This is a genomic window from Natronincola ferrireducens, from assembly GCF_900100845.1.
Taxonomy (GTDB): Bacteria; Bacillota; Clostridia; order Peptostreptococcales; family Natronincolaceae; genus Natronincola_B; species Natronincola_B ferrireducens.
Window position 1 is genome coordinate 1 of sequence record NZ_FNFP01000009.1, and the last position, 57,671, is coordinate 57,671.

Annotated in this window: 56 protein-coding genes, 2 tRNA genes and 2 other annotated features (1 of these 60 running past the window's edge); of the genes, 8 read left to right on the forward strand and 50 right to left on the reverse strand. The window is 34.6% G+C overall.

Going from position 1 to position 57,671, the window contains the following annotated elements:
• The first annotated feature begins 161 nt into the window (after positions 1 to 161).
• Positions 162 to 890, forward strand: coding sequence for a GntR family transcriptional regulator (locus tag BLS22_RS12895; protein WP_090554438.1), 729 nt, complete (start codon positions 162 to 164; stop codon positions 888 to 890).
• A gap of 183 nt (positions 891 to 1,073) precedes the next feature.
• Here the strand turns inward: BLS22_RS12895 and BLS22_RS12900 are convergent, their stop codons facing one another.
• The 6 genes from BLS22_RS12900 to BLS22_RS12925 all read right to left on the reverse strand — a co-directional run bounded on the left by BLS22_RS12900 (position 1,074) and on the right by BLS22_RS12925 (position 9,273).
• Complete coding sequence (locus BLS22_RS12900) at positions 1,074 to 1,448, reverse strand: RidA family protein (RefSeq protein ID WP_090554597.1); 375 nt, start codon at positions 1,446 to 1,448, stop codon at positions 1,074 to 1,076.
• A gap of 48 nt (positions 1,449 to 1,496) precedes the next feature.
• Positions 1,497 to 3,086 carry an N-acyl-D-amino-acid deacylase family protein gene (locus BLS22_RS12905; RefSeq protein WP_090554440.1) on the reverse strand — a complete coding sequence of 530 codons (1,590 nt, stop codon included), beginning with the start codon at positions 3,084 to 3,086 and terminating at the stop codon, positions 1,497 to 1,499.
• Positions 3,087 to 3,163: 77 nt separating this feature from the next.
• Positions 3,164 to 4,645 (reverse strand): sodium:solute symporter family protein, encoded by a 1,482-nt coding sequence (locus BLS22_RS12910; protein WP_090554442.1) that lies wholly within the window; start codon positions 4,643 to 4,645, stop codon positions 3,164 to 3,166.
• Between the two features lie 33 nt (positions 4,646 to 4,678).
• Entirely contained in the window at positions 4,679 to 5,863 is a 1,185-nt protein-coding gene (locus tag BLS22_RS12915; RefSeq protein ID WP_090554444.1) for a YgeY family selenium metabolism-linked hydrolase, read from the reverse strand.
• Between the two features lie 31 nt (positions 5,864 to 5,894).
• On the reverse strand, positions 5,895 to 7,103 hold the full coding sequence (dpaL, locus tag BLS22_RS12920; RefSeq protein WP_090554446.1) for a diaminopropionate ammonia-lyase: 1,209 nt from the start codon (positions 7,101 to 7,103) through the stop codon (positions 5,895 to 5,897).
• Between the two features lie 415 nt (positions 7,104 to 7,518).
• Positions 7,519 to 9,273 (reverse strand): sigma-54-dependent Fis family transcriptional regulator, encoded by a 1,755-nt coding sequence (locus tag BLS22_RS12925; protein ID WP_090554449.1) that lies wholly within the window; start codon positions 9,271 to 9,273, stop codon positions 7,519 to 7,521.
• Positions 9,274 to 9,564: 291 nt separating this feature from the next.
• Between BLS22_RS12925 and BLS22_RS15425 the strand changes: the two genes are divergently transcribed.
• Both BLS22_RS15425 and BLS22_RS12935 read left to right on the forward strand, forming a co-directional pair.
• On the forward strand, positions 9,565 to 9,696 hold the full coding sequence (locus BLS22_RS15425; protein WP_244269554.1) for a DUF917 domain-containing protein: 132 nt from the start codon (positions 9,565 to 9,567) through the stop codon (positions 9,694 to 9,696).
• 213 nt (positions 9,697 to 9,909) lie between these two features.
• A complete protein-coding gene (locus BLS22_RS12935; RefSeq protein WP_090554453.1) occupies positions 9,910 to 10,833 on the forward strand; it encodes an AEC family transporter in 924 nt (307 codons plus the stop codon).
• A 170-nt stretch (positions 10,834 to 11,003) separates the two neighbouring features.
• On the opposite strand, the gene BLS22_RS12940 is transcribed toward BLS22_RS12935, so the two are convergent.
• The 16 genes from BLS22_RS12940 to BLS22_RS13020 all read right to left on the reverse strand — a co-directional run bounded on the left by BLS22_RS12940 (position 11,004) and on the right by BLS22_RS13020 (position 27,777).
• On the reverse strand, positions 11,004 to 11,996 hold the full coding sequence (locus BLS22_RS12940; protein ID WP_090554455.1) for a TAXI family TRAP transporter solute-binding subunit: 993 nt from the start codon (positions 11,994 to 11,996) through the stop codon (positions 11,004 to 11,006).
• A 32-nt stretch (positions 11,997 to 12,028) separates the two neighbouring features.
• The gene (locus BLS22_RS12945) at positions 12,029 to 13,972 is read right to left on the reverse strand and encodes a TRAP transporter permease (protein WP_090554457.1); all 1,944 of its coding nucleotides are present in this window, start codon (positions 13,970 to 13,972) and stop codon (positions 12,029 to 12,031) included.
• Positions 13,973 to 14,194: 222 nt separating this feature from the next.
• Positions 14,195 to 14,399: a binding site (T-box leader), on the reverse strand.
• A gap of 154 nt (positions 14,400 to 14,553) precedes the next feature.
• Positions 14,554 to 14,758: a binding site (T-box leader), on the reverse strand.
• Between the two features lie 461 nt (positions 14,759 to 15,219).
• On the reverse strand, positions 15,220 to 15,597 hold the full coding sequence (locus BLS22_RS12950; protein ID WP_090554459.1) for a hypothetical protein: 378 nt from the start codon (positions 15,595 to 15,597) through the stop codon (positions 15,220 to 15,222).
• A complete protein-coding gene (locus BLS22_RS12955) occupies positions 15,584 to 16,150 on the reverse strand; it encodes a DUF6036 family nucleotidyltransferase (protein ID WP_090554461.1) in 567 nt (188 codons plus the stop codon). The genes BLS22_RS12950 and BLS22_RS12955 overlap by 14 nt, the downstream gene beginning before the upstream one ends.
• A gap of 387 nt (positions 16,151 to 16,537) precedes the next feature.
• Positions 16,538 to 16,675, reverse strand: a complete 138-nt coding sequence (locus tag BLS22_RS15670; protein ID WP_408633693.1) for an SHOCT-like domain-containing protein — start codon at positions 16,673 to 16,675, stop codon at positions 16,538 to 16,540.
• A 149-nt stretch (positions 16,676 to 16,824) separates the two neighbouring features.
• On the reverse strand, positions 16,825 to 17,304 hold the full coding sequence (rlmH, locus tag BLS22_RS12970) for a 23S rRNA (pseudouridine(1915)-N(3))-methyltransferase RlmH (RefSeq protein WP_090554463.1): 480 nt from the start codon (positions 17,302 to 17,304) through the stop codon (positions 16,825 to 16,827).
• A 96-nt stretch (positions 17,305 to 17,400) separates the two neighbouring features.
• On the reverse strand, positions 17,401 to 17,568 hold the full coding sequence (locus tag BLS22_RS12975; RefSeq protein WP_090554465.1) for a CxxH/CxxC protein: 168 nt from the start codon (positions 17,566 to 17,568) through the stop codon (positions 17,401 to 17,403).
• A gap of 196 nt (positions 17,569 to 17,764) precedes the next feature.
• Positions 17,765 to 18,982 carry a serine protease HtrA gene (gene htrA, locus BLS22_RS12980; protein WP_090554468.1) on the reverse strand — a complete coding sequence of 406 codons (1,218 nt, stop codon included), beginning with the start codon at positions 18,980 to 18,982 and terminating at the stop codon, positions 17,765 to 17,767.
• Between the two features lie 12 nt (positions 18,983 to 18,994).
• Positions 18,995 to 19,795, reverse strand: a complete 801-nt coding sequence (locus BLS22_RS12985) for an MBL fold metallo-hydrolase (protein WP_090554471.1) — start codon at positions 19,793 to 19,795, stop codon at positions 18,995 to 18,997.
• A gap of 40 nt (positions 19,796 to 19,835) precedes the next feature.
• Positions 19,836 to 21,089 carry a UDP-N-acetylglucosamine 1-carboxyvinyltransferase gene (locus tag BLS22_RS12990; protein WP_090554473.1) on the reverse strand — a complete coding sequence of 418 codons (1,254 nt, stop codon included), beginning with the start codon at positions 21,087 to 21,089 and terminating at the stop codon, positions 19,836 to 19,838.
• Positions 21,090 to 21,371: 282 nt separating this feature from the next.
• Positions 21,372 to 22,250: a two-component system regulatory protein YycI gene (gene yycI / locus BLS22_RS12995; protein ID WP_090554476.1), complete on the reverse strand. Its 879-nt coding sequence runs from the start codon at positions 22,248 to 22,250 to the stop codon at positions 21,372 to 21,374.
• A 17-nt stretch (positions 22,251 to 22,267) separates the two neighbouring features.
• On the reverse strand, positions 22,268 to 23,677 hold the full coding sequence (gene yycH, locus BLS22_RS13000) for a two-component system activity regulator YycH (protein WP_090554478.1): 1,410 nt from the start codon (positions 23,675 to 23,677) through the stop codon (positions 22,268 to 22,270).
• A gap of 17 nt (positions 23,678 to 23,694) precedes the next feature.
• The gene (locus tag BLS22_RS13005; protein ID WP_090554480.1) at positions 23,695 to 24,216 is read right to left on the reverse strand and encodes a hypothetical protein; all 522 of its coding nucleotides are present in this window, start codon (positions 24,214 to 24,216) and stop codon (positions 23,695 to 23,697) included.
• A 110-nt stretch (positions 24,217 to 24,326) separates the two neighbouring features.
• Entirely contained in the window at positions 24,327 to 26,129 is a 1,803-nt protein-coding gene (locus BLS22_RS13010; RefSeq protein WP_090554483.1) for an ATP-binding protein, read from the reverse strand.
• Between the two features lies 1 nt (position 26,130).
• The gene (yycF, locus tag BLS22_RS13015) at positions 26,131 to 26,820 is read right to left on the reverse strand and encodes a response regulator YycF (RefSeq protein WP_090554486.1); all 690 of its coding nucleotides are present in this window, start codon (positions 26,818 to 26,820) and stop codon (positions 26,131 to 26,133) included.
• A gap of 159 nt (positions 26,821 to 26,979) precedes the next feature.
• The gene (locus tag BLS22_RS13020; RefSeq protein ID WP_090554487.1) at positions 26,980 to 27,777 is read right to left on the reverse strand and encodes a peptidase MA family metallohydrolase; all 798 of its coding nucleotides are present in this window, start codon (positions 27,775 to 27,777) and stop codon (positions 26,980 to 26,982) included.
• A gap of 249 nt (positions 27,778 to 28,026) precedes the next feature.
• Here BLS22_RS13020 and BLS22_RS13025 point away from each other — a divergent pair, with 249 nt between their 5' ends.
• Positions 28,027 to 29,325, forward strand: coding sequence for a S8 family peptidase (locus BLS22_RS13025; protein WP_090554489.1), 1,299 nt, complete (start codon positions 28,027 to 28,029; stop codon positions 29,323 to 29,325).
• A gap of 69 nt (positions 29,326 to 29,394) precedes the next feature.
• Here the strand turns inward: BLS22_RS13025 and BLS22_RS13030 are convergent, their stop codons facing one another.
• Together BLS22_RS13030 and BLS22_RS13035 are read right to left on the reverse strand one after the other, a co-directional pair.
• Positions 29,395 to 30,804, reverse strand: coding sequence for a M23 family metallopeptidase (locus BLS22_RS13030; protein WP_090554491.1), 1,410 nt, complete (start codon positions 30,802 to 30,804; stop codon positions 29,395 to 29,397).
• Positions 30,805 to 31,003: 199 nt separating this feature from the next.
• A complete protein-coding gene (locus tag BLS22_RS13035) occupies positions 31,004 to 32,503 on the reverse strand; it encodes a M1 family metallopeptidase (RefSeq protein ID WP_244269555.1) in 1,500 nt (499 codons plus the stop codon).
• Between the two features lie 193 nt (positions 32,504 to 32,696).
• Here BLS22_RS13035 and BLS22_RS13040 point away from each other — a divergent pair, with 193 nt between their 5' ends.
• Both BLS22_RS13040 and BLS22_RS13045 read left to right on the forward strand, forming a co-directional pair.
• The gene (locus BLS22_RS13040) at positions 32,697 to 33,770 is read left to right on the forward strand and encodes a DnaD domain protein (protein WP_090554493.1); all 1,074 of its coding nucleotides are present in this window, start codon (positions 32,697 to 32,699) and stop codon (positions 33,768 to 33,770) included.
• Between the two features lie 15 nt (positions 33,771 to 33,785).
• Positions 33,786 to 34,760, forward strand: a complete 975-nt coding sequence (locus BLS22_RS13045) for an ATP-binding protein (protein ID WP_090554495.1) — start codon at positions 33,786 to 33,788, stop codon at positions 34,758 to 34,760.
• A gap of 100 nt (positions 34,761 to 34,860) precedes the next feature.
• On the opposite strand, the gene BLS22_RS13050 is transcribed toward BLS22_RS13045, so the two are convergent.
• The 18 genes from BLS22_RS13050 to BLS22_RS13135 all read right to left on the reverse strand — a co-directional run bounded on the left by BLS22_RS13050 (position 34,861) and on the right by BLS22_RS13135 (position 49,707).
• Positions 34,861 to 34,935: transfer RNA gene (locus BLS22_RS13050), tRNA-Glu, on the reverse strand.
• Between the two features lie 65 nt (positions 34,936 to 35,000).
• Positions 35,001 to 35,076, reverse strand: a tRNA-Lys gene (locus BLS22_RS13055).
• Positions 35,077 to 35,245: 169 nt separating this feature from the next.
• A complete protein-coding gene (locus tag BLS22_RS13060) occupies positions 35,246 to 35,449 on the reverse strand; it encodes a DUF1858 domain-containing protein (RefSeq protein WP_090554497.1) in 204 nt (67 codons plus the stop codon).
• 222 nt (positions 35,450 to 35,671) lie between these two features.
• On the reverse strand, positions 35,672 to 36,268 hold the full coding sequence (locus BLS22_RS13065; RefSeq protein WP_090554500.1) for a GNAT family N-acetyltransferase: 597 nt from the start codon (positions 36,266 to 36,268) through the stop codon (positions 35,672 to 35,674).
• A gap of 21 nt (positions 36,269 to 36,289) precedes the next feature.
• On the reverse strand, positions 36,290 to 37,630 hold the full coding sequence (gene dnaB / locus BLS22_RS13070) for a replicative DNA helicase (RefSeq protein ID WP_090554502.1): 1,341 nt from the start codon (positions 37,628 to 37,630) through the stop codon (positions 36,290 to 36,292).
• Between the two features lie 50 nt (positions 37,631 to 37,680).
• Positions 37,681 to 38,127 (reverse strand): 50S ribosomal protein L9, encoded by a 447-nt coding sequence (gene rplI / locus BLS22_RS13075; protein ID WP_090554504.1) that lies wholly within the window; start codon positions 38,125 to 38,127, stop codon positions 37,681 to 37,683.
• A 1-nt stretch (position 38,128) separates the two neighbouring features.
• Positions 38,129 to 40,129 (reverse strand): DHH family phosphoesterase, encoded by a 2,001-nt coding sequence (locus BLS22_RS13080; protein WP_090554506.1) that lies wholly within the window; start codon positions 40,127 to 40,129, stop codon positions 38,129 to 38,131.
• A gap of 33 nt (positions 40,130 to 40,162) precedes the next feature.
• Positions 40,163 to 41,095 (reverse strand): YybS family protein, encoded by a 933-nt coding sequence (locus BLS22_RS13085; protein WP_090554508.1) that lies wholly within the window; start codon positions 41,093 to 41,095, stop codon positions 40,163 to 40,165.
• A 21-nt stretch (positions 41,096 to 41,116) separates the two neighbouring features.
• Complete coding sequence (locus BLS22_RS13090) at positions 41,117 to 41,446, reverse strand: MazG-like family protein (protein ID WP_090554510.1); 330 nt, start codon at positions 41,444 to 41,446, stop codon at positions 41,117 to 41,119.
• 166 nt (positions 41,447 to 41,612) lie between these two features.
• The gene (locus tag BLS22_RS13095; RefSeq protein WP_090554512.1) at positions 41,613 to 42,635 is read right to left on the reverse strand and encodes an FUSC family protein; all 1,023 of its coding nucleotides are present in this window, start codon (positions 42,633 to 42,635) and stop codon (positions 41,613 to 41,615) included.
• A 124-nt stretch (positions 42,636 to 42,759) separates the two neighbouring features.
• Positions 42,760 to 43,026, reverse strand: a complete 267-nt coding sequence (locus BLS22_RS13100) for a pro-sigmaK processing inhibitor BofA family protein (protein WP_090554515.1) — start codon at positions 43,024 to 43,026, stop codon at positions 42,760 to 42,762.
• 297 nt (positions 43,027 to 43,323) lie between these two features.
• Entirely contained in the window at positions 43,324 to 43,626 is a 303-nt protein-coding gene (locus BLS22_RS13105; protein ID WP_090554518.1) for a YaaL family protein, read from the reverse strand.
• 304 nt (positions 43,627 to 43,930) lie between these two features.
• Positions 43,931 to 44,530 carry a recombination mediator RecR gene (gene recR, locus BLS22_RS13110; RefSeq protein ID WP_090554522.1) on the reverse strand — a complete coding sequence of 200 codons (600 nt, stop codon included), beginning with the start codon at positions 44,528 to 44,530 and terminating at the stop codon, positions 43,931 to 43,933.
• Between the two features lie 29 nt (positions 44,531 to 44,559).
• Positions 44,560 to 44,904: a YbaB/EbfC family nucleoid-associated protein gene (locus BLS22_RS13115; RefSeq protein ID WP_090554524.1), complete on the reverse strand. Its 345-nt coding sequence runs from the start codon at positions 44,902 to 44,904 to the stop codon at positions 44,560 to 44,562.
• Positions 44,905 to 44,963: 59 nt separating this feature from the next.
• A complete protein-coding gene (gene dnaX / locus BLS22_RS13120) occupies positions 44,964 to 46,649 on the reverse strand; it encodes a DNA polymerase III subunit gamma/tau (protein WP_090554526.1) in 1,686 nt (561 codons plus the stop codon).
• Positions 46,650 to 46,715: 66 nt separating this feature from the next.
• Positions 46,716 to 47,414, reverse strand: a complete 699-nt coding sequence (locus BLS22_RS13125; RefSeq protein WP_090554528.1) for a CvpA family protein — start codon at positions 47,412 to 47,414, stop codon at positions 46,716 to 46,718.
• Positions 47,415 to 47,429: 15 nt separating this feature from the next.
• Positions 47,430 to 48,542, reverse strand: coding sequence for a DUF5711 family protein (locus BLS22_RS13130; protein ID WP_090554530.1), 1,113 nt, complete (start codon positions 48,540 to 48,542; stop codon positions 47,430 to 47,432).
• A gap of 106 nt (positions 48,543 to 48,648) precedes the next feature.
• Entirely contained in the window at positions 48,649 to 49,707 is a 1,059-nt protein-coding gene (locus BLS22_RS13135; RefSeq protein ID WP_090554533.1) for a YkvI family membrane protein, read from the reverse strand.
• A 145-nt stretch (positions 49,708 to 49,852) separates the two neighbouring features.
• Here BLS22_RS13135 and yyaC point away from each other — a divergent pair, with 145 nt between their 5' ends.
• Positions 49,853 to 50,440 (forward strand): spore protease YyaC, encoded by a 588-nt coding sequence (gene yyaC / locus BLS22_RS13140; protein WP_090554536.1) that lies wholly within the window; start codon positions 49,853 to 49,855, stop codon positions 50,438 to 50,440.
• 25 nt (positions 50,441 to 50,465) lie between these two features.
• On the opposite strand, the gene BLS22_RS13145 is transcribed toward yyaC, so the two are convergent.
• From BLS22_RS13145 to BLS22_RS13170, 6 genes are all read right to left on the reverse strand, one after another.
• Positions 50,466 to 50,726, reverse strand: coding sequence for a YkuS family protein (locus BLS22_RS13145; RefSeq protein WP_090554538.1), 261 nt, complete (start codon positions 50,724 to 50,726; stop codon positions 50,466 to 50,468).
• 71 nt (positions 50,727 to 50,797) lie between these two features.
• Positions 50,798 to 51,679 carry a diacylglycerol/lipid kinase family protein gene (locus BLS22_RS13150; protein WP_244269556.1) on the reverse strand — a complete coding sequence of 294 codons (882 nt, stop codon included), beginning with the start codon at positions 51,677 to 51,679 and terminating at the stop codon, positions 50,798 to 50,800.
• 6 nt (positions 51,680 to 51,685) lie between these two features.
• Positions 51,686 to 52,234 (reverse strand): DUF4446 family protein, encoded by a 549-nt coding sequence (locus BLS22_RS13155; protein WP_090554539.1) that lies wholly within the window; start codon positions 52,232 to 52,234, stop codon positions 51,686 to 51,688.
• Positions 52,235 to 52,734: 500 nt separating this feature from the next.
• The gene (locus BLS22_RS13160; protein WP_090554542.1) at positions 52,735 to 53,877 is read right to left on the reverse strand and encodes an aminotransferase class V-fold PLP-dependent enzyme; all 1,143 of its coding nucleotides are present in this window, start codon (positions 53,875 to 53,877) and stop codon (positions 52,735 to 52,737) included.
• Between the two features lie 339 nt (positions 53,878 to 54,216).
• A complete protein-coding gene (locus BLS22_RS13165; RefSeq protein ID WP_090554544.1) occupies positions 54,217 to 55,104 on the reverse strand; it encodes a ParB/RepB/Spo0J family partition protein in 888 nt (295 codons plus the stop codon).
• Positions 55,105 to 55,878, reverse strand: a complete 774-nt coding sequence (locus BLS22_RS13170; protein ID WP_090554546.1) for a ParA family protein — start codon at positions 55,876 to 55,878, stop codon at positions 55,105 to 55,107.
• 259 nt (positions 55,879 to 56,137) lie between these two features.
• Here BLS22_RS13170 and BLS22_RS13175 point away from each other — a divergent pair, with 259 nt between their 5' ends.
• On the forward strand, positions 56,138 to 56,407 hold the full coding sequence (locus BLS22_RS13175; RefSeq protein ID WP_090554549.1) for a TMEM165/GDT1 family protein: 270 nt from the start codon (positions 56,138 to 56,140) through the stop codon (positions 56,405 to 56,407).
• Positions 56,408 to 56,484: 77 nt separating this feature from the next.
• On the opposite strand, the gene noc is transcribed toward BLS22_RS13175, so the two are convergent.
• Together noc and rsmG are read right to left on the reverse strand one after the other, a co-directional pair.
• Positions 56,485 to 57,285: a nucleoid occlusion protein gene (gene noc, locus BLS22_RS13180; RefSeq protein ID WP_090554551.1), complete on the reverse strand. Its 801-nt coding sequence runs from the start codon at positions 57,283 to 57,285 to the stop codon at positions 56,485 to 56,487.
• Positions 57,286 to 57,408: 123 nt separating this feature from the next.
• A protein-coding gene (rsmG, locus tag BLS22_RS13185) for a 16S rRNA (guanine(527)-N(7))-methyltransferase RsmG (protein WP_090554554.1) crosses the window boundary here: on the reverse strand, positions 57,409 to 57,671 show its final stretch. Its footprint extends 457 nt past the window's final position; 263 of the gene's 720 nt are visible here — the last part of the coding sequence; its start codon lies off the right edge, out of view; the stop codon is at positions 57,409 to 57,411.

Consider the following 57,671-nt stretch of genomic DNA (forward strand, 5'->3'; position numbering starts at 1 on the left):
GTGTAAATTGGTGAATAAAGAAATAGGAGATAATATTACTTTTTTAATAAATTGAAGTTATAAAAGAATGACGGAATTTGACATAGATATGTATATTGATTACAATATGTATATAATATTGTAATCAATATACATATGATTAGATAAAGGAATGTAAATATATGAATAAAATGATGCCAAAGTATTACATTATTAAACAAGATATCACTACTATGATTAACAAAGGGGAATTACAACCTAATTGTATTGTTCCAAGTGAAACAGAACTAATGAAAAAATATTCTGTTAGTCGTATTACTGCTAGGCGAGCCCTTGACGAATTATCCATGGAGGGATATTTATATAAAATACAGGGTAAGGGAACTTTTGTAAAAGAAGAAATAAAGAAACAAACATTATCTAGTGTTCAGAGCTATACTGAAGAGATATTACGTCAAGGAATGATTCCGTCTCGTAAAGTATTTAGTTCTGAGATTCAACTGGCATCGGAAAAAATAGCTTCTGCCTTAGAGATTAATCATAAGGAAAGTGTTTTTTTTCTAGAGCGGGTTTACTATGCAGATAATCTTCCACTATGTTATACAAAAGCAACTCTTCCTTATCGTTTTTTTAAGGATATCGACAAAATAGATTTTAGTCAGTGCTCACTCTATGATGTTATAGAAAACAAATATGATATAAAAATAGTAAAATCTTTTCTTAACATCAAAGCTGTTGCTGCCTTTGATAAGGTGGCAGAAAGACTTGAAACATCAAAAGGAACTCCCGTCCTCTTGTTCAGTGCATCTACTAATGGAATTGTAGATGAGGTAGAAAGGCCTATAGAAGTATTTTCCACATATTATCTAACAGATCATTTTAGTTATATATTAGAACAATCCCGTATATAAAATAATGTAAGATTAACCCGTTGAATTGGTTAAAATTTATAAATTGAAAAATATTACAAATTATGGATTAAGTTAGCGCTAATGATTAAATAGCACAACGAGTTTAATTTTATAAAATTAAACAGCACTTCCCTTAACTCTCAGGAAGTGCTGTCTTTAATTAAAATATTACATAAAAATTTTTTATTTAACTGCAACAACCTCAATTTCAACTAGGGCATCCTTAGGTAATCTTGCTACCTCCACACAGGATCTAGCTGGATAGCTTTCTGTAAAGAACCGTTCATATACTTTATTTATTCGTGGAAAATCATTCATATCCTTTATAAAAACAGTGGTTTTAATAACCTTTGAAGAGTCTATCCCTGCTTCTTTCAATATAGCAAAAACATTCTTAAGGGATTGCTCTGTCTGCTCCTCAACGTCCTTTGACATCTCTCCTGTAGTAGGATTAATGGGCAACTGTCCTGAGGTATATATCATGCCATTAACCTCTATAGCTTGTGAATATGGCCCTATAGCAACCGGTGCCTCCTGTGTAAAAATTGCCTTTTTCATTTGCAATCACTCTCTCTCCTAAATATATCTATTATCCTGTAAACCATCTTACCCTCTTCTAATAACTCTTCCTGGGCGGTTTCCGGTATGGTTGCCGTCGTCGATAACCAACTCTCCGTTTATAATTACATAGGCAATGCCTTCAGGATATTGAGTAGGCTCAGTATAGGTTCCTTTGTCTATTATTGTATCCTGATCAAAGATACAGATATCTGCCAGTAAACCCTCCTTGATTTCTCCTCTATCCTTTATATTAAAGGTATCAGCAGGCTTTTTAGTCATCTTATAGATCGCTTCCTCAAGCGTTAATGCCTTATCCTCTCTAACATATTTTCCAAGTACTCTTGGGAAGGCACCATATACCCTAGGATGAGGTTTACCACTGCCTAAGAGACCATCTGAACATACATTCATTTGTGGAAGTTTCATGAAGGTCTGTACATGCTCTTCTGTACCGTAGAAGTCCACCATTCCTACGGCATTTTCTTCCTCTAATAGAAGATCAAAGGTGGCATTATAGGGGTCTTTTCCTCTAAGTTTTCCTAATTCTATAAGGTTCAATCCCACTGTATCCTCATTTTTCTTGTTCTTTACGCTGGTAACAAATATTTGGTCAAGACCTGCAAACTCAACGAAGTTATCCCATCCAGGTATTCCATTTTCTATATCATATACCATCTTTTTTCTGAGCTCTGAATCCTTAAGACGTTCTATTAACTTGTCTGTTCCTCCGTCATGAACCCAAGGTGGAAGGATAACACCAAGCATCGTGCTTCCTGCTACATATGGATATTGGTCAAAGGAAACGCTGATGCCTTCATCCTCTGCTTTTTCCAAAAGCTCGATAACCTTTTCAATCTTGTCCCAATTTTTCTTTCCACAAACCTTAAAGTGAGAATAATGAATTCTAACGCCAGATTCTCTTCCTATTTTTATTACTTCTTCCATGGAATCTAATATTGTATCTGCCTCGCTGCGCTGATGGATTACAAATACTCCGTCATATTCAGCTACAACCTTACACATTTCAATTATCTCTTTTGATTCAGAATAAGCACAGGGCATGTATATAAGTCCAGTGGAAAGTCCAAAGGCACCGGCCTCCATTTCCCTTCTTGTAATTTCTGCCATCTTATTCAGTTCTTCCTCTGTAGGTTGTCTATTATCCAATCCCATAGCTTCCATACGAATATTACCGTGAGGTACCAGATAACACTCGTTAAGCCCTGGTCCTACCTTTTCAATCATAGAAAGATAGCCCGCCGTATCCTTGTAGGTCCAATCTATTTCATCGCTATCTCCATCAAGACCTGCCAGATTTTTTCTCCAAGGACTTATATATTCTACAGGCAGTGGCGCCATGGAAATACCATCTTGACCAAGCATCTCTGTAGTAACCCCCTGCATTACCTTAGGCATAACCTCAGGCTCTATAAGAACCTGAAGATCACTGTGGCTGTGGGTATCAATAAAGCCAGGAGCCACCACAAGACCTTCGGCATCAATAACCTTAACATCGTTATCTTTAATATTCTCTCCAATTTTTTCAATTCTATCACCATTTATTAACACATCTGCTTTATATCCTTTATTTCCGCTTCCATCAATAACCAAACCATTTTTAATTAATTTTTTCATTTACCTTTCACCTCGCAAATATTAGTTTTTAAAATTCATGTAATATATATCTTTAAATCCTATTTAAATTCTACTTCTTATACAGACTCACTAAATTCTATTTCCGGTGCAGGCTCAATACCCATTTTTCTATCTAATGCTGATACGAAAAATATTGCTGCGAAGGCTATGATACCGCCAGGAACCATTGCGCTTAGGCCCCAGGGTGTATTCAGACCATAAATCCATATAGCCGCTACTATAGTACCAGTAACAATTGATATGAAACCTGCTCTTTTGGTAACATTTTTATAGAAGATACCACATATAAAGGCTGCAAAAGGTCCTGCACTTCTTAGTGCAAAGGCTCCCATCATAACGCTGATGATGTTTGAAGCTGTTAATGCAACCATTAGACCCACACCACCAACTACTACCATTGTTACACGAGAAATCCAAACCTCTTTATTATCATCCTTAACACCTTTATTTATATAAGGTCTAAAAATGTCGTTAGTAAACATTGTAGCAGTCCCAATCATATTACCGGAAGCACTACTCATGGTTGCTGCTACAATAGCTGCAAGTACTATACCTGCAACTACAGGAGGTGCAAAGGTTATTGTTGCTTCTGCTAAAGCATTTTTTTGGGGACCACCGGCTGCAAAGCCATCAATGAATGCATAGGCTACTAGTCCTATAAGGGCAGGTACTATCGCATAAACAGCAGATAAAGCACCAGCAATAAGGGAACCTAACTTAGCAGACTTTCCGTCCTTTGCAGAACAGTAGGTTTGCACTATTTCTTGTCCTGTTGGAAAGGTCATAAAATACATTGCAATATAACCGATTATAGTTGGAAGCCCTACCTTAGTCATACTGACAAGATCAAGACTATTACCTGAACTGTCACTAACTGTTCTGGCATGTTCAAATAGTGCTGAGAAACCACCAATGGCACTGTTATTAACAATAATAAACATTGCACTTGTCATTCCAATCGTTATAAATAAAACGTGCATGATGTTTGCTGCTGTAACAGACTTGAAACCTCCTACCATTGTGTAGACAATAACAACTACTGTAGTAATTATAGCAGCTATTCTAAATTCAATTCCCGTAACAGAGTTAATAATTGAAGAAGTAGCTATTATTTGTGCACCAGTAGCCATAAATAAAGCTGTAATGGAGGTAATTGCAGTAAATATATGTGATGATTTGCCATATCTTTTGCTGATTATTTCAGGGACAGTACTGGCCTGTGCTTTTCTAAAATAAGGAGCAATAAAGGAAACCAAAATAAAGCCTATACCTGCTGCAATAACGTACCAGCTTGCAGATAATCCATATTTATAAACATTGGTAGCAATACCTGTGGTACTTGCACCACCTGTGTTAGCAGCAAATAGTGTACCTGCAAGCACTATAGGCCCTAAAGATTTACTTGCCATAAGGAAATCATCATTACTTTGTTTTTCAGTCTTACTCTTTTGACGGTTTGATGCAATAAGACCAATGGCAACGGTGGCAGCCATGTATAACAAAATTATTACCAATGTCGTAATCTGGGTACTGGACATATCGATCCCTCCTAGTTATTCTCTTTTTTAGTTTTATTTAAGTAATGCCTTCATAACTCCGTAATAGCACTGTGTTACTGAAGTTAACTGTTTAATTTCAATATACTCATTTACTGTATGGGCAAGATTTTCTTTTGAAGGTCCTATACCAAGAGTCTTAATATTAGCTTCTCCTGCATAGTGACTTCCATTAGTGCAGAAATTATATTGAGTAATGGAAGGATTAAAGCCCATAGCTTTTATTTCCCCGTAAACAGCTTGAACAAATTCTTCTTTTTCATCATAGAGCCAACCTGGGAAAAATCTCTCCCCCTCAATTACATTGCCGGTGTAGCACATTTCCTTTCCTATGGAATAAGAAGCCTTAACCTTAAGCTGAGGATCCTTTTTCATCATTTCTTCAAGAAGCTCTGTTATAGGTGCCAATACACTTTCCTTCGTTTCTCCTACTAAAAGTCTTCTGTCATAGGTAGCTCTACAGTACTCAGGTACTACCGAAGCTCCAGGATAAGGGCTTGACTTAATATCCGTAAGCTCTAAAATACCATCCCCTAAAACCTCATGGTGTGTTGGCTTTAAGGTTCTTATAGCTTCGATTACCTGAGCCATCTTATATACAGCATTGATACCCTTTTCAGGATTTGCCGAATGACAGGGCTTTCCAAAGGTTTCTATTATTATTTCTCCTCTACCCCTCTGTCCGATTTTAATGTTAAGCTCGGAGGCTTCACCTATAACTACATAGTCAGGCTTTACTCTTTCACTTATGGACCTTGCGGCAATACCTTCAAAGCATTCCTCATGAACCACTCCCGCTACATAAATATCTCCGGCAAAATCTTTATTACAGTCCTCTGCAAAGTTTGCTGCAGCACAAACCATTGCAGCCACGGCCCCCTTCATGTCTGAGGCGCCTCTTCCATAAATTTTTTCATCGTGAATTTCTCCTCCAAAGGGTGGATAAATCCATTCATTTGGGTTTGTTACCGGAACTGTATCTATGTGACCATCAAAGAGTATTTTTTTGCCAGGCTTGTTTCCTTTTATATGTCCTATGATGTTTCCATAGCCATCTATTATTATGTCATCAAAGCCTAAGGCCTGAAAATTTCTTTTTAATGCCTCAGCAACCTCATCCTCCTGTCCTGAGTAACTTTCAGCTCTTATAAGTTCCTGACATAAAGCTATAACCTTTTCTTCTCTTTCTTTACTCAACATTTACCTCACCTCTTAATAGTTATTTTTTCTCCTAGCTTGAGTATTTCCCATTCCAAACAATATCTCTGTAATTTTCTTTATCTGTATCACCTTCTGTACTCATAAATAGCACCCTTGAGTTTTCATCTAACTTAAGCTTTTCCCTCATCCAAGTCAGATTATTGTTGGTCATTATTTCAGCTACACATCCTAATGGAGCAGCTCCACTTTCACCAGAAATAATCCTTTCATCCCCTTGGGGTGGATTTCCTAAAATTCTCATGCCTTTTGCAGCTGTATAGTCGGGACAGGATATAAAGTTATCGGCATAATCCTTAAGAATGTTCCAGCCTATGGTACATGGCTCACCACAGGCAAGACCTGCCATTATAGTATCCATATCACCTGTTACAAACCGTAACTCTCCGTCATTGGCCTCTGCTGTTTTGTAAATACAGTCAGCTTTATTTGGCTCTACTATAGTTATAATTGGTCTATCCTCACCATAAATAGCTGAGAATAAACCTGTAATAGCACCGGCCATGGAACCTACCCCTGCCTGAAGGAAAATATGTGTTGGTTTCTCCTCCCCAAGGCTCTTTAACTGCTCATAAGCCTCATAGCCCATAGTGCTATAGCCTTGAATAATCCAGGTAGGAATGTCTTCATAACCCTCCCAGGCTGTATCCTGAACCATTACCCAGCCCTTTTCTTCAGCCATTCTGTTGGCTAAACGTACTGCTTCGTCATAGTTTCCATCGATGATTGAAGCTTCTGCTCCTTCTGCAATAATATTGTCTAGCCTTTCCTTCGCACTACCCTTTGGCATATATACCACTGAATTCTGTTTTAGCTGGTTTGCTGTCCAGGCTACTCCTCTTCCATGATTACCGTCGGTGGCGGTAACAAAAACTATATCACCAAGTTCTTTTTTTACCTCTTCAGAAATTAATTTTTCATAGGGCATTTCTGATATACTGCGGTTAAGTTTATTAGCTAAATAATTTCCTAAAGCAAAGCTTCCCCCCAGCACCTTAAAAGCATTTAAGCCAAATCTATAGGATTCATCCTTTACATATATACCTCCCAACCCTAATTCTTTAGCTAGATTCTTCATATCTCTTAAAGGTGTTTCAGTATAAACCGGAAAGCTTTCATGGAAGCTCTTTATCTCCTTAGCTACATCAGTGTTAAGAAAATCTAAAGGATATTTCTGTCCTTTTTTGCGTTCAAATTGTACCATCTTAAAAATTTCTTTCATCGGTGCATCCTCCTTCTATCATTTTGTCAGGATTAATAGCTTTTTCTTCTTCTTATTTCCTGACACTTTCATATTAAGCAATTGTCATGCCAAAATTTTAAAAAACACTATTATTTTGATAACGTTTACATAATTAACTTTAAAGGATAGCTGTTTCAAAGGATATAATCCCAACAAATAAAAAAAGACGTTTATAAGCTAAACCAATAAACGTCTAAGTTAATGCTTAAGTCTAATTACTTTTAATAGCATTTTTTACTTTATTTGTTTTTCATTTTTAAAATTGACTTTTCATTTTGAAAATAATTTTATAACCAATAGGAAATTATATACAATACTATCGTGTTGATAAATATAATTTCTATTTATTGCTTTTAAAAAAGTCCTTCTTTAAATCTTCCAAAGGAAGACTTTTTTATTTCTTCAGCACTTCCTCTAATCTTCTGTAAAAAGTAGTTAAGCTAATACCTAGACTCATGGCTGCCTTTCTTTTTCCTTCCGTTGTGTCCCCAAAAATATTTAAGGCCTTCTGTATTTCTCTAAGCTCCAGTTCCTTAAGAGGTGTTATTATATTAGCGTTATTACTAGTTACAACCTCCGTAGAAAGATCCTCAAAAAAATCCACCGGAAGGGTTTTATCATTTAATACCCCATCGCTTTCCATCATATTAATCATAAATTCCACGGTATTTTCCAGTTCTCTTACGTTCCCTCGCCACATATGGTTCTTTAACAGTTCCATGGTGCTTTTTTTAATATAATTGTAGGACTTATTAAGCAGACGATTATATCTTTTGATAAAAAAATTCGTAAGTTCTTCAATATCCTCTCTTCTTTCTCTCAGGGGCTTAATAGTAAGAGGTATGACATTCAGTCTATAATACAGGTCTTCTCTAAACTTTTTTGTCTCTATCATAACTTTAAGATCCTTATTAGTAGCTGCTATAACTCGAACATCTATAGGTATTACCTGATTAGAGCCAATTCGAGTAATCGTCCTTTCTTGCAATATTCTTAACAGTTTAGCTTGAAGATATATGGGCATGTCTCCTATTTCATCCAAAAATATTATTCCCTGATTGGCAAGTTCAAACTTTCCTATTCTTCCCTTTGGATCCGCTCCACTGAAAGCCCCCTTAACATAGCCGAAAAGCTCACTTTCCAGTAATGATTCAGGGATAGCGGCACAGTTAACAGCTACAAATTTCTGAGTCCTTCTGTCGCTTTCTCTCCATATAGCTGTGGCCACCATTTCCTTACCGGTTCCGCTTTCTCCTGTAATCAGCACCGTTGAGTTTGAGCAGGCTACCTTCTCTATATTACTTTTTAATCTTTTTGTTGCCTCACTACTACCGATAATATTTTTAGCATCTATAGTTTTATGTGTAGCCGTCATTTCGTACAAATCAGAATGTATGGTTTTAATATTTTTAAAGATAAGAATGCTGGTATACTGGTTATTTCTTAGTCCCAACGGATAAACTTCTCCCATAATAAATACCTCTTTATTGTCTATTATCATCTTGTATTCCGAGGTATTGTTTAGCTCGTCACCAGTATAAATAATTTCAACAGTCTTACCTTCCACCGTCGATACGCCTAACTGTTTCTTAGCGTTCTCGTTACTTTTTGTTATAATGTTACCTTCTCCCATTATCAATACACCTTGCTCCATATAATCAATTACACTATCTAAGGTGGCTATTATGGATAGGTTGCTTTCTTTTTCCTTCTGCTCTAAAGCCTTGGCAGCAATAAAATCTGCTATCTGATTAACAAATTCAAGATAAAGCTTCTCATTTTGTAAAATCAAATCCCTTTGCTCCTTACTGCTTCCCACAAGTCCAATAATTCCTATGATTTCCTCATGAACCTTGATTGGCATGGAAATCTCTATGGTTTCCTGACAATTGCTGGAGTTTGGGCAGTTGGAGCACAAAGAATCCTCTCCGGGATTATAAATAATCATTGTTTCTCCAGTATTTAAAAGATGCTTATAAACATAACCCTCTGAAGACATGTCCTGGTTTATATCCCCAGCATAAAGGCCTGTACCGGCTACACGGTATAATTTCTTGTCTACTACCTCTACGTCTACGCCGGATACCTGTGCGATTACCTCTGCATATTTTTGAACAGTACCCTGAATTGAACTTAAATCAAAACCCATATCCTCACCCTTTTCTCCTTCGTTATGTTCATAATATATTAACAGGAAAGATCCGTCAATAATTGCAATATATTGCGAATTACCGTTTGTCCTTTTCACCCACTGGGGAGTTTTAAATTAATAAACAGTATATTTTTCCCTATGTAGGAGTGTCTAATCTTTTAAATTTACAATATATTGTGATTTTTGCAACAGCTAAGCTGTATCGCTATGTCCTCAACAATGAAATCCCCCTCTATTATATGATATATTTTTATTGTAATCTACAAATTAGAAATGGAGGATGTATAAATGAGGATATTATCACATCAGGAAGTGAAGGATATACTAGTGGGCTGTACTATCCTGGGAACAGGTGGAGCGGTGCACTGGAAACAGGACTTAATTCTGTTAAGAAAGAGTTTGGATCTGATATATGAATAACTTCTTATAAATTTGCTTAATCTTAAACCGCACTTTTACTAGGGTGTGGTTTTTTTAATGGTGAAAATTTTACAAAATTGAAGTTTTTTACCTGTGCACATATTGTGAGGGAGTCAACGGGAGACAATGCTTTTTATGTTGTTTGTTGCTTTGTCACATAAAAATTCTTACAGCATAAAATAGTTAATACCTAAATAAAGGGGGGATGTTCTCTTGGAAGTATCAGTTATTATAGAAAGTGTTGTTTCTTTATTTATTATAATATTAGTAGGCGTTTATGGTAGTAGAAAAAAAATTATTACTGCAGAAACCAATAAAAGATTAGTAGATATCCTTATACAAATAGCCCTGCCCTTTATGATTGTTTCTTCTTTCATTTATACCTATGACCATACTATTAAATCTAATGTTATAAAAACATTTTACTACTCTATTATAGCCTATATAATAATGATTTTTGTTTCCCATCTACTTCTACTACCAGTAAAGGGTCATAAAAAAACAATATTGCACTTCGCTAATGTGTTTACTAATACAGGTTATGTAGGATTTCCTATATTAAATTCTATATATGGGACAGAGGGGGTTGTATACGGCTCTATATTTAATATGTTTTTTGTCATATTGGTGTGGACATATGGGCTTATCCTATTTAAAGATAATTTTAGTAAAAAAGAATTGAAGGCAGAACTAAAAAAAATCCTTCTAAATCCCTCTATTATAGCAGTTTGTATAGGGATTATAATCATGATATTCGATATTCAATTATCCGGTGCCTTAATATCCAGTATAGAGGCCATTGGCAACATTACAGGGCCATTATCTATGATTATTATTGGAGTAATCCTTTCAAATGTTAAAATACAAAAGTATTTAAAGGATTGGACAGTCTATTATGGAGTGGTTACTAAACTAATTATTATTCCTGCCATTATATATTTAATATCATTGTTGGTAGGGAATCCCTCTAAAGCCATCAATACAGTAATTATTATGTCGGCAATGCCAGCCTCAGCCATGACTTCAATACTAGCGGAAAGCTTTGATAAAGAAAAAGAATATGCAGCTGTTATTGTATCTGTAACTACGTTGCTTTCTTTAATTACTGTTACTGTATTATTAAAAATTATACTATAATTACAGCATTTGTGTTGAATTTAGACCGTATGGCTATAAGCTAGATTTGAAGCCAATCTCTTATAGAGAGGATAAAAAAAGAGAGTGCAGATTCAAACACTCTCTAAGGGTTCCTTTAAATTGTGGTGTACTGATCTGATATTTCATATCAGATCAGTACACCTTTATTGTTATTTTAAAATTCCTACTTCTTTATAATATTTAATTGCGCCATCATGTAGTGGTAATCCCGCTAAGTCTGTAACTGCATCTTCTATTTTTAAATCCTTTAATGCATTATTTGATTGTTTTAAAGTATCTATATTTTCCCAGAAGGATTTTGTTAAATCATATACTACATCCTCTGAAATATCTGCAGTTGTAAATATTGCCATCTTGATTGCAGTTGTTATTACGTCTTCTTCTTGTCCATCATAGGTTCCTGCTGGAATGGTATACTTTGCATACCAAGGATATTTTTCTTGTAATTGAGTAATTACATCTTCTTCAATGGAAACCAATTTACCATTTGCCGTAGTAGTAATTTCTGTAACCGCAGCAGTAGGTAATCCTGCCATAATCCAAGCACCATCTAATTGTCTATTTCTCATAAGATCAATTGCTTCAGTAAAACCAATAAATTGTACCTTTAAGCCATCTGGATAGCTAACACCGGCTTCTGTTAAATGAAGGTTTGTTTCTACTTCTGTGGTGCTTCCAGGAGCACCTGAAGCAAAATTTTTCCCTGCTATGTCCTTTAAGTTGTTAATATTTGATTCTTTTCCTACAACTACTTGATTTGGATTGTAGTATAGGCCAGAAATTACTCTTAGTTTTTCATTCGGTCTTCCTTCAAAGGTTCCTTCCCCTTTATAGGATTGATACATAACACTGGTAACAGCCATACTTACTTGAGCTTCTCTACTTTGCAATAGGTTTAAATTATCTATTCCTCCATTGGAGGCTTGTGCGTTAGCTCTTACATAGTCTAATTCACCATTCCACAAGTTGGCTATAGATGAACCTAATGGATAAAGGGCTCCTGTGGTTGCTGCTGTTGGAATATTGATGATTACTGTTTCGTTTCCTCCTGTTTCTTCTGAAGCCTCATTTTCATTTGTGTTTCCAGTGCATCCTGATAAAATTATCATGGCTGCTAAGATTAATAACAATACTTTTTTCATTTAACATTTCCTCCCCATTTTTCATTTATATTTTAAATTGTTAAAGTATAATCTTTACTTCTCATTTGTATAATGGTGATAATTGCTAATACAATAATCCCTAAAATATCTGTTTGTAGCTTTGGATCAATAGCAAAAAGTCCAACGATAATCAACAAGATTCTAGTAATCATAGAGCATTCTTTAATCAACATTCCCTCTGTACCTGCTGCTAAACAAATCACCCCAATAGAAGCAGTAATTAATGTTCTAATTGTTAATAACAGAGATATACCTTCTACACTGCCAATTAATAAAAGAGGATTATTTAAAAAGAAGAATGGTAGAATAAATCCTGTAATACCTAATTTAATGGCAATAAGTGACGTCTTGGTTTGATTTGATTTAGCTATACCTGCTGCCACATAAGAACTCATGGCTACTGGTGGTGTGATATTAGATAAACAAGCATAAATTAAACAGAACATATGGGCAGCTATTGGTGTTGCACCTACATTAATGAGTACAGGTACCGCTACTGCTGCTACAATAACATATGCAGCTACACCAGGAACACCCATCCCTAAGATTATGCTCATAATCATTACCATGATTCCACCTAAGAATAGTTGGCCTTCTCCTACGACTTTTAAAACCAAATAGCCAAAGTTTAATCCTAAGCTGGTTAAAGAAACCGTTCCGATAATAAGGCCAATCAATACACAGGATATACCTACACCAATAGCCCCTCTGGCACCTTCTACTATTGCCGTCATAATAGTCTTTAGATCCATGCTGGTTTCTTTTCTAAACCAAGATGATATCAATGTAGAAAAAATAGCAACAACTGCTGAAAATAGTGGTGTATATCCCATCATCATCATTCCAACTAAAATCACTAAAGGAATAATTAAATGTCCTCTTTCCTTTATTACTTCTAAGGCAACTGGGATATTTTCCTTGGAAAGTCCCTTAAGCCCTAATTTTTTTGCTTCCAGATGAACAGAAACAATGATTCCTAAGTAATATAAAAAGGCTGGTAAAAAAGCTGCAATCATTACTTGAGTATAATTTATTCCTAAAAATTCTGCCATAACAAAACCTACAGCCCCCATAATCGGTGGTGCGAATTGTCCTCCAGTAGATGCTACAGCCTCTACTGCTGCTGCAAATTCAGCTTTATATCCTGTTCTTTTCATTAACGGTATTGTAATGGTTCCAGTAGTGGCTACATTAGCAATAGCACTGCCATTCATCATGCCCAAAAGAGCACTTGCAAATACTGCAACCTTTGCTGGACCTCCAGGGGAACGACCTACTAAGGTTAGTGCAATATCATTAATAAACTGGCTAAATCCACTGTACTTTAAGAAGCTTCCAAAAAGAACAAATGTAAATATATAAGTTGCACTGACACCTATACCTACACCAAAGATCCCTTGGCTTCCCCAAAACATATGACTTAACACTCTTCTTAAAGTAAATCCAGAATGGCCTAGTGTCCCCGGTACAAATTTTCCAAACCAATTAAATAGCAAGAAAATTATTGCTAAAATAGCTAGGTTTCCACTGGTTCTTCTTCCCGCCTCTAATACTAAGATGATACCTATCCCCGCCATGATTAGATCTGTTTGACTTAAAAATCCACCTGACATAGCCACCCTTTGATAGTTAAATATCAAATATCCAAATACAAGTACCGTTAAACATATTAACAAAATATCTTGAACGGGTACAAACTTTCTTTTCCTTTTCTCTGTAGGGTAGCCGGGATAAAGTAAAAAGGTAAACAGTAATAAAAACATTGCATGATAAGCCCTTAAGCTTATGGCATCCATCATTCCTATAGTATTAAAATATAGCTGAAAAATTGTCCATCCTATTAAAAGAGTGATTACACTCATGTTTAAGAAACCCTTATAACTTCTAATCCGCATATCTGCATCTTTTTCTTCTAATAGCCTCCGTGCATCTTCTTCTATTTCATTTAAGCTCATTTCCTCTTTCTCCCTCAAAAATATCCGTCCTTTCTGTATATTAGTCTTTAATTATACCTCCCTCAGCTCCCCCAATATGCTGGGAAAACATGTAGATACTACAGGATAAACTGAAGTCATACATAATTCTTACATTCTCATCATTAAAATATAGATGATCTAAAATCTTTGATTTAGCGTTAGTGACTTCCATAGAGTGCAACAAAAAAACAGACTATCCCCTACTGGAGCGAATAATCTGTTCGCGGTACCATCCAAATTTATATCTCATCCAAATAACGGCTTTAACCGGCTCAGCTTAGTTTCCTTAGATTTCAGCCTGCAACTCAAGGGTGAATTTCAATAACCATAGCTTATGGGCTCCCACCTTTCCCCACTCTCTTTAAAGCATTTCTTTTTACTTACTTATCCCTATCAATGTTTTATAATTATTTAATTTTTCGTATAAAAATTATCCTAAGTGCCCTCGACAACGCCCAAGCTGTATGAACATCCTCCTAATTATAGGAAGTAACGACGTTCCTTTTTATTGTATAGGGTAGTGTGTTTTTTTATACAATAAAAAACAGACTATCCCCCTCCACTGGAGCGAATAATCTGTTCGCGGTACCATCCAAATTTATATCTCATCCAAATAACGGCTTTAACCGGCTCGACTTAGTTTCCTTAGATTTCAGTCTGCAACTCAAGGGTGAATTTCAATAACTATAGCTTATGGGCTCCCACCTTTCCCCACTCTCTTTAAAGCATTTCTTTTTATTTACTTATCCCTATCAATGTTTTATAATTATTCATTTTAAAAAAATATTTATAAATAATCTATCATATTTCTAAACCTATGTCAACTATATAATTAAAAATTGTTTATTCTTCAAATATTTAATACTTTCATATTTTATTTAAGTTATTTAATTATGGGTAAATTCTATTTTCTGTTACCATGTGGAGTAACAACAGTTTAAAGCTAATCTTATCAACTTATAAACAAACTTTTAAATTTTAATCATTTTAGAAATTGTAGTTAAACATTTTATGAACTCCTTTAAAGAAATGACACTAAGTATGTTAAGTAAGGAGTAAGCTTATTACTAGCTTCATTATGTAAATTAAATTTAACTTTTGATATTTAAAAAGGTATGTGTTAAAGAAAAACCGTAGTTACTTATGGTAAGGTTCAATGTATCGCTTTAACTGCGGTTTTTTTGTTAAAAAAGAATATCTTTTAGTAAGATATTCTTTTGCTTTAATCAAATTCTTTCAATACCATCTAAATCAAAATAAACATTTCTTGCTCTAAATGGAGAAGGGTTTGTATATTGTAATTTTAATTTTTGAAAATCACTTATTCTTCTAGAGTGATAGTAAGGCTTATCAAAACTTAATTTTTCATCCCTAATCCAATCAGCAACTTCGATATCATGAATTTGTAAATAATAATCTACTAAAGCTGATACTTTAGTTAAATATTTTATTTCTTTATCGGTACATAAGCTTAAGTCTATTGATTCCTTAAGGCTATCTATAAACTTCATATCCTTGTATTTTAATAACTCTAGCAGTTGATTTAAACTTGTATCTTCATCTGGATAATTAAAAAAACCTTGTAAATACTTATTCCCAATCATAGCCTAAATCCTCTCCTAAATATTTAATAAAATTCATTTGTCTTATACCTATAAGAGTTAGTGGTATATATTCTGAACAAACATCCAAGAGCTTATCCTTAGTTGTAATATTTAAATCCTTACACAGTATATAAGCATCTATAAAATCTTTTGCAGGTTCTGGTCTAGCAGCTAATATTTTCATAGCTAATAACTGCTCAGCTTTAGGTTTCAATATTTTTAAGTTAGAATATATCTTATAGGTTTCCTTATCTTCTTTTAGAATGGATTTTAACGGCTCTCTGATTTCTTCATTTATCCATCCATCAGAAAGATTAAAAGCAAACTTAGTAAGGTCTAATATGTTGTCTAATAATTTGAAATTTGTTTCAGTAAAAACACAATCTATATCTCTAGTTGCAGGTCTATTATCATAAACCATAGTCATAACAGAACCCCCATAGATTGTTATCTCAAGTTGTAATTGATTTTCTTTTAATCGTTCATTTAGATAATCAAATATTTCTAAGAGTTTATTCTTATCCATTAAACCAAGATTATTAAACATATCCATATTATATCCTCCTAATTATAGAATCCTTACTACTTAATTATATCATATTAATAATCTATTAAAATTAATTATTCTAAGTCTTGAATATTCATTCTTTCCATCTCTTTATTTCTTTTGATATTTTCTCTAGACACCAAATAAATTATTACAAAAATAATTGTGGGGATATTTGCAAGTAACAATGTTGAGGCTATAAGTCCAAAAGCTTCTCCTCCACTCATGCCTTCTACTGAAATACCAAATACCATAATTAACGAATAAAAAAACACATTGAAGGTAATATCAGACCTAATACTTTACTTTTCTTCTTCGAAAGAAATCTTTGTAAATAAACTACACCTGTAAAAAATAATAAAACAATTATAAGTTTTACCAGAACACCTTTTATCATTTTCCCTCCATTTTAATTTTTTTATATTCACTAATAAGTATTTTTGCCGTATCGAAATCCAATTTTTTATTTATTACAAGTCTTTTGATTAAGGCTATATAAGGCTCACTTGATATATCTTCATTGATTTGAATCTTATGTTGCTATTTTATTTAACCTTTTATCTGACATAAAACTTTATAGCATACACTTAAATTATCAATCAATATATTATATCAATCATGAATTGTCATTTGCTTTTAATCTGTATCTCACATAATTCAACAATAATCAAAAACCGCAGTCATTTATGGTATGGTTCATTCCTAATAATTCTAAATCCTCTATAAATCTGTTCTAACAAAATTAGCCTCATTAATTGATGGGGAAAGGTCATGGGAGAAAAGGATAATTTATAGTCACATTTTTTTAATATTTCTTTAGAAATTCCTAAAGAGCCTCCAATAATAAATGTAATATTGCTGTTGCCTTTAAGACCTAGGTCTTTTAGTTTATCAGCTAATCCTTCGGAAGACAGCATCTTTCCCCCTATTTCCAGTGCTATCACATACATTCCTTCTTTCAGATATCTCCCTATATTTTCTCCTTCCTTTGCCTTGATCATTTCCATCTCAGCATCACTTAAATTTTCTGGAGCTTTTTCATCTGGAACCTCTATGACATTTAATTTGCAATATCTTGACAATCTCTTACTATATTCATCAATTCCCTGCTTTAAATATTTTTCTTTTAATTTTCCTACAGTAATAATGTTTATATTCATTTGCTATATACCACTCCTTTTTTTAAAAAAACAAAAAGAGTCCTTATTAAAATTTTTCAAGACTCTTAAATAAAACTACAGTCCCTATTTCCTACCCTATACAATCAAGTATTTAGGTAGATGATCACAAAAATCGCAGGTTTTAGGTGTCATCCAATCAGTAAAAGACACAGCTTCTAACTCATATAGATCCGGTGGCTGTTCATATACATCTACAAACTCGTCTATGGCAACATCTAAATGTTCATTACATACAACATACATATTTTTCACTCCATTTTTATAAAATTTCCTATTTATATTATCTGTTAATTTCTATCCTTCATACATTTGTGTAGCTTGCTCCTACAAAACCTTTTTAATTATTATAATTTTTCATTATATACCAAAAAATGTTATTTTTCAATACCCTATGGTTTTCCACGTGAAACAGCCCAAGCAATCTATGCTTGGGCCTATATTATAGCTCTACTTCTACTGTGATCTCTCTCTCATTTCGTATAATATGAATTGGAGTTGTATCTCCTGGTCTATAGCGATAAAGCTCCCTTATCAGATGTCCCATAGTTTCTACCTTGCTATCTCCTATCCCAACGATGACATCTCCCGGTCTTATATCATAGTTTTCTGCCACTGAATCAGCTTGTACCTCTCCAACATATACTCCTGCTTCGGCTTTTAGTTTCATCCCTGTATAGCCTTCAAAGACATCAACATTAACTCCTGTAATACCTAAAACTACCCTTGTAAATTCTCCTTTCTCAATGAATTGATCTACAATGGGCTTTGCAGTATTGATAGGAATTGAAAAACCTAAGCCTTCTCCTGATTGAATTTTAGCAGTATTAATGCCTATTACCTGCCCTTGTGTGTTTAAAAGAGGGCCTCCACTATTTCCTGGGTTAATCGATGCATCTGTTTGTATTAAATCCTCTATCGTCTGACCTTGTCCTACAGGGATACTTCGATTTAATCCACTTATCACCCCTTGGGTTAAGGTTCTTTCAAAGTTTAGCCCAAGAGGATTGCCAATAGCTATAGCTATTTCCCCCACCCTTAAATCATCACTGTCTCCCAACTCTGCAGGGACTAAGTTGCTTCCTTCAACTTTGATAATTGCTAAGTCTAGTGTTTTTTCGTTCCATAGCACTTCTGCTGGTAATCTTTCTCCATCATGAAAAAGCACCATAACCTCCTCTACATTTCCATCCCCTACCACATGGGAGTTGGTTAGTATGTAGCCTCTTTCATCTACAATAACACCTGTTCCTAGCCCAGAGGCTCTACGGGTCCCAAAGAAAACATCTCTTTCTAGGGTTATAGTTGTAATGCCAACCACAGAAGGCATAGCTTTCTCTGCTACTGCTGCATATACAGTTAAGTCATGTTGAGGTTCAATAACTATGTTAGGAGCTGGTAAGTTAAGCATTCCCCTTTGTTGTAGGATTTCTGGTAAATATATATATGTTGCTGTTAAAGTAAGAGCACTACTAAGAATAGCGGCTAATAGTGCCACCAGAAAATACTTAGGTTTAGAGGATTTGGGGGCCTTAGGCTCCCTTGGGGGCTTAGGGGGATATTGTCTTAGCTCCTCTTGTGAAAACCTTGTTGTATTTTCTATTACTTCTTGTTGTTGCCTTTGATCCCCTTCATTAGGATCATCATAATAGAAATTCATTTCAAAACCTCCTTATCCTTCAAAAGCATAAATAGGACTTGTTTTATTTCTAAGGGCTAGTTCAATAGAAACATCCCTTTCAATGCTAATTTTATGATTTTCTAGTATGTTTTTTACTGTCATGGTTGCTAATTCAGGAAAATTATTTTCTTTGCTTAAATGAGCTAGCAATATGTTTTTTACATTCTTTTTAACTAGTTCTACTACAGCATTTCCTGCTGCTTCATTAGATAAGTGTCCGATGTCTGATAAAATCCTTCTTTTTAGATGATATGGGTAGCTACCCGCCTTTAACATAGCTTCATCGTGGTTAGACTCCAGAACAACCAAATGAGAATCCCCTAATTTATCTAGTGTACTCTTATCAATATACCCTAAATCAGTGGCAATACTGATTTTTACACTTCCACTTTGAAAGGTATATCCTACAGGTTCTGCGGCATCGTGGGAAATATTATAGGGAAAAACCTCTAGTTCTCCAATAGTAAAGGTTTTTTCAGTATCAAATACTTTTATGTTGTTTGCCTTAATGGCTCCAATTTTTCCCTCCATGGCTACCCATGTAGGGGCATTAGCATAAATAGGTATATTAAATCTTCTAGATAATACACCTACACCACAAATATGATCATGGTGTTCATGACTTACCAGTATTCCTGTCAATCTATTGGGTTGAAAGCCTATTTCTTGCAGTTTATTTTGTATTTGTTTGCCACTTAGTCCTACATCAATCAATAGGTGCTCCTCTCCATTAGAAAGAAAGTGACAGTTTCCACTGCTACCACTTACTAATGAACAAAATTGTGTTATCATGTCGTTTCCTCCAATAGAATCCACACCTAAAGGGTGTGGATTAAAATGCCTTTCTTATATGAGCTCCTAAAGCCGTTAGCTTTTCGTATAGATGATCATATCCTCTATGGATATAATGTACATTTTCAATTTCTGTTTCTCCCTCTGCTATCAAACCTGCAACCACCAGCGCAGCTCCAGCCCTTAAGTCTGATGCAGATACCTTTGCTCCCATTAAGCTTTTTACACCTTGAATCACCGCCACTCTACCTTCAACCTTTATGTTAGCTCCCATCCTTTTTAGTTCATCAACATGCTTAAACCTTCCTTCGAAAATGGTTTCAGTTATAACACCCGTTCCCTTAGCAATGGATAACAAGCTACTCATAGGTTGCTGAAGATCTGTAGGAAATCCAGGATAAACCAACGTCTTAATATTTATATTCTTCAGAGGTTTTGTAACCTTTACCCTTAAAGAGTCTCCTTCTTCTTTAACGCTAACACCCATTTCCTTTAACTTTGCTGTAATAGCTTCTAGGTGTTTAGGGATAACATTTTTTACCACTACATCTCCGCCAGTTGCTGCCGCAGCAATCATATAGGTTCCTGCTTCTATCTGATCCGGTATAACACTATGATGGCATCCTTTCAGTTCTTTTACACCTTCTATTTTTATGGTGTCGGTTCCAGCACCCCTTACTTTAGCCCCCATACAATTTAAAAAATTTGCCACATCTACGATATGGGGTTCTTTAGCAGCATTTTCTATAGTGGTTATTCCCTCTGCCATAGTAGCTGCCAGCATAATATTAATGGTTGCTCCTACACTAACTACATCCAAAAAAATTTCCGCTCCTATTAATTTTTCAGCTTCTACAGAAATAATACCATGTTCAATATCTACCTTTGCTCCTAAAGCTTCAAATCCTTTAATATGTTGATCAATTGGTCTTGTTCCTATACAACATCCCCCTGGGTAAACAACCCTTGCTTTTTTAAAACGACCTAAAGCAGCTCCTAAAAAGTAGTAGGATGCCCTCAAATCCTTGGCAGCCTCATAGTCTATAAAGCACTCCTTTATCCCTCTTGTATCCACCGATAAAGTTTTTGTGTCCTGTATGGACACTTCTGCTCCTAAGTCTTTAAGTATTGTTGACAATATGACAACATCACTGATATTTGGTAAATTATCAATAACACATACATCCCCAGCTAATACTGCTGCAGGAATAATAGCTACCGCTGCATTCTTAAAACCACTAATCTCAACTTCCCCCTGTAGTTTTCTCCCACCCTCAATAATTAATTTCTCCATATATTTTCTGACAAATGTCAGGGTTCACCACCTTCAAATAATTTTCATGTTCTTTTTATCTATTAAAAAATTTCTTCATTATATTTTTCCTAATTTTTAAACTTAATTAAATCTATAACTGTTATTCATTATAGCATTTCTAAGGGCATTTGATAAGAATAAACACCGTGGAAATTATAGTTAAATTTTATTTTTTAAAAACTTTCACATAAAAAAATAGAAGAAGCACTGTTACTTCTTCTATTTTTTTATGTAAAAACCCTTCATTTTTTATGAAATTTTTTAGTTTTTTAATGCTTCTACATAATAGGTTTTTCCATTATCTAATACAATTTTCCAAGCAGGAAAGGCTGTCCCTGATTCAACCGTATCCCAATTAGTAAAGTTAATGTCCATAGGGTTGAAATAATAGCCCAATTCTATCTGGGTAATGATAACTTCCCCTTCCCCCTTATTGTCCTGCAACATATCACTCATTCTTCTTAATAGTGCCTCCGTTGCCGGTATAATCTTTATCTTTTGATCGTAGGTTTTGTTATATTCCAGCAACATAGCTTCAACCCCTACAATATCCCTATGACCCACATAAACATGGACATAACTTTCCCCTAGAAATCTATTTTTATAGGTTTGATTATATACTAACTTATATACAGGTGTTTCTCCAAAGTCCTTTATAATACCAAAATAGATTTGTTGAAGCTTTAAACTATCATCCATTAAACCTTTTTCCTTTAAAAATTCATTGCTTAATCTTATAGCTTCTTCTTCTTCTATGGCATAATTTATAGCTTCAACATCATGATTTCTATAAATAAATTTTTTGTTGCTTATATTTTCAACTTCTTTTTTCCCTTGCACAAACCTATTCTCACCAATAGTTTCATAGGTGTCCCCCAAAAACGTTTTAGCCAATGTTTCTCCCTCAAAAGCTTTATATTTTACCATCAAAATTGGAAGAGAAATAAGCTCTCTAGGAATATCAATATCAAGCTTTAAATCGTTATCCCTTAAATACCCCTCTACATTTTCTATATAAGCATCACTAATAAGCTGAAGCTCTTCCCTATTAAACATATGGTTTTCAATATTAATAATAAGAAATATATTGGTGATGATAAAACCAATAATTAGTACATTTTTGGCCTTTGACCAATCCATCAAATCTCACCCGCCCATTAGTTTACAAGGCTACTATTCAACAATTTACCATCATAACCATTAAAATAATAAATTCTTTTATTGATTTTAATCTTCCAAGCCGGAAGAATTAAGTGTTTTTCTGTATCCTTTAATGTGTCATAATAGACGATCTCTGCCCTGGTAATGTTTCTCTCTATATAACTTAAAACTTCCTCTTCTTTTATTTCCTTCTCCTTTGTATCTAAAAGATAATCAGACTTCAACAAAGAAATATTATCTTCAATAATTTTTTGAGGCAATAGCATACTATTGTTAATAAAGGCATTAGGAAATTCCATTTTTGCCCTAATGAGAGTGCGATAACTCTTTACCTTATTGCCATAAACCTCTATTTCTATAGGATGTGTCATATTGCTGGTATTAAGAACAATTGGTAGCCCCTCTATTCTATATCCAAAACCAAAATAATAGCCTTTATTCTGTGCTCTAATTTCTTTTAGATATGTACCTTCTGGAAATCCTCCATGTTTTAATACAAAGTCAATAGCAGCATCTAAAGCAGCAACTACGTTGGTACTAGCTATAGAACCTATGTCTTCACTATACTCTAAACGACCCCTGTTATTAATCCGAACACCCTTTTCCCCGTAACCATACATAAATACAATAGCTCCACTGGTTTCTCGAATAGTCTTAACAAAATCTAGGTTTTCATCAAAAAAGGTTTTAGCTGTTTCCATTACTGCCTGCTCATTATTTACATCAATTTCGCTTTTTACAAAAACCTGAGGTGTTAATTCTTGATAGCTTAAAGGCATTACCGTATAGTTCTCTACATCAATAAAAAGAGGATAGTATTTTATATAATGGCTACCCTGGATCTGGTCTACAAAGGTTAACAATTGCTTATCTTCTTGATAACCTTCTAATCTTACTTCATAGATATTTTCCTCTTCACCAACTATATAAATAACTCCTCTATTTAAGGTGGGTATTAGTATTTTGTTTATCTCCTTAATATTACTAACAATTTTATTATCCATAGTATCAAAAACAGAAGCTATCAATGCAGAAGGGATATTTTCACCAAACTCTAACTCAATTGATTTTAATCTGCTGATTTCCTTATATTTTTCATGGGTAGTAGGTTGAACCTCCGATTCTCTCGAAAAATAATGGTCTAAAATTCCCTTTGTTTTTCTCCAAACCTTATCAATATCAGAATATACAACAGTATAATAGCTATTTCCAAAGCTAATGACAGCCCTTTGTGGTGCCACTATTTGGTTTCGTATTTCTATAATTTCTGTAAGTTGCTTTTGTTTAAAAGAGTCCTTGGATTGCAATAGGTTAATGGGTGAATAAAACCATATTTTCTGAGTAAATATGATACTCATTATTACCAGCATAGCCAATATGAGGGTTTTTGTTTTTTCCCTGTTCATTACAACCACTCCGAAAACTATTGCTTATTTTCTGTATTAACAATATTTCTCAATGCATTTGTAGAGGATGTGCTACTAACACTTCTTTCTACTTGTTCTTTTACTTCCTTAATATCCTTTACTTCTATAACTCTACTAATAACATCCTTAACACCATTTTTATAAATAGCTATGAAATCAACTTTGTTAAAGCCTTTCCTTAGCTCTACTTCAGCCCAGCCCCTTTGTAGTGCACCTACCTCTACTAGGATAGGGTCATAAGCAGGAACATAATTGGGTCTATTGGTATCAACGCTAGTATTATAATAAACATCTATGGTTACGGTAGTGCCTTCTGGAGCTGTAAAAGCCAACACCATATTGTTATCACTTACCACCATATTTCTACTGGGCGTAATCACTTTTATAGATTGTTCCTCCACCTTAGCCTCCTGTGCTGATTCTTGGGTAGTAGTAGTAGTGTTATTAGCATATGCCACAGTACTGCAGCTGCCTAATATAAAAAGTACAACTGTACTAACTATCAATTTTCTTATCATATTAATACCTCCCATCAAGCAGATAAATGTATTCATTATGATTATATAAAACTTATGTTACAGTCATATTACAGCAAAATTAAAAATAAATTACACATTTTTCCTGTTGATTAATCATATGCTAATTCCCTCTTGACTAAAGGTATAGAAATTGTTACCCTTGTTCCCCTACTTTCTTCACCACTGAAAATTTCAATTTCTCCGTCATGGGCCTCAATAATCTGTTTTGCAATAGATAGTCCTAGGCCGGTCCCCCCCATTTCCCGGGATCTTGCCTTATCCACACGATAGAATCTTTCGAATATTCTAGGTAAATGTTGGCTTGGTATACCGATTCCATTGTCCTGAATGATAACTTCTGCATGATTGTTTTCCTGATGTACCTTTATTTTTATCTTTCCTGATTCCCCAGTATACTTAATGGCATTACTGAGGATATTTAAAACAACCTGCTCCATTCTATCCTTATCTACTAGAACAAAAATAGCTTCTTCCGCACCTATGTATTCTAATTGTTGCTTTTTATTTTTTGCTGAAACCTCTAACTTTAATATGGAATTTTTTACAATTTCATTGATATCAATTTCAGCTTTATTCCATTTTGATTTTTTATAATCTAATTTTGATAACTGCAGTAACTCCTGTACTAGTCTTGTCATTCTATCAGTTTCACTATTGATTACATTTAACCAATCAGTGGCTAACCCTTTGTCCTCCAGGACTCCATCCAATAGACTTTCCGTGTAGCTTTTTATGGTAGTTAGGGGTGTCCTTAACTCATGGGAAACATTTGCTACAAACTCTTTTCTCATATTTTCTAGTTTTTCATATTCTGTAACATCCTGAAGCAGTACAACAATCCCTTCTAAATCACCATTTTCCCTAAGAATAGGGGCATACTTGGCCCTTAGCTTTACATTCCCTTCTACATCAATAATTTCATTACCATACCATTTTTTCTTTTCCTCAAAAAAGCCTAGGGTTAATTTTTTATTTAATGAGGAAAAAACATCATCGAAGGTTTTATTTGTTAACGTTTCACCCTGTAATTTTAGCATTCTTAAGGCTATAGGATTAGCATGAATAATTTTCCCTTCTGCGGTGGTGGCAATCAATCCATCTGCCATGTTGTTGATGATCGTATCCATTTTCTTTTTTTCATTAGAAATCTCTTGTAATACCGTCCTTAGTCTAGCCGTGAGATAATTAAACATACTGGCTAATTGACCAATTTCATCATCGGATTTTACTTCAACCACTTGATCAAAATCTCCTCTAGCCATCTTTTCTGCCTTAATAGTAACATCATTAATAGGACCTGTGATGCTTTTAGCAACAAAATAGCCCAGGACAAAAGTAATAAATAGGGCTAGCATCGTTGCCCTAGTAAGAATAGATTTTGATTGATCTAAGGTTCGGTAGATGTCCTCTAAATTTTGTCTTAAGTAAACAGCCCCTGTAATACGACTATGCTCATCGTAAAGGGGAAAAATCATATTTTTTGAACTCCTCTGATTCTCTTGGCTGGAGACAATATCCTTTTCCTTTATTTCTCCATGAAAACCCGATAAAATTAAGTCGGAATCTAAAATATACATAGCATTTTGATTCCAATAGGATAGATTGGTGCTAGAAATAATGGTGAAATCATTATTTTTCTCTATTACATAGATCTCCATCCCCATTTTTTCATAGGGACTAATATTTTTTTGTATTTCCTCTTTATTGTTCTGCCAATCAATCTCCTCTAGGGTTGTCATAACACTACCGGCTATTTGAGTAAGGTTTCCCCTCACCACGTCCAAATGATATTGTTCAAATTGTTGAATAATAAAAACTCCTATAATTACCATCGCCATAAATACTAGCAAAAAATAAATAGTAATAAACTTAAATCTTATACCCTTAAACATACTAAGCCCTCCTGAAGTAATAACCTACTCCTCTTTTTGTGAGTATATACTTAGGACTACTGGCATCTTCCTCTACCTTCTCCCTCAGTCTTCTTATTGTAACATCTACTGTCCTTATGTCTCCATAGTATTCATATCCCCAAACTTCCTTAAGTAACTGTTCCCTTGAAAACACCTGTTCAGTTTGAACAGCTAAAAATTTTAATAGCTCAAATTCCCTAGAGGTTAATTCAATGACAGTGTTTTCTTTTTTCACTTCGTACTTATTAAAGTCAATAACCAATCCTCCCGAGGTAATAATAGATGCTTTTTTATCTCCAACCGGTGTATTCATACGTCTTAAATTAGCCTTTACTCGAGCTAAAAGCTCCCTCATACCAAAAGGCTTTGTTATGTAATCATCGGCTCCCATTTCCAAGCCCAGTACCTTGTCTACTTCCTCTTCCTTTGCCGTCAACATTAAAATAGGTATTGTAGAGGCTTCTCTAATCTTTCTACATACCTGAAATCCATCTAATTTAGGTAGCATAACATCCAGCAGGATTAAGTCAGGATTACCTTGAGAAACCTTACTCAGTGCTTCTTCTCCGTCATAAGCCAGCTCTACTTTGTATCCTTCCTTTTCTAAGTTAAACTTCAATATATCTGAGATTGGCTTTTCATCTTCTACAATTAATATCCTTGTCTCCATCTCCAATCACCTCATTAAGTATTTATATATTAAATTATTCTACTTTTTTCATAATTTTCCTGCTAGATCTATTTAATGTTAATTTTTGCCTTTTGTGTTGTTGTTTAAGCAAAAAATAAATAACGGAGAAATAAATTCTCCGTTACTGGTTTAAACTATTTAAAATAAATGAATAAATTCCTTTATATCCTTACCCTCTCCCAAATCCCTAAGGATATTCAATAGAGCTTCAATACCATGAATATCCACAAAATCCCTTATAATTCTAAAGGATTGGGTATAGGCTAAATAATCGTCTAATTGGTGAAATTCTTTTGTCAATATGTCTAAAGTGTATTCCTCATCTTCAAAAACTGCGTCCTTACCCCACTCATACTCATCAACCATATACTCAAAATAAAGACTAATTCCTTCTGTAAACCACAAAGGAAAGTTTCCTTTTGCTACATGATCTGTAAATAAATGAACCAATTCATGAAGAAATGGTCCTTGGGAATAAAAAATTCTATCTATTTCTTCTAAATCCTTTACCCAATGAACTGGATTTAAAAGATGGATACTATCTCCGTAATAAACCCCCATTGGCACAGGCCCCTGTCTTAGCATGGTATTTCTCATCAGAGCCCTAGGGTCATCATATAGAACTACCAATATCTTTTCTTCAGTTTTGTACTGAAAAACCTCCTCAACAGTCCTATATTTATCCTCTGCTGTTTTAGCCACTAAGTCCACGATTTCTTGGTCAATCCCATCATCATAACAAATAATAAAATGCTCCGTTGTAATAAAGTCGTAGTTCCCGACTCTATAGGAAACAATGGTGTTTTCCATCCCCCTAAGCATAGGACGAAGGGTAGCTATCGTGCTAGAGGGATACATTCTATAAGCTGCAAATCCTATAATGGATAAAAAGCTTACCACCATAAAAACCTTCAGTAGAATTTCTTTTGTTTTCATGCTTTTGTCCCCCTTACTATTTTGAAAATATAAAGGGGTAAGGTAAATCCATTATACCATAAAACCCTGCTATCTACTAGAATTCCCCCTGTTGAAATTAATGGGATTTCTCCCACTAGATAATCACCTTTTTTTAAAAGTCGCATAATCTATTATATAAGAATGATAAATTAATTGACTAAGTATTGTAGTTAGCTGTTTATAGTTAACCAGTACTTCTGTGAATTTAAAGTTAAAGGGGGACATAATGTGTTTGGTTATTCAAGTGTTGTGGAAGATCTTGTTATTGAAAAGTTGTTGAGTTCTAACGGAGAACACATCCCTGTTATTATAACTGGTGATGGGTGTCAATGTGATGATTTAGAAAAATGTGTCCAGGATTTAGGAGGTGTTGTTAAACATAAGCTACCCCTTATTAATGCTGTTGCCGCTTATATTCCACCTGTTGGAGTTAGAAGTGTGGCTAGAGAAAGGGCTGTTAGTAAGGTGCTTTTTGACGACATGGTCTTTAAGTTAATGGATATCGCCTCTGTTACAGTGGCAGCAGATTATGCCAATGAGCATGGTCTAACAGGAAAAGGAGTTACAGTAGCAGTAGTGGATTCAGGGGTATATCCCCATAGTGATTTAACTACACCCACCAACCGTATTATAGGGTTTGTAGATTTTGTTAACAAAAAAAACACTCCCTATGATGACGATGGTCATGGCACCCATGTGGCAGGGATTGTAGCCGGTAATGGCTTTGCATCAACTGGTAAGTATATGGGTATTGCTCCTGATGCCAATATTGTTGGGGTAAAGGTATTAAACAAGGATGGTGGAGGTAGTATTTCTGATGTTATAGCAGGGGTTCAATGGGTTGTGGATAATAAAAACCGTTACAATATCAAAGTTATGACCATGTCCTTAGGTACTAAAGCAAAATCTTCTTATAGAGAGGATCCCTTATGTAAAGCTGTTGATAGTGCTGCTGCCCAAGGTATAACTGTTGTGGTGGCTGCTGGTAATAGTGGTCCTGACACCTCTACCATCAATTCTCCCGCCATTAGCCCAAATATTATAGCAGTAGGAGCTTGTAACGACCGTACTGCATCTAATCCAAAAAACTGTAAAATTGCTGATTTTTCTAGTAGAGGTCCTACTCCTGATGGCATCCATAAGCCAGATATCCTAGCACCAGGAGTAGACATTAACTCTCTGAGTAATAAGGATAATGGTTACCGTAGTCTATCAGGCACCTCTATGGCTACCCCTATAGTAGCAGGTTGTGCTGCTTTATTATATGAAAACAACCCAAGACTTACACCACAGGAAACTAAAAATTTAATGATAAAAAACTCAGTTGGTCTAGGCTATGGTCCAGATGTTGAGGGATCAGGATTGATTGATATTAAAAGAATGATAGATACTACAAATCCAACGCCTCAACCTCGACCACCTCAACAAAATCCAGAAAATAAAAACCAAGGTTCAAAGAACTTCTTCTCTATATTTGATGGTTGGCTTTGGGTAATGGTGATTGTTCTTTTAATACTAATTATATAAAAGTAGAGTGGATCTTGGTTTCCTGGCAGTTCCTTATACGAAATAAAAAAAGCCACCTTTTTAGGTGGCTTAATAACTTACAAATTGTAATGGGTTAATAGGTGACCCATTTCTTCTTACTTCAAAGTGAAGATGGGGTCCTGTACTTCTCCCGGTATTTCCTACCTTTGCTATTTCTTGTCCCTTAAATACCCTGTCTCCTGTCTTAACTAAAAGCTTACTACAGTGGGCATAGTAGGTTTGATAACCATTTTCATGATTTATAATCACTAGATTGCCATAGCTGCCTCTGCTGCCAGCAAAGGAAACCCTTCCTGCATCAGCAGCTGTAATAGAGGTTCCCATAGGAGCTGCAATGTCAATTCCCTCATGTCGTCTTCCCCACCTCATTCCAAAGCCCGAGGTAATCCTACCTCTAGTAGGTCTAGCGAAGGTTCCTGTAGCTACTGTAGCTGGTCTAGTCTTTGTTCCCTCAGCAATTACTCTTGTGGTTGGTTCTGATAAGACCTTCTCCTGTAAAATTTCTCTATCGGCTAAAACTCCATTTTCTTTAATAAGGTAACCTTTTATTTCTCTTTTACCCTCTACCCCTTGGACAGTAATTCTTTTGTCTCCCTTATAGAGGGAGTCGGTTTTTACTGTTTCTGTATCAAAAGGAATGGCTTCTACTAATTCCACATATTCCTTTGTGGTTACAGTGATATAGGGCTTTGGTACAACTAGGCTAAGCCTTTGACCAATCTGCAATCGCTCTACGTTTATACCAGGATTTGCCGCAGCAATATCCTCCACCCTTAAGTCATAATTCCGTGCTATAACCCAAGCACTTTCTCCAGAAGCTACTTCATGGATTTTTTCTTCATCTGTACCCTTTGTAAGTAATTGAATTACTTCTTCTCTATCCTTAATATCTTGGATATCAGAAGCAACTTCTTCCAATGTTATGTTTTCCCTAAAGTCAACACTCTCATAATCTTTTTCTTCATCGGTAAAAGGATTTTTTATTTCTTCTAATAAGCTGTTGGCTATTGCTTCATCCCTTACTACAGCCACCTCTTCCCCATCTACAAAGATGGCAACGGCTTTTACCTTCATATCCAACTGCATTTTTATATTTTCAATAATCATTTTAGATGATGTTATAGCTTCTTTTTTTGCTTTTGTCTCCACTATATTTATATTTTCAGGAACAACAAATTCGTGTCCATACAATGCTTTAACTTCTTCTTTTACTTCTTCAATGGCTTTAGTAAAGTCCTCTTCACTTCTTACAACCGCTAGAACTTTGTCCTCCAGCTGCACCTCATAGGCCCGTAGTGATTTGTTAATGCTGACGTTCAATATCAGTGTGAAAATAATAACTAATAGTCCTATTGCTGTATAGGTAGCAACCCTGTTGTGTTTTTTCTGTCTAACTAGGAGCTTTATTTGACTTACAGCTTCCCTGTAAACCTTTAGTGCTCTTTCGTATCCTTCCATCTCGAGTTCTCCTCTCGTTGGGTATGTACTCTATTCTTTAGAGTATCTCTATTGTTTATTTAAAGTTTATTTATATTGTTGTAATAGTTTTGTAACATATTCTTTACTATTATATAATATTTTTTCCTCACTATACAACCCCAAACTTATGTTTTTCTAAGTTTTTCTATATTATTGTATCCTTTTTTAAAAAATATTATTAATTTCTTGCGTTCAACCACTGATTAAATAGATGTTTTAAATCTTTTTCTGTGTTTTTCTCACAAATTTTATAAAAATCCTCTGTTGTGGCATTTTTAAATTTGAATACTTCAAAATACTCCCTTAAGCTTTTTATAAAAGCCTCCTCCCCCATATAGGCTCTTAATTCTTCAATAAACATGGCCCCCTTGCTATACACTATACTACTATACTGCCAAGAGCTATCAAACTCCCTTAGACTTCTTAATATTCCCTCTCCCCTATCCGGTTCAAAATCAATATAGTTTTCATATTGTGCCTTTATCATTTTCTCAAATATTTGCTCCTTAATATGGGGTCCATATTTTTTTTCAAAATACATTAGGGTGCTATATTCTGTTAAGGCTTCGTCTAGCCAAGGTTCCTTTATTTCATTATTTCCTACAATTCCATACCACCACTGATGAGCAATCTCATGGGCTACTACATACTCTAGAGGAAAATCCTCTTCAATTTCATAGAGATCCTGACTTATCATAACCACATTGGGATATTCCATTCCTCCTATAAAAAAATCACAGGCTACAACCGATAGTTGTTGATAGGGATATGCTCCAAAAAGACTGTTAAAAACCTTTACAGCGTCTATACCATATTGTAATGCCTCTTCTCCCCTTAGTCCATCAATGGAATAGGAAAAAACTTTTGTGTTTCCCACTGACGCCTCTTGGATCTTAAAATTTTTGCTTAATATCATAACAAAGTTTCTTACAAGCTCTGCTTCTATTTCATAGATATTTTTCCCTTTTTTTTCATGAACCTTTACTATATTACCTGTGGTAGCCATTTTATACTGTTGTGGCAGAATTACAGTAACATCATACTTTCCCACCTCACTATAAAAGGGATCTCCTATTGCATAGTAGGGTTCCAAGTTCCATCCCTTTTCATCATAGACCGCCATGATGGGAAACCAGTTGGTAATGTTTATAGTATTATCACCATATCCCATTCTTCCTACAGTATTTGGCAGCTTTACTTGAAAGTCCATAGACAACTGGAGAGTCTCTCCAGGCCCTAAGGGCTTAGGGGGTGTTACCCTTAAGATCGTATCCGCCTTACCCATAATTTTGTACTCTACAGACCGCCTCCCCTCCTTTATATCTTCTATTTCTATATATCCAGGATCAAAGCCATTAGGGTACGCTCTCTCCATTTCTTTTTTTTCAAAGGGCGCTTCTTCTTTTCTTCTAAAGGCATTAGGATATAGATGAAGATAAATATTGTTTAAATCCTTTGCTTCTTGATTAGTATAAACAATTTTTTGACTTGCCTTTATGGTCATGTTTTCTTCTAGAAATTCTACAGTGATGTTATACTGGGTTAGATAGTCGATTCCATCATAAGGCTTGAGAACCTTTTCCGCTTCCCTAAAATCCCACGCATAGTGAAGGGATATAGTAATAAATAGGACGCTAAAAACAATCAACAGCAGCTTAAACTTTTTTTGACTTTTCACTTTTTCACCTCCATCTTCCTATGGCTATTAAAATTTTATTTAATATTCTGGATTTTATTACAAAATTTCATCAATAAAGGCAATAATTGTAAATAGTAAAATTCCATTAATAGCTTATTGTAGAATTGATACTATCCCCTTCAATAAATATGATATAATATTTTTATGAACAAAAAGATTTGGAGTGATCATTATGGGTTTTATAAAAACCACAACATCTATGGATTTAGGGGATACCCCCATCGAGAATATATTTATTGATGTATATATGCCTATAGCTAACGGAACCTTTGTAAAGGTTTACTTATTAGGCTATAAATATGCCTGCGATACAGAAATTAATAAATCACCAAATAATATTACCCTTGCTAAAAACTTAAATATCCCGCTGTCAGATGTATTGGAGGCATGGGACTTTTGGGAAAGCAAGAAAATCATTAAAAAAGTTTCTCAATGTGAGGAAAATAACTGGGATTATACCGTGGAGTTTGTTAGCCTAAAACAGCTTTATATAGATAATAATTACAAGTCTATTCAGCATTTGAATCAAGAGGATACAGAATCCAGCTCCTACAGCTGCTCCACAAAGGAGCTCATTGATGCCAATAAGGTGCCAGAAATCAAACAAATGTTTATAGAAATTAATAAAATTATTGCCCGCTCCCTTACTCCCAATGAAAAAATGCAAATCTTAGAATGGTTTCATAATTATAATATAGACCCTCCTTTAGTTATAAAGGCCTACAGCTATTGCCGCCATAAGAAAAACGTGAAAAACGTGAAATATGTAGCTGGTGTTATTAGAAATTGGTACGACTTAAATATAACTACTGTTGAGGATTTAGATACACACTTTTCTAAGCAGGGGGAAAGATATGGTGTCTATGACCGTATTTTTAAAGCAATGGGTTTTGCCTATAGGGAGCCCTCCGAAATAGAGATGAAAATTATGGATAAATGGCTGGATACCTATCAGTTTAGTATAGATATTATATTAAAGGCCTGTGAAAACTCCAGCAAAACCTCTAACCCAAACCTTAACTATATAGATAGTATATTGGGGGATTGGTATAAAAAAGGAGTTAAGAGGGTAGAGGATATTGAAGTAATGGATAACAGAAAAAAGGATGCTTCTCCTGACCCAATATCTAAGCCACAAAAACAATCCAAAATTAAAACCAAGTTTCATTTATCAGAAAGCAGAGTGTCAAAGTATGATCCTAAGGAGTTAGAGGATCTATTATTGAACCGTAATAAAAACAAGTAGTAGGAGTGAGTCTCTATGTACAATCAAATTATTAAAGATATACTAAGGGGATACGAAAGAAAAAGACAACAGAACCAAAGGCAACTGGAACGCCGTATAGAGGAAGTGTATCTCAAGGTTCCTGAAATCCAAACAGTAGATACTGAAATAAAAAAAACAGGGATTGCCTTATCCAAAGCATTAATTAATCATACCGAGAATCCTCAAGACCTATTGGCAACCTTTAAAAATCGTTTGGATCAATTAAGGCAGGACAAAGCTATTCTTTTGACAGAAAACAATATCCCTTTAGAGTATTTAGAAGAACAGTATCATTGCACCTATTGTAAGGACACGGGCTTTCTACCTGCAGGAGAAAAATGTAGTTGTCTTAAACAACAACTTATTAACTACACCTATGCCATGTCCAATTTAACATCTATCTTACAAAAAGAAAATTTTCATAGTTTTAATATAGATTTGTTTAGTGATAAACCCTTTGATGGTCATGAGAAGACCCCCAGAGAAAATATGTTAGATATTTTGAATATATGTGAAGGCTTTGTCTTTAACTTTGATGGAAATCAGGAGGAGAATCTGCTATTCTTTGGAGCTACTGGTTTGGGAAAAACCTTCTTAGCCAATTGTATTGCTAAAGGTTTATTGGATAAGGGAAAGGTAGTAGTTTATCAAACAGCGTTTAAAATATTAGAAATCCTTCAAGATCTCCGATTCCATAATCCTCAAGACAAAGAAAAGGCTCAACTATTATTTGACGCCGAACTCCTTATCATAGACGACCTAGGAACAGAGATGACCAATACCTTTACCAACAGCGAACTCTTTAACATCATTAATAGTCGTCTGTTGAGTAACAAAAAGACCATCATATCCACCAATCTAACCCCTGCAGATATAGGGGAACGCTATGATGACCGTATTTGCTCACGACTTTTTTCAAAGTATACAGTTCTTAAATTTTATGGAAAAGATTTAAGGTGGGAAAAGTAGATGACTCTAATCCTTAATTTGGTATCATCTACTTTCTAGGAATGTAGGTAATAATAAAAAAGTCCTTATACTTTTTAGGTATAAGGACTTTTTTTATTATTGGTGACCCCTAGGGGAATCGAACCCCTGTTACCGCCGTGAAAGGGCGGTGTCTTAACCGCTTGACCAAGGGGCCAGGTTTTTCAGCAAAACCCAGTATCCTTCACCAAGCTCTGCCGAAATATTATTTAAAAATAAAAATGGTGACCCATCCGCGACTCGAACGCGGGACACCCTGATTAAAAGTCAGGTGCTCTACCGACTGAGCTAATGGGTCGTGTAACACTCACAGTTATATATAATAATACAAAAAAGTAATTGTGTCAACACTTTTTGTCGAAAAAATAAATAGGTGTATTTTTCTATTATACACAAAATACCCTACAGAGCAAATTTTTTTCCTTTCCTCTGTAGGGTACATTTTAACTCACCTAGATTTATTGTTTTTATTTTGATGCAAAATGCTTATTTAGGTCTTCTACAAGCTTACTTACGTCAATGCCATGTACTTTGCCTGCATCAGCGATACTCTCCATTGTGGCGCCAGGACAACCAAGGCAATGTAGACCATACTTCATAAAAATAGGAGCTACTTCACGGTCCTGCTGTAATACGTGCATAATCGTCATGTCTTCTGTAACTTTAAACATATTTAATCCTCCTCAAATCCCCAGACTACGCATTAGAGCCTGTTGGGGAAATTTATTAATATTGTTGTGCTTAAATTTTTTCTATACTTTATGTTACTTAATGTTACCATTTTTAATGGGTTTTATCAACTATATTATGGATTTCATGAAAATATTTTAGCACTTATGCACATATTCCCATTAATATGCACAGGTGTTCGGTGGATAGTGTGGATAAATATGTTATTTATCCAAAAGATACATCTCCCTCGTAATATACATATTTTTAAATCTACTTAATAATATTGTACCCTCTTTTTTGAAAAAATCTCGATATTCTAGTAGTGCTTCTTCTTCAAAAACTGGTAACTCTTGATCTTCAAATTCATCATATATTATTTCTTTTACTTCAAATCCACAGTTTTTATAGCATTGTTGTGCCCTTTTGTTAAATAAAGCTACTTTTAAATTTAATTGTTTCATTTTCATAGATGTAAAATAATAGTCTAAAAAAATTTTTAGACTATCGGTGCCATAGCCTTTATTCACTTGTTCAGGGTCAAATACAATGCCTAATTCACTGGTTCTTTTAATCCACCCTATGTTTCTTAAAGCAATATATCCTACAAGGCTATCCTCTAAATTACAAACCCCAAAACATCTCTTTGTAAAGGATTTAGCTTTATTTCTATACCAGTAGTCCTTTTGTTTTTCTGTCATTTTGGGAAAGTTATAGCTATGAAATAAAGGATCCTTATGTTTCCCCCATAATTCCATAGCATTTACTTGTTCTCTTTGAAGCTCTGTAATATAGGTTTTTTCCCCCCTAGCTATTATCATCTCCGACCTCCAAAACCCCCTTTATTCTGCCCTATATTTATCATAATCCAAAAACTTTTGAAAATCTCCAGCCCATAACAACTCAACAGACCCCGTCTCACCATGACGGTGCTTTGCTATTATGACCTCAGCTACATTTTTCTTATCACTATCCTCATGATAATATTCGTCCCGATACAAAAACATAACCAAGTCAGCATCCTGTTCAATAGCTCCAGATTCCCTTAAATCCGATAGGATAGGGCGATGATCTGCCCTCATTTCTGGTGCCCTTGAAAGCTGAGACAAAGCTATAACAGGGCAATTCAATTCCTTAGCCATGATTTTTAAATTTCTCGATATAGCTGAAATTTCCTGTTGTCGATTTTCCGTTCTGCCGTCCCCCTGCATTAGCTGAAGATAATCCACCAATACTAGGTCTAGGCCTGACTCCATTTTCAAACGTCTACACTTAGAACGCATTTCCATAATACTAATCCCTGGTGTATCATCAAAATAAATATTAGATTGAGACAAGGGCAGCATAGCTGATGCCAGTTTTGTCCATTCCTCTTCATTTAAATGACCACTTTGAATTTTATTTAAGCTTACCATTGATTCCGATGCCAACATCCTTAACATCAGCTGCTCCTTTGACATCTCCAAACTAAAGACAGCCACCGATGCTGAAGCTTTAATAGCAGCATTTTGTGCTAGATTTAAAGAAAAAGCCGATTTTCCCATAGCTGGTCTAGCTGCCACCAATATTAGGTCAGAATTATGGAATCCACTTAGTTTTTTGTCTAAGTCAATAAACCCAGTTGTTAGTCCTGTAATAGCTTTTTTGTGCTCGTAAAGCTCTTCAATTTTATCAAAGGTATCGGATAACACCTTTTTGATAGGTGTAAAACCCTCCTGATATCTATTTTGAGAAATATCATAAATACTTTTTTGTGCCATTTCTAATGCTTGGGGCACTTCTACATCACTATTAAAACTGAGTTGGATAATTTCTTCTGAAGATTTAATAAGTCTTCTTAAAGTAGCCTTTTCCTCGACAATATCTGCATAATATTTTACATTAGCGGTAATAGGTACACCCTCTGCCAAACTATTAATATATGGTATGCCTCCTATAGCGTCTAATGTATCTCTTTTTTTTAATTCTTCTGTTAGCGTAATCAAATCCACCGGTTCTTCTCTATTAAAAACATCAAAAACAGCTTCAAAGATTTCTTTATGGGCTTCCTTATAAAAATCCTCAGCTTTAAGAATTTCAAACACTACAATAATGGATTCTTTATCCATTAACATAGCCCCTAGAACCGACTGCTCCGCCTCAATACTATGGGGCGGTACTTTAAATGTATTTATACCCTGCATTGTAATTCCTCCCAAATAAGGGCTGGGGCATAACCCCAACCCTTAAAGCTTTACTCTTCTGTAACATGAACTTTTAGCTTAGCAACAACTCCTGGATATATCTTCACTTCTAAATATTTTACCCCCAGCTCACGAATGGGATCTGGTAATAGGATTTTTTTCTTATCCAATTTTATGCTATGTTTTTTTTCTACTAGCTCACTAATTTCCTTTGAAGTTACTGAACCAAACAGTCTTCCCCCTTCTCCTGCCTTTGCTTTTATTTCTATTGTAAGCTTTTCAATTTTTTCTGCTAATTTTTTTGCTTCATCCAGTTCCTGCTGTTTTTTCATCTTTTGGACTTTGTTTTGTTGTTCCAATGTTTTTACATTTCCAGAGGTAGCCTCTACCGCTAAGTTTTTTGGTAATAAAAAGTTTCGTGCATAACCATCACTAACGTTTACTACATCACCTTTTTTACCTTGTCCTTTTACGTCTTGTAGTAAAATAACCTTCATGTTATTCTTCCCCCTCGTTAAAATATTCTTCTATGGCATTTTGTAATTTTTCCTTTGCTTCCTCCATGGTAACTCCCTCCAATTGGGCTCCTGCTACAGTTAAGTGGCCTCCGCCCCCTAACTTCTCTAAAATTACCTGTACATTAATGTCCCCCATGGATCTACCACTTATAACTATCATTGTATCATCTTTTTCTCCTAAAACAAAGGAGGCTCTTATTCCTTTTACGTTCAATAGCTCATCGGCAGCTTGGGCGGCTATCAGTTGAGAGGCTTCTGTTTTTTCTTCACAGGTTGATAAGGCAACGGCATCTCCAATAATGGTGGCCCGCTTTACCACCTCTGCCTTAGCGACAATAGCCTCTAAGTCATCCTGAAAAAGCTGCTTTACTGAAGTAGTATCGGCACCAGCCCTTCTTAATAGAGCAGCTGCTTCAAAGGTTCTTACCCCTGTTTTAAAGGTGAAGTTCTTGGTATCTACAGCAATCCCTGCCAATAAAGCCTCTGCCTCCACTAACTCTATATTAACTTTTTCCTCCATATAAAATAAGATTTCTGTTACTAGCTCACTGGTAGAGGAAACATAGGTTTCATGATAGCTTAATACAGTATTCTCAATAAAGTCTGTGCCTTTTCTATGATGATCTATCACCACCACTTTATCTGTTTGATTTAAAAGCTCTGGACATTCCGTGAAACTAGGACGATGGGTATCTACCACCACTAATAGAGAGTGACTATCCAGCCTTAACTTTGCATCTTCACAGGTAATGATATTTTTCTTATATTCTTCTTTTTGCAGTATTTTATCTAGGAGACAACCTATAGCAGGATTATATCCATTTAGTACAATATAGGCTTCCTTCCCTCTGTTTTTAGTAGCTCGATAAATACCTAAAGCAGATCCTAGAGCATCTAAGTCAGCATATTTGTGACCCATTACAAAAACATTGTCACATTGATCTATTAACTGTCTAAGGGCATAGGCAATTACCCTGGACTTTACCTTAGTACGTTTCTCTACAGCCTTTGTCTTTCCGCCATAAAAACTAATTTTATCATTTTTCTTGACGGTTGTTTGATCCCCACCACGTCCTAGGGACAAGTCCTTGGCGGCATTGGCAAATTCAAAACTTTCTAAAGGTGTTTTCCCATCTGTACCAATACCTATACTTAAAGTAATAGGCATTTTATTCCCTACACTAATTTCCCTGATTTCATCTAAAATATCAAATCTTTTTACTTCCAGCTTTTCTAGGTCCTCCTTTTGAAAAGCCGCAATAAACTTATCGTTGGCATATTTTCTAATAAAACCATTGGTTCTATTGGCCCATAGGTTTAGCTTATGATCAATTTCTGCTATTACTAAAGGCTTTATGGCATCTTCAGTACTCTGCATTACTTCATCAAAATTATCAATTTGCACGAGAGAAACCACTAATTTTTCTTTGTTATACTTTTTCTTGAGGTTTTCATAGTTTGTATCCTCAATCCAATAAAGCATAATAATATAATTGGATTCGTGTTTCTTAGCTGTCTTAATGACGTTATATAATATCTTAAAGCTTCTATTGTTGACGGTGGCCTTTTTAATACCTTCTTCCTTCTCATTTAAAATACTTTGGAGTTCAAAAGTCGGAAGTATATCTTCCAGGTTCTTATCAAGATAGTCTTGCTTTCCCATTACCTCCAAAAACTTAGAATTATACCATTTAATCGTTCCATCTATTTCTACCATCGTCAGTGGTATTGGCATGTTTAGTATAGATTGCTTTGTAGCGGAATCAATATCATAGGATAAACCTTCTATGTATCTAGTCCATTCCTGCCTTCGAATATTGGTGGTCTTCAAATTATAGTAAATTAAATAGGTCAGCACAAAAATTCCTATTACACCAATGACTAAGTTGTAAAAGGAAATGACTGCAATTAATATTGCTATAATAAAAATATATATTCGTGTGTCCGGCACCAACATCTTAAAAAACCTTGAACTTCTCATGTATGTTTGCCTCCCACAAAATCAAATTCAATATTATTCTTTTTTCTTTCCTCGCCTTAGGTCTATTACAGTATCTAACAAACCTAAAAGGGAGACTAATGTCATTAAAGGACTTACTAGTATAAGCAGAGCTAATATAATAAACCTTATTGCTTTAGGAAGTTTTGTCCTTTTTAACAAATATCCTATAAAGGTTATACCCTGTAAAAAGAATAAAACACTAAAAATAATCGTCACGTTAGCAATTAAGCTAATGTGTTGTATCCCCTCTATGTATCTTGTTGATAAAGATAAAACAAAAATGATAAAGGACCCTAAAACAATATTGTTTGGTAGTTTAAAATCACTAAATTCACTGAGCCGTTGATCCATTAGTTTAAACCTGTTGATAGCTAATGTGGCTAAATAATAATTGATAAATGTTCCTATCATAGATTGAATAATAATTAAGGCTGGTAAAATCATCATCATATAGTTTAGTGCTTCCTTAACATCTACTGGATCTAGATTAACTGTCTTCAGCATCTCTACCTGATGATCTAAAGCAGCAGTTATCATAAGGGCAATTTCATCAATGATATGAATACCACTGATAATGGAAATTAATTGCAATATAAAAAATATAGAAAGTACAGAGGCTGCTGTACCTAAGCCAATGACCTCATAGGGCTGTTTTTTTCTTTTTGTGTAATAACCCATTACAACCGAAATTGGTCCAAAAACAATAAATACAAAAGCCGTGTAGAGTATTCCTGTTAGAAACCCTATCAATAAACTTACAATGATGAAGGACAAGATGGTATACCTTGTGCCATGGCGTACTGATAAAATGATGAAGGGTACAGGTAATAACATAAGTAAAATCGATAGAGCTGGTATATATAATGTGCTAACTACAAATAACGAGGTAATGGATGCCATCAGTGCCGATTCAATTAACGCCTTTTTGTTGCTGTAAAAATTCACCTCAAAATCACTCCTGTCCAACTATTTCCCATGATTATTTAGATGCTCGTTAAGACTAGATAAATCTCCGTACCACTTTTCTAAATGGTGCTCCTCTAAAATACTGGTTTTTATTTTCTCTTCTAATTTTCTATCTAAGGTGCTATAATCAAAACCTAGTCTTTTACCTAAAGTATAGGTGACTAAAAGAATGTTTACTAAACACTCTAGTACTAATTCTTGACTGTTTTTCAATCCCTTTACCATTGTTTCAAATAATAATGCTATTGTATTTAAAAGTTCACATTTTAAAAATTCCACCATTTTAAGGTTTTTTCCTATATCTTTATTGTTTTTATTCCCTTCAAACATATTGCAACCCCCTTGTAATAACCCTTTCCTGTGTTACTTAATACTAAAACCCTGCGGACTTTAAAAAAATTTGTATATAGAAGTATTCTATTTTTATATAGGTTTTCCTCTGTTATGTACTATTAATCCTATTAAAAAAAGAAGCACTCGAGTAGTAATTCGATGCTTAGCAACAGATGATCATATTAAACTTTAATAAAGCTTCTTCAAGGTTATATAAAAAAACCAGCATTTTTACTACTTCATCCGTTGGATAATTATTGATGTCTTTATAATTGTTTAAATGTACCTTTGTCTTTTTTATATGTTGAATAATAGGCTTTAGGTTGTCAGGATCTTTATCATTACCATTATGGATAAATCCTATTTGCTTTTCTTTTTCATAAAATTTCTTCAGTGAGGATTTTATGTTATCTATATCCTCCTTTACAATATTAACAATATCTTCATGAATGCCTTTTTCTAAAATGTTTTGTATGTTTTGAAGATGTTGAAAAACTTCCTTTTCTAAATTGATGATTATCAGCATTTCTTTATGCTTTATTCCACAATAGATCTTCATCTTTTCTTCTTTTTTTTGGAGTTCCAAAAGTTTTTCAGATGTTTTAAGTTCCTTTTCTATTCCCTGGATTTGTTCCTCTAGCAATTCTAGGTTTTCTTCTTCTTTTAAAAGAAGTTCTAATGCTTTTATGTTGTATTTTAATGTGTTTTTAGAAATCTGCTTAATTTCATCAATAACCTTCCCATCATAGGCAGGAGGATATACTGTATAGTTAATAATTACTCCAATAATAATTCCTATAGAGGTATCCAGTAGTCTGTGGAGGGCGTTACTTATATGGTCCCCTTCAATATTTAGAAAAATTCCTACGAAAACAACTCCCGCTATAGCTATAGATTCCCCCCAATTCAACCTATTCATAATTAAAATAAGAACAATGATTCCAAACCCTGCCAATAAAGGGTTTGCAGGTGCTATGCCAACAAAAATTGCACCTACAACAGCTCCAATAACCGTCCCCAGCATACGATTTATACCAGTAACCCAAGAATCCGATACAGTAGGCTGCATAACAATTATCGCTGCTACAGCTGCATAAAAAGGATTGTCTATTCCTAGTAAGTTAGAAACGAACAATGACAGTGTAACAGCAATACCGGTCTTTATGGTCCTAAGACCAATTTTCATATTTCTCACCTTTCTTCTTATAACACTCTTTAGTATTTTAGCATTTTAGTATTTTGTTTCCTTAATATTATATACTATTTTTCAAAACAAACAAAGGTATACTTTATTAGATCAAAATTTTTTATTATAAAACATATTGTAGTAAAAGCAATAACACTACACCTGGTACACCTAAAAAACCTGCAATCAATGCATTAATTGGATTAATAACAATTGTTATACCCCAAATACCTCCTATTAAGTTTACTAATAGAAGCATAATACCCCCTATAACGCCATTCCAGATTAACCTTATAATAAACTTGATGGGTATTAGCAAAATCCACCCCACCACGTATAAAAGTATTAACCCAAAGGCATAGGCCAATATAATACTAAATTCAAACCCCATAGCGCTTCCCACCTTTATTAATATTGATATGATCTTCCACCTTATATGTTACCCTAAATATCCTATAAAATCACTATTTAAATCTTTAAGTTCATATTCATAATTTTAGGATAGTCTGTTTGAATTATACCAAATATATACAAAATTTATTTTACTCTAGAAACTAAAAATTCCTCTTAAGGTATAGATTTTTATCGTTATATGAGTCTTGCTCTTTCAACAAATAATAAATGGAGTAGCAATATATACTACTCCTTACATTATATAAAATCTTAATAAAAAATATGACGAGCTTTCCTAATAGAAGTTTGTTTTAATCCCCATTTCCTTGGCTCTTTTTAAAAGATAGATGTATTTGGCTCTTGTTGCCTCTACATTATAAATAGCGTAATCTATTAGATCTGGGTCCGATACACTATGAAAGGTTTTTTCAGCACCTTCCCATTCTTCTCTTGCCCTTTTGATAATTTCCACAAATTCTTGATTCTCATCTTTTTCAGGTTCCTGGAAATGCTGTATTTTATTATATAAGCTATTCAAAGTATTGGTTATGCCTTCGAAGGCTTTTTCTTTTTTTTCCAATTGTTTTTCTTCCTTCATTATCATGACCCCCCTCCCACCTTATTATTTATCTGTTATATTATCCATTTTTTTCATATTTATACCTTCTTCTTATGAAATCTGGTTTATTCTCTCTTTAAAACTATCCTATGCTTTTTAAAGAAAGGTGATACCTTGTATCCACCAAAAATCAACAAAAAATAAAAAACAGACTTACTGTTAGGCTTAAGTCCTTAGAGAAAAAACAAGCAAAAAAACATAGTTTAAGAAGGATTTTTTGTTCCCTTAAACCATGTTTTTATAATAAAATTTTATTATAATTTTATTTTTAAGTATGTTATCTTTATAATTCTCGTCTACCCTCTAAAGCCTTTGAAAGGGTTATCTCATCTGCATATTCTAAATCTCCTCCAACAGGAATCCCATAGGCTATTCGAGTTACCTTAATGCCCATAGGTTTTAACAGCTTTGCGATATACATGGCGGTAGCCTCTCCTTCTATGTTAGGGTTTGTAGCTAACACCACTTCCTTTACCTCCTGATGGGTTAGTCGAGCCAATAGCTCTTTGATTTTTATTTCCTCTGGTCCAATTCCCTCTAATGGAGAAATAACTCCATGGAGAACATGATAATAGCCATGAAATTCCTTTGTTTTCTCCATAGCTACAACATCCCTAGGGTCCTCCACGATACAAAGAATTCCTTCATCTCTTTTCTTGTCACTACAAATATTGCAAATATCCTTATCGGTTAAGTTTGTGCATATGCTACAATATTTTATGCTTGCCTTTGCTTCTACAATTGCCTGAGATAGCATTTCTGCCTCCTCAAGGGGTATACGTATAACATGGAAAGCCAATCTTTGAGCTGTTTTTCTACCTATGCCAGGAAGCTTTGTAAACTCATCAATTAGTCTAGCTATTGGTGTTGAATAATAATTCATATATAGCCACCTTCATTTTTTATTAAAAACTAAAATAACCCAGGTAGATTCATATTACCCGTTACCTTAGACATTTCTTTGCTTACCATTTCCTCAGCAGAGCGTATCGCTTCATTTACTGCAGCTATAATTAAATCCTGTAGCATTTCTACATCATCTGGATCTACTACCTCTGGTTTAATATCAATACTAATAATTTCTTTTTTCCCAGTCATCTTAACAACAACTGCTCCGCCCCCAGCGCTGGCCTCTACTTGTTTCTTCTCAACTTCTGCTTGCATTTCCTCCATTTGCTTCTGCATTTTTTGAGCTTGTTTAATCATGTTATTCATATTAGGCATTCCACCCATTCCTTGGAAACCTTTTTTAGCCATAATATTGCCTCCTTCATTTTGTTTTTGCTGTTATTATATCATAAACCTTCTAGTATTTATTATTCATCATAAATCTCTAGAATGCCTTCAGGGACGGTTTTTTTTAATTTTTCTACCAATATTTCTTCCCTACTGTCTTTTTCCTCTTTTTTCCCTAACTCATATTCCATCACTAGATTTAATTTTAGTTTTTGTCCAGTGATTTTTTCAATAACAGTAGCTATATACTCCTTTGTTTTTTCCCTATCCAAAGTTTCTCTATGAAATCCAAACCCATCCTTGAAACTAATCACCAAAGAGCCCCTTATAATGTCTTCCAGCTCTCCTTCCCTTAACATAGCTTCAATTTGGGCTTTTTTATCCTTCCTAATAAAAGCCTTAATTTCCTCCCACTTTTCTTTTATTTCTGAGAAGTCGAGGGGAATACTTGTTGCTTGATTTTCCTTTAGTAACTCTTTCTTTTCTTCTAAAACAACTTCCTCTAAGGATTCTATCTTTTCTTTATCCTTCACCGCTAATCCTGGTTCTTCTTCCTTTTTAATGGAGCCAATTTCTTTACTGGGCCTCTGTTTAATAGCTTTCCTTATAAACTCTCCTGTTTGTATAGTCTCCTCTAATTTTTTAATTCTTTGCAGTAGGCCTTCGAAGGAGGTCTCTTCCTTCTCTTGGCAGAGGGTTACAATGGCCACCTCTAGAAGAATTCTCGGCTGAGGAGCATATTTTGCCTTCGCCTCCGTCTCAGACAGAAGGTGGATAGCCTCAGTGATACTGGAGACGTCAAAGGCTTTGCTCTGATCCTTAAGTTTATCTAATATTTCCTGGGATAAGCCTGACAGTTCCTCCAGATCAACCTCCATTTTTACCATCATTAAATTTCTAAAATGATGGATTAGATCCTTAATTAATTGTTGTATATCCTTGCCTTCTTCCATTATCTTCTGTATAGCATAAATAGCCTCAGAAACCTTTTTTTCTCCTATACACTGGCCTAGGTGAAACAACAATTCATGATTAATAATTCCTAGAGTATCTATTACATCTTCATAGGTTAGATTATCACTGCTAAAGGCAATACATTGCTCTAAAATACTAAGGGCATCCCTTAAAGCCCCCCCAGCATTAAGCGCTATGGTTGTGAGGGCCTCCTCATCCGCTGTAGTACCTATTCTTTCACATATATCCCTTAATCTTTCAATCATATCCTTTGTGGTAACTGGTTTAAAATCAAAACGCTGACACCTAGATAAGATCGTAGCTGGCAGTTTTTGAGGATCTGTAGTTGCCAAAATAAATATAATATGATCTGGGGGCTCCTCTAGGGTTTTTAAAAGGGCGTTAAAGGCTCCAGAACTTAACATATGTACCTCATCAATGATATATACCTTATATCTTCCTTTAGAGGGGGGGTATTTAACATTTTCCCTTAATTCCCTAATATGATCTACACCATTGTTGGAGGCTGCATCAATTTCAATGACATCCATAATACTTTCTGTCAAAATACCTTTGCATACTTCACATAGGTTACAAGGATTAAAGTTTTCAGGGTTAAGACAGTTTATTGCCCTAGCAAAAATTTTTGCTGTAGAGGTTTTTCCTGTCCCCCTAGTACCAGAAAACAAGTAGGCATGAGATACATTGGAGGTTTTTATTTGGTTTTTTAAGGTTGTGGTTACAGCCCCTTGACCAATAACATCTTCAAATACTTGGGGTCTAAACCTTCTATAGAGTGCCTTATAGGTCATATAAATCACCTTCACTATTCTTTCTTTGATAGTAAAATCATCTATTATTATACCATACAACTTCAACTACAGCCATGATAATATGTAGGTAAGAAGATAGTGGGAAAATATAGATAAAAGTCTAGATCCCTCTAAACCAACGGCAATTTTCCCCTGTAGGTTTGTCATGGCGATTGGAATCATAATTAAAACAGCAATAAATATAAAAACCATTCCCCTTATTAGTCCAACCACTCCACCACCGACGTTATTGACGGTATGAAGGACAGGAATCTCAAAAATGCTATGAATCAAATGGCCTATAAGTAAGATTAAAGTCCTTACAACTATGAATAAAATAACCATACTAATGATGTTAATAAAAAAATTAACTAAAGCTTGTTGCATTTCCCCTATTATCGTATCCATTGCTTGGTCGGCATAGGTCTGTATATCTACTTGCTTTATTAAATAATCCTGTAAAAAACCTGGAATACCCCAACCCTCCATCTCCTGTAGCCCACCGAGGGATTGTGGGGTTTTGTCCAACACCCCCGTTGTTGGTAAAGAAGTTTCTATGTTTTTTTGTATAAATCCCTTGATACCTTCTATCATAAAATTATTATCCCTTATCCAATGAGCCAATTGTGGATAATAAAGCCTTGCTGTAATAAAGGCTATAATATAGCTTCCTAAACTAAATGTAGTCAATATCAGACCTTTTTTGTAGCCACTAATTCCACTAAGAATCATAACAGTTATAATAAAAAAATCGAAAATATTCATCTCCACTATCCTTTCTTATCCTTCATAGAACCTAACAAAAGATAGTTTCCCTTTTGTTATAATTGCCATATGTTCCCTTGAAAAAAGAAATATCTCTTCTATATCACTAGAATATTTATGCTCCATTTTTATTTCTCCTCTTTTGTCTAAAACATATATGGTTCTTGGAGAGTAAACTACTATGTCTTCTTTAGAATTATCTATCCCCTTAATCACTTCTTTTGTTTGGGCATCCCCAATAACTCTGCCATTGTACTGTATTATCTTTGTTCTTTTCCCATCTTTTTTATCAATTAATGGGTTGCCTCCTGCTTCTCCACCATATATCACTGTATATTGGGGAGAAAAAGTCTTTGAAAGCTTTACTTTATCCACCTCTACAGACCATAACTCTTTATTTCCTTTGTTAATACTTGTTATTTTTTCTTCTTTTATGATGATTAAATTCCCCTTTGTATCATAATCAAAATCTAATACCAGTTGATCATTTAAATGATTAGAGGCTATTAGCTCCCCTTGCATATCGTAAAGAATAAGATGACTTGTTAAGGCATTGTTGGTGATGAGGGTGTTAACTGCTACTAAGTTATGGGCCTTTGATAAAGTGCTGTTCATAACCATGCCCTCCCCCACTATAATACTACTATGCTTTCTTCCTTCTTCGTTTAGGAGAACTAGCTCCGTCATACTATTAATTAAAGGATATTGTACTAACACATAATTACTTTCACATACTGCAAAACTGCTGATTGTTTCTTTAGTGGTATATCTATAAACAATTTCTCCTTTTTTGTTTATTCGAAGCAGTTGCTTTTTCCCATTGTCAGCTAAATATATGCTTTCATCACTGACCTTTACCTCAGCCGAAGGGATGCCTAAATGAAGATGCCATTTTTTCTCCCCTTTAAAATCATAAAAGTACAAAATTCCATCCCAATATTGAAGGACACCATTTTGAAATTTCCTATAAACAACATTTCCCCCTTGGTGGGTTTCTATCTCTTCTAAAATTTGTATTTCTTTTTCAACAGTAGTCATAGTCGTTTTAATGTTTTTTATTATGCTGAAGCTTAAAAAAATTAAAATTGTAGCTATAAATATAAACATAATTCTTCTTTTGTTTTTCACGCTATACCTCCTAGTTTCACGGGAAACAAATTTTGTTCTTTTCATATATTCCCTAAACACCTAAAAAAAACCTTCTTCTATTTCCTGAGAAATACTCCTTTGTTAATCACCTTTTTAGTAAAATTCTACCTATAAACAAAAATCCTAAATATCCAAATAAAGGGTAAAAGAAAGCTACTAGATTTTTAAATCCCATTAAAGCTAAAGGAATAGAAAAAAGGCACACAAAAATTGTTACCCATCTTTCCTTTATACCTGTTATAAAAGAAAACCTTAAAACACAACCGTATCCATTGGCTATAGCTGTAGTAAACATAGCTAAAAGCAGGATAATACTGTAGACTTGTTTGTGGAATTCTCCTAAGGAATGGGCTGCTGCAACCATTGGAACCTCCAACCCCATGACATCTGTATAAAGTATTAATAGACTAACTAAAATCAATAACGCCATGAGTCCTAATCCAAGGGCTCCGATTGTTCCACCGTACCTTGCTGCCTTTTCATCATAGATAAAGGGCAGCAGCGAGGTCATGACAACCGTCGCCCCTATGCTGTTGTGGCCTGCGTACACAAAGGCTGACCACAACCAACCTCCTTTAGCAATCATATATAGATCGTTGTTATAGAATGTTAAAATCGTCTCTGTATAGGCATTGCTTAGTAAAAGTCTGTTGTTTTTAATAATACAGAAACTTACATAAAAAACAACCACCATCAGTACAGGAACTATGACCTTATTTGCCTCCGCAACACCCCTGACCCCAAAAATTAGAACAGCAAAACTCATAAAGGACATGCCTACTATACCATATATTGAGGGAAGGCCAAAATGTTCATTTGCAATTGCTCCACTCCCCGCCAGCATAACAAAGTATCCCACTAAAAGCAGAAGGGCAAGAATGCCATTAATCCAAGGAAAAATTTTTTTGTTAAAATGATAGATTCCAAACTCCTCAAAGCTGTGGAATTTCTTTTTATAAACTTTTTTTAATGTATTTGTGGCTATGAAAGTTAACAATATGGTAGAGAAAACAACCCCTAGCACTCCTAAAACTCCATACTTACCAAAAAATTGTATGATTTCCTGTCCAGAGGCAAATCCAGCCCCAATAACAGTTCCTATGTAAATACTGACCAAAGTGGCGATAGATTTTCTTCTTGTCATAGAATACCCCCCTTAAATTTATTATATTTCTACCTATAAGGGGGGTATTCTTATAAATTTTGTATTGTTTCATAGTTTTTAGGGAAAACTTTTACTGTAGTTTTGTGTCAAAATGTCTATTAAATAAAACAAAGGAGGAATTAGCATGTCCTTACTTACCACTCAAACTTCCGATTCCATTCATATAGATAATACTATGGCGGCTATCGACTTTGGTGGCTTATTTAGTAAATATATAGAGGAATACTATAGCTCCTCCTATCAAGAGCTTGTTTTTTTATGTATTGGTACCGATCGTTCTACGGGAGATGCTTTAGGTCCCCTTGTAGGCCATAAGCTGGAAAGACCTTTATTGAAGCACCCTAACGTTTATGTTTATGGAACCTTAGAGGAGCCAGTTCATGCCAAAAACTTAAAAGAGCAAATAGATTCCATCTATGACAACCTTAAAAATCCTTTTATCGTAGCTATTGACGCCTGTTTAGGAAGGGTTGAAAGGGTGGGGTATATCACCATAGGCCATGGTCCCCTAAACCCAGGTGCGGGTGTAAATAAGCAACTCCCTTCGGTAGGTAATTTGCATATTATGGGAATCGTTAATCTAGGAGGGTATATGGAGTATATGATTTTACAAAATACCCGGTTACAACTAGTCATGAAAATGGCAGATGCCATTTCTGATGGAATTAAATTCTCCATGTGGAAACTTCATAAAGAAAAGCTATTATCCTAAAAACAAAGGGAATATCCCTTTGTTTTTAACTAAACAAGCCCCCGTACCTCCTGGTCTCAATTATATGCTGTATCTCTTCTACCGTTTTGTTATTTGCATTGATTAATATAGCACCATAGCCATTAGTTTCTCCTGCATCGTTTACATTTTTAAATCCACTATAATCATCAAGATATATTATGGCATCAATATGTCCTTGGTCTTGAAATCCTACAACCTCATATCCTTTATTGGTTAAATTGTCCTTTAGTTGCTGTAGATTCTCCTGTATTGCTATTCTTTTCACAATAAACACCTCCTTGGATTAGTTTTCCAAAGAGGTGTTGTTTTCATACAGACTTTTTCACAATTTTATTCCTATGGGTTATTGACTATAACCTTAAGTTTCTGCTTTGCTACTTCAAATTCCAATGATTCTACATCAGTAATTTCTCCATCAGCATTAATCTGCAACGGTTTTTCTGCAAAAATTTGAACTTTTTTTCCTTTATAAAAATCTACTTCCTTATATCCAGTATGCTTTCCCCAAAATATTGTGGGAAACAATAGTAATAGCTTGAGCTTATTTATATTCTTAATTACACAAATATCAAAATAGCCATCCTGTAAATCTGCCTTTGGAGCTACCTTCATACCTCCCCCATAATAAATGCCATTGCAAAGGGTAATCATTAATACATCACAGTAAAACTTTTTATCATCAATGATAAATTGAAGCTTATTACTTTTAAAGGTGGTGATTCCTTTTAGTGCTGCCACAACGTAGGCAAATCTCCCAGAAAAATACTTCTTTATACTATTAGCCTCCGAAGCAATAACCGCATCCAGGCCTATACTAGCAAAATTAATGAAGTATTTATCCCGCATTCTACCTAAATCAATTTCTTTTGTTTTTCCTTTTAAAATCATTTCTAAAGCGGCTTCTGTTTTCTTTGGCAAGTTCAACGTCCTACCTAAATCATTTCCCGTTCCAGCAGGAATAATTCCCAAAATCTTATCACTACCTGCCATTCCGTTTAGTACCTCGTGAATAGTTCCATCTCCACCGACAGCTACAATGGTAGAGAAGTCTTTCCCCACCGCTTCAGCTGCAATTTCTTCAGCCTCACCAATTTTTGTGGTTAATATTATTTCATAGAGTAGTTGTTCTTTTTTCATGATTTTTTCTATGATCGGTATTACTTTCTTACCTTTATTTTTCCCTGCCACAGGGTTTACGATAAATAAGTAGGCCAACATCTTCACCTACCCATTATCTTTATTACTTCTAGAGCCCTTTAATTTTACCTTGTCTAAGTCATTTGTCTTTGCTCTTTCCAATGCTTGGACTTCCTCCACAGAGAGGTTGTAATTAGACTTGCCATCCTTTACTGGCTTTGCATAGGAAACTGTTTCTGTCCTCCCATGGATTCCTGTTAAAATAATGCCGTTGTTGTTATTATCTAGCATAGCGATAGAGTAGCTTAGATCACTTCCTACATCATCAAAGGCATTGTATCGAATAATTCCTACTTTTTGTATAGAGAAGCTCATACGGTTTTCCAATATATCCATTTTAGAGTATATGTCCTTAAGGTTTTCCTGAACCTCCTCCACCTTTGTAATATGCTCCATTAAAACATTTTCTATGTTTTTACCACTTGTTCCCTTAACTAAGCGCTTGTATTTATCCCTTAAATTAGCTGTAATACTGTAGTTAATAGCTAACAAAATAATTAAAAATAAGTTCATAACAAGTCCTGTAAAAATAAAAGTTAAAGAATAGTTGTCTATAATAGACAAGATTTGTTGCATAATCATTCTCCCTTCAATTTATGCTCCTATTGTTTTTGCTAAATTTTTTTTGTTTGTTTATTTGCAGCTTATTAATATTCTACAGCATCTTAACTTTTCCCTTCTAAAACTTAAAATTAAAACCTTGTAATTTTTCCCTCATCCCCCAGTGTTTTTCCTATGTTTTTATTAAACTAAGGAACTGAAGAATTTTTAAAAAATTTATAAAATAAGTTGTATGGTAGCGTTGCAATAAAACCTTCCCTTAACAGTAAACTTACTAATAATCACCAAAGATTTTATCTATCTTTTTATAGTGAAAGGAAGGGTTTCTTCATAATTAGTAATTTATCATAAAGTAATGGGTTTACTACATTTGTTGCAACCCTTAAAAGAGTTATCAAAATAAATAGATGGATAGGAGACAGAAAATATATTTCAAAATAGAAAGAGTAGGGTGAGTTTTTTTAAAATCCCACCCTACCCTTATTTTTTTAGATGGGCTCTTTTTATTCACCCTTTTATAATTCTTCACATATACTCTTTAAAGCCGCTAGGGCTGCATCCAACTCTTCTTTTTTAGTAAAATAACCAATACTGAAACGAACAGTGCCTTGTTCAAATGTCCCTATGGTTTTATGAGCCATGGGGGCACAATGAAGACCTGGCCTTACACCAATATCAAAGACCTTATCTAAAATATAAGCAATTTCAGAAGAGTCCTCTTCTCCTATATTGATGGAAACCACCGCTGCTTGTTTTTTCACGTCCTGTGGCCCGTATATTTTAACGCCTTCTATTTTCTTTAATCCGTCTATAAAATATTGAGTAAGCTCTTCTTCCTTACTTCTAACTTTTTCTAATCCTTCCTTCAGTAAAAACTCAATTCCTGCCGTTAATCCAACAATACCTGGTGTATTAGGTGTTCCACTTTCATATCTATCGGGTAGCATCAGAGGCTGTATTAATTCCTGGGATTTACTTCCAGTTCCACCTTCTTTAAAGTGCCTAACCTCCACCCCTTCTTTAATGTATAAGAATCCTGTTCCTTGAGGGCCCATCAACCCCTTATGTCCTGCTACAGCCAACAAATCTATATTCATCTTTTTAACATCTATATCATATACTCCTGCAGTTTGGGCAGCATCTACTAGAAATAAAATTTCATTTTCTTTAGCTATTTTACCTATTTCTTCAATAGGCATAAGGGTTCCTGTTACATTGGAGGCATGGGTTGTAACAATAAGCTTTGTATTGGTTTTTATTGCCCTTTTGATTAATTCAGGACTTAAACCCCCAGTTTCATCGCATTGAACAATGGTATTGTCTATATTGTAATTTTCTAGGGATTTAATGGGTCTTAAGACAGAGTTATGCTCCATGCTGGTGGTAATAACATGATCCCCTTCATTCAGTATTCCTTTAATAGCTAAATTTAATGCCTCCGTAGCATTAGAGGTGAAAACCACCTGCATAGGATCATCTATATTAAATAAACTACAGATTAACTCCCTTCCCTTAAAAATTCCTCTTCCTGCCTCTAAAGCCATTTTGTGTCCCGATCTTCCTGGATTTGCCCCAAAGTTTTTCATATTGTCTATCATTGCTTCATAAACTGCTTCCGGCTTAGGATAGGATGTAGCAGCATTATCTAGATAAATCACATCATCATCTCCCTTTTAAATAGGCTTAAAATCCACTTTTCCCTTCAGTGTAGTGTTAAGATTCACAGTTTTACAAATGCCAACCTAAGCACTACATCTTCCAAATAAATTGGGCTGGAATTTAGCAGCAAAAAACTCCCTCTAGCTCAACCAACTAAGTCATCAACACCAAAGCTAAAACCTAAACTTTCAGTTGTCTGTTTATGAATTAGTGTTATTTTATATTATAGCATATTCATTTCTATGTATTATGCTATTCCCTCCCACATAATATAAGTTTTTTCTATGATGAAAAAGCGTCCTATAGACGCTTTTAAAGTTAATGTTTCATGTGAAACTTTAATTAGTTTCTTCCAATAGACTTAAAATCCTCTCTAAGTCCCCATCATTATAATACTCTATTTCAATTTTTCCTTTTTTTCTTCCCTTCATAATGTTAACCTTTGTACCAAAGCGTCTCTTTAGGTTCTCCTCTATATCTATAATGATAGCATCCTTTGTTCTTTTCTGTTCTTTAGGTTTTTTCTTGGGGTTTAATAGGTTTCTAACCATTTCTTCCACTTGCCGCACATTTAATTGTTCCCTTTCTATTTTTAAAGCCAATTGATATTGTTCTTGGAGATTATGGATGCTTAATAAAGCCCTGGCGTGTCCAGCTGTTATTTGTCCCTCCCTGATCATATCAATAATTCGACTATCCAACTGTAGTAACCTTAGTATATTAGCTATATAGGGTCTGCTTTTTCCAATAGCCTCCCCTAATTGATCTTGGGTTATAGAATAGGTATCGATTAGGTATTTATATGCTTTAGCCTCTTCAATAATGTTAAGGTCTTCTCTTTGAAGGTTTTCTATAAGGGCAATTTCCATCAATTGTTGTTCATTATCTTTTCTTATAATACAAGGTAATTCCTTTAGCTCTGCTTCCTTACCAGCTCTCCAACGCCTCTCTCCTGCGATAATCATAAATCCTTCTTCTTTTTCTATGACTACGATTGGTTGTATTAGTCCATGGGTTTTAATAGAAGCTGCCAGCTCCTCTATTGTTGCTTTATTAAAATCCTTTCTAGGCTGCTGGGGGTTTGGATAGATTTTGTTGATAGAAATATTTTTTATCCTATCCTCCTTCACTGCCTCCTCCACTATTTCAAATTCTAAAGCGTTTATTTGGGGAATCAAAGCCTGTAATCCTTTACCTAATCCCTTTTTTTTATTTGGTTTAGCCATCTATATCACATCCTCCTCTAGGTATATAAACTCTTCCGCTAAATCCCAGTAGGCCTCTGCTCCTTTAGATTTTCTATCATAATAAATGATAGGCTGACCATGACTAGGGGCTTCGGCAAGTCTGACGTTTCTAGGTATAATAGTTGTATATACCTTTCCTTTGAAGTGATTTTTTACTTCATCTACCACTTGAATGGATAAATTTGTTCTACCATCAAACATACTTAAAACCACACCCTGCACCTCTAAGTCTGGGTTTAAGCTCTTTTTCACCAACTGAATGGTATTCATTAGCTGACTCACTCCCTCTAATGCATAATACTCGCATTGAATAGGTATTAAAACACTATCTACTGCCGATAAAGAATTGATCGTTAATAGACCTAAGGAAGGAGGACAATCTACAAATATATAATCATATTGGTTTCTAATACTATTAATTGCTTTTTTAAGCTTTGTTTCTCTATCTTTAATAGCTACTAACTCAATTTCTGCTCCTGCCAAAGCATTGCTAGATCCAATTAAATCTATATTCTCAAATTCCGTTTTTACAATAGCTTCCTTAATATCTGTATCTTCAATCATTACGTCATATATATTATATTCCAATGAAGCTTTATCAATCCCAAATCCACTTGTTGTATTTCCCTGAGGGTCAATATCTATAACACATACTTTCTTTCCTTTACTAGCAATACAAGCACTTAGATTAACATTTGTAGTTGTTTTTCCTACTCCACCTTTTTGATTAAAAATCGCTATTACCTTTCCCATTACCACTACCCCCTTTAAAGCTATTGATAGAATTTTTACATACTAATAAATTCTAAATTATTTTAATTTTTCCTCTTATTCTCTTATTTTTGGTCTATTATTTTTAGATGCTATAATATTTTACTAATATTCTCCTCTAGTAAAGAATATACTTATCTATAGTCATAGGAATATGGAGGATTAATGAAAAGTTTTATTTATAAAACAGTTTGATTTTTTTAGTTAGTTCTACAGGATTTTATTAAGGAGGCTTCTAGCAATGCTTCGAATGATTATGACAACTTTTTTTATGGTTTTTATTGCAGAGTTAGGGGATAAAACACAGCTTCAGACCATGCTTTTGGCTACCCAATGTAAATCCATATGGCCGGTTTTTATTGGTGCTTCTTTAGCTTTAATTCTTAGCTCCTTTATTGGTGTCTGTGCTGGAATGTTTTTGACTAAATATATACCTCCCCATTATTTACAAAGAGCTGCCGGCCTAGCCTTTGTCGTCATAGGGGTGTTAACCTTATCTGGCAAATTTTAAAGTAAAGGTTTAACTTTTAAAAAAAGATTACTATATAAACTCTAGTAATCTTTTTAAAGTTAAACTATTTTTTGAGGTTAAGCTTTAGGTATCTTAACCGTTACTTCTATAAAGTCTCCTTTATCTATTTGTGTAAACTCTGCTTTTTCTTGTTTATCCTTAATAGCATCATAAGCTTGCTTAATAGTGTTAATGTAAATTTTATAGTTCATAAAACTTTTGATTCTCTGCTTTCTTACAGGCTCTTCCTGAGTAACTGCTATTTCCTCCAGCATACTTTGGATAAAATCCTCCGCTTTTTTTACATTAAGATCATTTTTAATGATTTTTTCCAAAGCTAAAATTCTTAACTCATCGTCTGGAAGCTTTAGTAGCGCTCTAGCATGTCTTTCCGTTAATCCATTCTCTAATATTTTTTCTTTGATTTCTTTGCTTAATCGAAGTATTCTTAGTTTGTTAGCAATAGTAGATTGATTTTTTCCTATCCGCTGGGCCAACTCCTGTTGGGTTAATCCATGATCCTCAATTAAGTTAAAGTATCCCTCTGCCTCTTCTATAAAGTTTAAGTCCTCCCTTTGAAGATTTTCTATAATAGCTAATACAGCAGAATCTTTATCATTAAACTGATTATTAACAATAGCAGGTATGGTTTTCAACTCTGCTAATTTAGCAGCTTTAACTCTTCTTTCTCCTGCTATTAACTCATACTTTTCATCCCCAATTTGTCTTACACTTATTGGCTGTAACACACCATAGGCCTTTATAGATTGACTCAGCTCTTGAAGGCTTGCTTGCGAAAAACTTTTTCTTGGTTGATAAGGATTAGAAATAACTGACTCTATAGCTATTTCTAAAACCTTCTTTTCAGCGTTACTCATCTTAATCCCCCGCTTCTTTAAGGAATTTCCATAGTACTATTAATTCTATAAAAGTAGGTTGTCTCCTTCTATTTTTTACAGAAAAATATTTTTTTCGTTTTACAAAATCCTCTCTAATACCTCTTATTTAATAGGGTCCTTTGTAGGTTTTCCTGCTTTTCTTGGATATTTTGTCGATGTTACTCCTGTTTTTTCTATTATTAAAATGTTATGGGTAATATCACTGAAGGGTAAAGGAATTTCTTTTTTATCAATAACCTTTCCCCCCAGTACTTTAATTGCCTTCTCACCTTCAACTAATTCTTCATCTAGTGCTTTACCTTTTTGACATATAAAGAATCCCCCCACCTTTACAAAGGGTAGACAATACTCCACCAATATGTTTA

Excerpts from the sequence above, each read along its gene's own strand:
- BLS22_RS13020 (WP_090554487.1), bottom strand. The coding sequence starts at position 27,777 with ATGAAAACAAAAGAAATTCTACTGAAGGTTTTTATGGTGGTAAGCTTT.
- noc (WP_090554551.1), bottom strand. The coding sequence starts at position 57,285 with ATGAGTAACGCTGAAAAGAAGGTTTTAGAAATAGCTATAGAGTCAGTT.
- BLS22_RS12975 (WP_090554465.1), bottom strand. The coding sequence starts at position 17,568 with ATGTATGTTGTATGTAATGAACATTTAGATGTTGCCATAGACGAGTTT.
- BLS22_RS12945 (WP_090554457.1), bottom strand. The coding sequence starts at position 13,972 with ATGAGCTTAAATGAAATAGAAGAAGATGCACGGAGGCTATTAGAAGAA.
- BLS22_RS12915 (WP_090554444.1), bottom strand. The coding sequence starts at position 5,863 with ATGTTGAGTAAAGAAAGAGAAGAAAAGGTTATAGCTTTATGTCAGGAA.
- BLS22_RS13065 (WP_090554500.1), bottom strand. The coding sequence starts at position 36,268 with ATGATAATAGCTAGGGGGGAAAAAACCTATATTACAGAGCTTCAAAGA.
- BLS22_RS13105 (WP_090554518.1), bottom strand. The coding sequence starts at position 43,626 with ATGAAGGAAGAAAAACAATTGGAAAAAAAAGAAAAAGCCTTCGAAGGC.
- BLS22_RS13150 (WP_244269556.1), bottom strand. The coding sequence starts at position 51,679 with ATGTTGGCCTACTTATTTATCGTAAACCCTGTGGCAGGGAAAAATAAA.
- dnaX (WP_090554526.1), bottom strand. The coding sequence starts at position 46,649 with ATGACCTATAAGGCACTCTATAGAAGGTTTAGACCCCAAGTATTTGAA.
- BLS22_RS12955 (WP_090554461.1), bottom strand. The coding sequence starts at position 16,150 with ATGGATATGTTTAATAATCTTGGTTTAATGGATAAGAATAAACTCTTA.
- BLS22_RS13030 (WP_090554491.1), bottom strand. The coding sequence starts at position 30,804 with ATGGAAGGATACGAAAGAGCACTAAAGGTTTACAGGGAAGCTGTAAGT.
- yyaC (WP_090554536.1), top strand. The coding sequence starts at position 49,853 with ATGTCCTTACTTACCACTCAAACTTCCGATTCCATTCATATAGATAAT.
- BLS22_RS13080 (WP_090554506.1), bottom strand. The coding sequence starts at position 40,129 with ATGAGAAGTTCAAGGTTTTTTAAGATGTTGGTGCCGGACACACGAATA.
- dnaB (WP_090554502.1), bottom strand. The coding sequence starts at position 37,630 with ATGCAGGGTATAAATACATTTAAAGTACCGCCCCATAGTATTGAGGCG.
- BLS22_RS12985 (WP_090554471.1), bottom strand. The coding sequence starts at position 19,795 with ATGATAACACAATTTTGTTCATTAGTAAGTGGTAGCAGTGGAAACTGT.
- BLS22_RS13095 (WP_090554512.1), bottom strand. The coding sequence starts at position 42,635 with ATGAAAATTGGTCTTAGGACCATAAAGACCGGTATTGCTGTTACACTG.
- BLS22_RS13060 (WP_090554497.1), bottom strand. The coding sequence starts at position 35,449 with ATGTTTAAAGTTACAGAAGACATGACGATTATGCACGTATTACAGCAG.
- rlmH (WP_090554463.1), bottom strand. The coding sequence starts at position 17,304 with ATGAATATAAACATTATTACTGTAGGAAAATTAAAAGAAAAATATTTA.
- recR (WP_090554522.1), bottom strand. The coding sequence starts at position 44,530 with ATGAATTATTATTCAACACCAATAGCTAGACTAATTGATGAGTTTACA.
- BLS22_RS13155 (WP_090554539.1), bottom strand. The coding sequence starts at position 52,234 with ATGCAACAAATCTTGTCTATTATAGACAACTATTCTTTAACTTTTATT.
- BLS22_RS12925 (WP_090554449.1), bottom strand. The coding sequence starts at position 9,273 with ATGGGTTTTGATTTAAGTTCAATTCAGGGTACTGTTCAAAAATATGCA.
- BLS22_RS13135 (WP_090554533.1), bottom strand. The coding sequence starts at position 49,707 with ATGACAAGAAGAAAATCTATCGCCACTTTGGTCAGTATTTACATAGGA.
- BLS22_RS13170 (WP_090554546.1), bottom strand. The coding sequence starts at position 55,878 with ATGGGAAAGGTAATAGCGATTTTTAATCAAAAAGGTGGAGTAGGAAAA.
- BLS22_RS12905 (WP_090554440.1), bottom strand. The coding sequence starts at position 3,086 with ATGAAAAAATTAATTAAAAATGGTTTGGTTATTGATGGAAGCGGAAAT.
- BLS22_RS12990 (WP_090554473.1), bottom strand. The coding sequence starts at position 21,089 with ATGGAGAAATTAATTATTGAGGGTGGGAGAAAACTACAGGGGGAAGTT.
- yycH (WP_090554478.1), bottom strand. The coding sequence starts at position 23,677 with ATGAACAGGGAAAAAACAAAAACCCTCATATTGGCTATGCTGGTAATA.
- BLS22_RS13175 (WP_090554549.1), top strand. The coding sequence starts at position 56,138 with ATGCTTCGAATGATTATGACAACTTTTTTTATGGTTTTTATTGCAGAG.
- yycF (WP_090554486.1), bottom strand. The coding sequence starts at position 26,820 with ATGGAGACAAGGATATTAATTGTAGAAGATGAAAAGCCAATCTCAGAT.
- yycI (WP_090554476.1), bottom strand. The coding sequence starts at position 22,250 with ATGGATTGGTCAAAGGCCAAAAATGTACTAATTATTGGTTTTATCATC.
- BLS22_RS13165 (WP_090554544.1), bottom strand. The coding sequence starts at position 55,104 with ATGGCTAAACCAAATAAAAAAAAGGGATTAGGTAAAGGATTACAGGCT.
- BLS22_RS12950 (WP_090554459.1), bottom strand. The coding sequence starts at position 15,597 with ATGATTGGGAATAAGTATTTACAAGGTTTTTTTAATTATCCAGATGAA.
- BLS22_RS13040 (WP_090554493.1), top strand. The coding sequence starts at position 32,697 with ATGGGTTTTATAAAAACCACAACATCTATGGATTTAGGGGATACCCCC.
- BLS22_RS13045 (WP_090554495.1), top strand. The coding sequence starts at position 33,786 with ATGTACAATCAAATTATTAAAGATATACTAAGGGGATACGAAAGAAAA.
- htrA (WP_090554468.1), bottom strand. The coding sequence starts at position 18,982 with ATGAATTTCTATTATGATGATCCTAATGAAGGGGATCAAAGGCAACAA.
- BLS22_RS13115 (WP_090554524.1), bottom strand. The coding sequence starts at position 44,904 with ATGGCTAAAAAAGGTTTCCAAGGAATGGGTGGAATGCCTAATATGAAT.
- BLS22_RS13005 (WP_090554480.1), bottom strand. The coding sequence starts at position 24,216 with ATGATAAGAAAATTGATAGTTAGTACAGTTGTACTTTTTATATTAGGC.
- BLS22_RS13090 (WP_090554510.1), bottom strand. The coding sequence starts at position 41,446 with ATGTTTGAAGGGAATAAAAACAATAAAGATATAGGAAAAAACCTTAAA.
- BLS22_RS13125 (WP_090554528.1), bottom strand. The coding sequence starts at position 47,414 with ATGAATATTTTCGATTTTTTTATTATAACTGTTATGATTCTTAGTGGA.
- BLS22_RS15425 (WP_244269554.1), top strand. The coding sequence starts at position 9,565 with ATGAGGATATTATCACATCAGGAAGTGAAGGATATACTAGTGGGCTGT.
- BLS22_RS13100 (WP_090554515.1), bottom strand. The coding sequence starts at position 43,026 with ATGGGGTTTGAATTTAGTATTATATTGGCCTATGCCTTTGGGTTAATA.
- BLS22_RS13010 (WP_090554483.1), bottom strand. The coding sequence starts at position 26,129 with ATGTTTAAGGGTATAAGATTTAAGTTTATTACTATTTATTTTTTGCTA.
- rplI (WP_090554504.1), bottom strand. The coding sequence starts at position 38,127 with ATGAAGGTTATTTTACTACAAGACGTAAAAGGACAAGGTAAAAAAGGT.
- BLS22_RS12910 (WP_090554442.1), bottom strand. The coding sequence starts at position 4,645 with ATGTCCAGTACCCAGATTACGACATTGGTAATAATTTTGTTATACATG.
- BLS22_RS12900 (WP_090554597.1), bottom strand. The coding sequence starts at position 1,448 with ATGAAAAAGGCAATTTTTACACAGGAGGCACCGGTTGCTATAGGGCCA.
- BLS22_RS12895 (WP_090554438.1), top strand. The coding sequence starts at position 162 with ATGAATAAAATGATGCCAAAGTATTACATTATTAAACAAGATATCACT.
- dpaL (WP_090554446.1), bottom strand. The coding sequence starts at position 7,103 with ATGAAAGAAATTTTTAAGATGGTACAATTTGAACGCAAAAAAGGACAG.
- BLS22_RS12940 (WP_090554455.1), bottom strand. The coding sequence starts at position 11,996 with ATGAAAAAAGTATTGTTATTAATCTTAGCAGCCATGATAATTTTATCA.